Below are 41,052 nucleotides of genomic sequence, written 5' to 3' on the forward strand. Positions count from 1 at the left end.
TTTTTTACCAGGCGCAAGGAATATTGCGTCTCCATATTCAATTCACATCAGGCGTCAATTATGTTTATTATTCGAGAAATTACCAGAGCTATTCGCATAACCATATTACTGTGGTTGTTAACAGCAATTATCTACCCAGTTACTGTTTTGGGGGTCGGTCAAACTTTTTTTAAAGAAAAAGCAGACGGCAGTATTATGCAAAATATCCAAGGCGAACCTATTGGCTCAGCTTTAATTGGTCAACAGTTCCGTTCTGAACGTTATTTTCAAGGTCGTCCTAGCGCTGTTAGGTATAGTCAGGGAAAATTAGGTAGACCAGCTGGTATATCAGGTGGAAGCAATCTTGCTCCCAGTAGTCCAGACTTGCTTAACCGTGTGGTTGAGAAATCCAGTGAACTTAGTGATGAAAGCATTCAACCCTTCGCCGACATCATCTACACCTCCGGCTCTGGTTTAGATCCACATATTTCTGTGAGAACAGCCCAAGAACAGCTAGAAAGAGTGGCTCGTGCGCGTAATATTACTCGAGAAGAAATAGTACCATTTATCAAACAGTATACAGAAGGTAGATTTTTAGGTATTTTTGGCGAACCGGGAGTTAACATTTTGAAATTAAATTATGCTCTCGATCTACAAGAAATCAACCGTAGGCAAAATCAATAAAATTGTTAGTGGTTGGTGGTTGATTGTTGGTTGTTAGTAGTTAGTAGTTGTTTTTTACTCCTCACACCCCACCCTACGGGAAGCCGCGCAAAGCGCGTCTAGACACTCCCCCACCACCCCATCGCCCCATTGCCTCCCAACCCCACAAAGTGGGGACCCCTAGCCCCCCATCACCCCATCACCCCACCTCCCATGTATCCAGTGCGTCGTGGTAAACACAAAATCTTTATCGGTATGGCTCCTGGTGTTGGCAAAACTTACCGGATGCTAGAAGAAGGTCATGCGCTTAAAGAAGAAGGGATTGATGTTGTGATTGGGTTGTTGGAAACCCACGGACGCAAAGAAACAGCAGAGATGGCTGAGGGATTAGAAATAATACCTCGTAAACAAATTCCGCGCGGTAATTTAACGTTGACCGAAATGGACACCGACGCCATTTTGGCGCGATCGCCTCAACTAGTACTAATCGATGAACTCGCTCATACCAACGTTCCCGGTTCACCCCGTGAAAAACGCTACCAAGACGTAGAAACCATTTTGCAAAATGGCATTGATGTTTACTCCACAATGAATATTCAACATCTGGAGAGCCTCAATGACTTAGTAGCAAGAATTACTGGCATAGTAGTACGCGAACGTGTGCCTGACCGAGTTCTGGATGATGCTGATGAGGTAGTAGTAGTAGATGTTACCCCAGAAACACTACAAGAGCGGTTGGTAGAGGGGAAAATCTACGCCCCACAAAAAATCCAACAAGCACTCGATAACTTTTTCCAACGTCGTAACTTAATTGCTTTACGAGAACTCGCACTGCGAGAGATTGCAGACAACGTTGAAGAAGAAGCCAGAGAAATGGGTGCAGGTTTAGCAAACAAACTTGATTCCCAAGGTCAACTCTGTAATATTCAAGAACGGGTATTAGTATGTGTTTCCACTTATGCTAAATCGTTGCAATTATTACGTCGAGGTGCAAGGATAGCCAATTACATGAATGCCCCTCTTTTCGCTGTATTTGTCGCTGATCCAGACCATTTCCTCACCAAAGAAGAAAGCTTGCACATAGATATGTGTGAAAAGCTATGTAAAGAATTTGCAGGTAATTTTATTCGTGTTTCTAGTAGTGATGTTGCAGCAGCGATCGCACAAGTAGCTGAACAATATCGTATTACCCAAATCGTCATTGGTGCAAGTCAGCGATCGCGTTGGCAAATTCTCCTCAAAGGTTCTCTCACCCACAAATTACTGCGACTACTGAAAAACACCGATTTACACATCATCGCCACAGATAAAAAAATGCATTCTTAGAAAAAAAATTCCTTGTAGAGACACAAAACTTCGCGTCTTCTTAAAACTAACCCTTTTCCTCCTTCCTCCTTCGCGCTCTTTGCGTCTTCGCGGTTCGTTTTTCACCCCTCATAATTAATGCGATAAACCACTAGTTTGGCAAGTCAACGTTATTTTAGTGTTATGCAAATTCATGCAAAATTTCTAATAACTGTGCTTCACTCAACTGTGTAATCCCTAACGCTTCGGCTTTTGCCAATTTTGAGCCTGCGTCTTCTCCCACAACTAAATAGTCAGTTTTTTTACTAACTGACTCAGTAACTTTTCCACCTGCTTTTTGAATTAATGCTTTGGCTTCATCCCGTTTCAATGTGGGCAGAGTACCAGTAATAACAAAAGTTTTACCTGCAAGTTTTTGATTGCTACCATCACTGATTGCTGCGGTGTCTGCTGTGGTAGCAAATTGTAACCCCGCTGCTTGCAAGCGTTGAATTAATGTTTGATTGGCACTAATGCGAAACCATTGATAAATGCTATCGGCGATTTCTGCACCTATACCGTAAACTCCCTCGATTTTGGCGCGTGATGCTTCTGCTAATTGTTCAACACTTGGGAATTTTTCTGTTAACAATTGGGCGGTAACATTACCAACATGACGGATGCCTAAACCATATAATACTCTTGACCAGGGTTGTTTTTTTGATTGAGCGATCGCATCTACTATTTTCTCTGCCGACTTTTTCCCCATTCTTTCTAACCCATATAATTTGTCGCTTGTCAAGTCATATAAATCGGCAACGGAATCTACTAATCCTTTATCAACGAGTTGATGTACCAACTTTTCCCCGATGCCGTGGATATCTAGGGCATCACGGCTTACCCAATGTTCAATGGCCCCTTTGAGAATAGCAGGACAAGAAGTATTGACGCAGCGAGTCACGGCTTCTCCCATTTCCCGCACTACGGGTTGACTGCACACCGGGCAATGGCTAGGCATGACAAAGGGTTCTGTGTCTGGGGGACGGAGTTCTTTGAGGACGCGCACGACTTCGGGAATGATTTCTCCAGCTTTGCGGACAATTACAGTGTCACCGATACGGATGTCTAATTGGGCAATGCGATCAGCGTTGTGTAGAGTAGCGCGTGATACTGTTGTGCCTGCTAATTGTACGGGGCGCATCTCTGCCAAAGGAGTGAGTGCGCCTGTTCTCCCGACATTCACAGCAATATTTTCTACACGGGTGGGTGCTTCTTCGGCGGCGTACTTGAGTGCGATCGCCCAACGGGGAAACTTTTGTGTAAACCCTAGCTGTTCTTGCAGCTTAAAGGAATTGATTTTTACCACCACCCCATCAGTCATATAGGGTAAATTCAGCCGTTCTGTATCCCAGTATTGATAATATTGTGCAACTTCTGCTAACGAAGTACACAGCCGTTTGTTGGGATTAACGCGAAAACCCATTTTTTGCAACAATGCTAAAGCTTCCCACTGACTACCAGCAATACTCGCATCATCCATACCAGGAATGTGTAGCGTGTAAGCAAAAAAATCTAATCTTCTTTGCGCCACAATGCGAGAGTCTAGTTGTCTGAGTGTACCGGCGGCGGCGTTACGAGGATTGGCAAATAATGATTCGCCTGCTTTTTGCCTTTCTTCGTTGATTTGTTTAAATACATCTAAGGGTAAGAACGCCTCACCCCGCACTTCTACTCTTTCTAGTAAAGACGTTACATGTAAAGACGTTACATGTAACGTCTCTACATTTAACCGCAAGGGAATTGAACGAATTGTTCGCACATTTTGAGTGATGTCTTCACCCACCACTCCATCACCCCTAGTTGCACCCCTAGTAAGAACACCATTTTCATAAGTCAAAGCCAAAGCATTACCATCTATCTTTAGTTCACAGACGTACTCTGCTGCTGTTTGTGGGGGTACTTGTCGCCGCCAGCGCTGATCCCAAGCCTGTAACTCATCGATATTAAAGGCATTTTCTAAACTGTACAGTGGAATGTTGTGGCGAACCGAAGTAAACTGGGTTGTGGGTTTTTCACCCACACGCTGAGTCGGGCTATCTGGTGTCACCAATTCTGGATACTGGGTTTCCAGGCTTTGCAATTCTCGATACAACTGATCATAAACTGCGTCCTCCATGATCGGAGAATCAAGAACATAGTAGGCGTAACTAGCCTGTTGTAGTAGCTGTCGCAATTCCTGAACTCTTTGTTTTACTTCTGGTTTTATCGGTTCCACCAAAGATATCTCCTTTTTTTGCCCAAACAACAGACTTGTTGCAAAAGTCGGGAAATGGTAAAAGGGAAAGGTAGAAAGAAAACAGAAGATATTTATCCCTCCTACCTTGTGTCTTCTTCAATTTTCCCTTTACCCTTTCACCTTTAACCTTTCCCCCTTCTCTTAACTAGCTATATAGCTTAATCAAATTTAACGAACCCAGTCCTCTACTTCATAGAGGAAACGGGTTTCCCCAATCAACTTTCGATTTGCAGAAGTGCTTTGAACTATACAGTAGCTATACTGTGAGTGGCAGATAAGATGCTTTGGAGGCTGCGCTCATAGCTTGTTTTTGAGCTTGTGCGATCGCGTCATCAGATTGTAACTTATGAAACAGGAATTTGAATTATAAATTCAGTTCCTTGTTCTGGTGATGAAACACATTGTAATTTACCACAATGATTTTCAGTAATAATTTGGTAACTAATTGCTAGTCCTAATTTATTTTCGTGAATTTTAGGTTCTGTTGAAAAAAAAGGTTGAAATATTTGGCTTTGCAATACATCTGACATGCCCTCACCATTATTAGCAATAGTAATTTTGACCGCCTTTTTGTCAATGTTAGTGGAAATCCGAATTTGAGGATTTGCCCTTTGTTTTTTATCATTTAATGCCCAATGATTTATAACAAATGAATTATCTAGAGAATCAATAGAATTGACCAATATATTCATAAATACTTGATTAATTTGTCCTGAATAGCATTCTATTTTGGGTAAATTACCATATTCTTTGACTACTTGAATGGCAGGACGTTTTGCCTTGGCTTTCAAGCGGTGCTGTAGAATGAGTAGAGTTGTCTCAAGCCCTTGGTGAATATCAACTGGCTTTTTCCGCTCTCCATCAGCGCGTGAAAAATTTCTTAGGGACTGCATAATGCCACGTATGTTATCAGTTCCTAATTTCATTGAAGATATCAGTTTTGGTAAGTCTTCGAGAACATGATCTAGATCCATTCGCTCTATTTTTTCTTCAATATCATCACCTGGATAGGGAAAATTATTTTGGTAAAGTTTCACTAAACTAATCAATTCTTCTACATAAGATTTAGCGTAATATAAATTCGTGGAAATCAAACCTATAGGGTTATTGACTTCATGAGAAATACCAGCAACTACCTGCCCTAAAGAGGAAATTTTTTCTGCTTGAATTAATTGCAACTGAGTTTTTTTAAGTTGTTCTAAAGCCTCAGAAAGTTCGTATGTTCGTTCTTCTACACGTTTTTCTAATTGTTGCTTTTGCTGGTCTAATTCTATATTTAATCGGCGCATTTTTAAATGTAATTTAACTCTTGCCAATACTTCATTTTGCTGAAATGGCTTAGTTATGTAATCAACAGCTCCCAAACTTAAACCTTTAACTTTTTCTTCTATATCTGAAAGAGCAGTAATAAAAATAATAGGAATGTCTTTTGTAGATGGATCTGCTTGCAATCTACGACAAGTTTCAAATCCATCTAGTTTTGGCATCATAATATCTAATAATATTAAATCAGGTGGATTGTTTTTTGTCTGTTCAATTCCACTGATACCATCCATTTCCACTAATACTTCGTAGCCTGCACAACTTAAAGTAGCATACAGAACTTCTAGATTTGTAGGGCTATCATCTATTACTAAAATAGTTTCTGTATTTAGAAATGACTGTTGTTGAATGTTACTATATTCTACCATTTTTATAAAAATAATATACTCAAACTAGGGAATATTTTTTTGAAGAAAAAGACGAATTTTTTTGATATTAAAACACTGAACTAATGAATCTAGATGTTTGACAAATTCCTGATATTGCTCATCCATTGTTGCTAGCTTCTCTAATTCTTGTTTAATTCCTTTAATTTGTCCTTTTTTTACATATTCCAATAACATAAATAACTCTGCTTTTGGTGGTACCACCATTGTTTGTGAACTCGATAATTTTTCAGAATAGTCTTGCTGCTTATTTTCTACCTGTTCATAAATCCAATTTAATTGGAGATATTTTGAAAGCATATGGTAAAGTTCTTTTACTTTTACTGGTTTGACTAAAAAGTCATTTGCACCTGCTGCTAAAGTTTTATGTCGCTCATTATCAAATATACTGGCGGAAGAAAGAATGACTATAGTATTTTGTATTGTTTCTGACTGTCGTAGTTGTGATAGCATTTCTCTGCCATCCATAATCGGCATTGTGGTATCGGAAATAATTAAGTCTGGCTGATATTGATGAGCTTTTTCTAACCCTTCTTGCCCATTACTAGCTTCTATAACGGTGAAGCCAATAGTTTGTAAAAGATTAACAATTAATGAGCGGTTTTCCCAACGATCATCGACAATTAAAATTGTTTTTCTGTTGCCAGAATAACCAACTATCTTTCCAGTGCTAGTAATAATACTACTTTCTGTCCAATCATCAGCGATTGGACATTCTATTTCAAATTCAAAGATACTACCTTTGCCTAACTCGCTCTTGACGGATATAGTACTACCCATGATTTCTACAATTTTTTGACTAATAGTTAATCCTAGTCCTCTACCTTCATTTTGGCTTTTGTAATCTCCTAGTTGCTCAAAGGGTAAAAATATTCTTTTTAGCTGTTGTTGACTGATACCTATGCCAGTATCTTCTATTGCAAAATATATGTATACATGGGAAGTTTTTTTCTGACTCTCTTTAACTTCTACCTTCAATTTTACACTGCCTGAATCTGTAAATTTAATTGCATTGCTAACTAAGTTGATTAGGACTTGCCGTAATCGTTTTTTATCAGTAGTAATGCCCGATGGTAAATTTTCTGGAGCTTGGTAAATAAATTCAAGATCTTTTTGTTCTGCTTGTATCCGGCAGATTTCTACTATTCCTTGCAGAAAAGAAGGCAGATGAAAATCTGATGGATGAAGCTGCATTTTATTTGTTTCTATTTGGGAAATATCAAGAATATCATTGATTAATGTTAATAAATGAGAGCCACATTTATGAATAATTTCAATACCACGTTGTTCTCTTTTGGTTATATTCTGAGAACGTTGGAGTATTTCAGCATAACCTAAAATACCATTTAATGGTGTGCGGAGTTCGTGACTCATATGAGCCAAAAATTTACTCTTGGCATGATTAGCAGCATCAGCAGCAAGTTTGGTTTCTTTTTGTTCTTCTAGAAGGGTTTTGATATAATCAATCAGTTGATTCAAACTAATTGCTAATTTTCCCAACTCATCAGTTGTAGTTATAGGTGCTTGCAAGTCAAAGTTAGATTCTGCGATCGCTTTTTCGGCAACATCTGTAATTGTCTGAACGGAATGAACGATCGCCTGACGGGTGTAAACTATCAACAGCAGAGTTATGCTCAGACTCAATCCTATGCTGGCAATAATAATTGCTATTCGTAGTCTTTGAACTTGCATTAAAGCAATCTCTGCTTGTTCTTCTTGTGTTTCAGCTACTGCAATCACAATAGCTAGTTCATCTTGGAATTGCAGCATTTTATTACTATTCTCACTCGCTGCAAATTCTGCTAGCAATTGATTGGCTTTTTGAAGCTGATTAGCATTGAAAGCCAGTGATTCAATCTGACGTAAGGTTGATTCCAAACTAGAGGGAAAATTTTTCCAGGTGTTGTGATGCTTAATTAGTAGCGGCTTTAGTTCTTTGATGGCTGAATTTGCCGCAGATGAATTTATTTGTTTGAGTAATTGTTTTGCTGCGGTAATTTGTTTAGTTGCTGCTAATTCCGCTTTCTGAAAAGTTTGTGGAGTTTGGTAATTAGCAGAAGTTTTTGGGAATAACTGTAAGTTAAAAAGAATATTTTGGAGTTTACTTAACTGCTGACGCTCTTGACGAATGGTTCTTCTTTGCTGATCTGCACGATGCAAGTAAGAATCACCAGAAACAACCCCTACAGTAGTTCCCAAAACCATAATACCAAGTGCGATCGCATAACCAAAATATATCTTGGTGCTGATGCTAAAATGGTTGATTACCTGATTAACTTTATTTTGAGGGTTAAATAGCCAGCTAGATAGATGCAGAGAAGTTTGTTCATCTCTGTTGGCATCAGACTGAGAGATTTTCTGCCTAGAAGCTGGATAAGTCATGCGTTTATGGTAGTTGCATGTAGCTACTGCGAGAGATATATAATTTTTACTTATAAGCAGGCGCGATCGCTTGCGTATCTAGCTACATTTGTTATGGTTCCCGTAAGCAAAGAAAAACTAACACAGTAAGGCGATGATAGTCAGGGGTAATTACATATTGATGGGAATAGCGATCGCGAGTTCAGTTCCTTCTCCCACTACTGACTTACACCTCAAACTTCCTCCATGTTTTTCTTCAATAATCTGCCGACTTATAGATAAACCTAATCCAGTGCCTTTTTCTGATGATTTAGTGGTAAATAAATGGTCAAATATCCGTGATTGAGTTTCTTCAGGAATGCCTATGCCATTATCTTTAAATTTAATGACCACACTTTTTCTATCATTAGATAACTGAGTTGAAATAGTAATAATATTAGGAAATTTTTCTATTTCGCTAAAATCACGCCCTTGATTAGATTCTTCTAAAGCATCAATAGCATTAGCTAAGATATTCATAAACACTTGATTGAGTTGCCCTAAATAGCATTTTATCCGTGGAATATCTCCATAATTTTTAATTATTTGAATAGCAGGGCGATTTGGATTAGCTTTCAGACGATATTGTAAAATTATTAAAGTATTATCAATAGCTTCATGAATATTAGCTAGCACTTGATTTTCTTGATCAGACCGAGAAAAAACTCTTAGAGAATTACTAATCTTAATAACTCGTTCAGCCCCTAATTTAATTGAATGAAATAATTTTGGTAAATCTGTAGTTAAAAAATCGATATCAATCTCATTCCCATGTTGTTCAATTTCTAGTTTTGGCTGAGGATAATGATGCTGATATAAATGCAGGTGCTGTAGTAAATCTTTCGTATATTCTTCAGCATGATTAATATTACCTAAAATAGAATTAATTGGATTATTAATTTCATGGGCAATCCCCGCTACTAAATTTCCTAAAGCAGACATTTTTTCACTCTGGATTAACTGAATTTGAGCTTGTTGCAAATTGATTAGGGATTGAGTTAATTGTTTTGTTCGCTCTTTAACCCGTTCTTCTAAAGCATTGTTGAGTTGATGCAGTTGTAGATTTTTTTCTTCTAACTTCTTTGTTAAAGAAGATAATTTTAAATGTAGGCGAATACGAGCAATGACTTCTGCTTCTTGAAAAGGTTTAGTAACGTAATCTACTGCTCCCAAGTTCAAGCCTTTTACTTTATCCCTAGTATCATTGAGAGCAGTCATAAAAATTATAGGTATTTGATGAGTTAGGGGATTATCTTTTAGTTTTTTACATGTTTCAAAACCATCTATACCTGGCATATCCACATCTAATAAAATTAGATCTGGCTGATCATAATTAATCTGCTTGATTGCATTCTCACCATTTGTTGCCACGGCAATTTCAAAGCCAGCATTAGTTAATGCTTCGGCAATAACTGCTAAATTGGTCGAATTGTCATCTACAATGAGGATTACGTATTCTTCTGTGGGAGACATGTTTTATATTTATACAATTTATCACAATTAGATAGATAAATACTTTTTCAGGAATTCTTGGATTGCATTAATTTGAAATTTCTGAGTAAGATGTAAAATTTCCTGAGTGAAACTAGAATATCTTTTATCTAATTGAGCAAGCTTTTCTACTTCTTTCTGGATCGCTATAATTCGACCTTTCAAAGCTAGATCGTAAAGTTGATTTATATCTTCTATTGGCGGTGCTATGATTGTCTCAGTTAGTAACAAATTATTTTGTTCTTTTTGATCAATTAGGTTTTGATTATTTTCATAAACCCATTCCAAATGTAAATTTATTTTTAAAATCTCTAATAACTTTTCAATTTGTACAGGTTTCGGTAAAAAATCATCTGCTCCAGCATTCAAACTTTTATATTGATCAGTTTCAAAAACACTGGCAGAAGAAGCAATAATCTTAACTTCTTTATATTGCGGTAACTCTCGCAAGTTTCGAATCATCTCAAAGCCATCCATTAAGGGCATTACTAAATCAGTAATAATTAAATCAGGTTGAAACTCTTCTACTTTTTCTAAACCTTCTTGACCATCGCTTGCTTCAACGAGGTGAAAACCAAGTGGTTCTAGCAAATTAATAATCACCGAGCGATTTTCCCATTTATCATCGACGATTAATATTTTTCGTTGCTTTCCAGTAAATCCAACAATGGTTCCTTGAGGAAATGTTTTAATTTTTTGTGACCAATTTATAACTTCTGGTAATTCTATATCAAACCAAAAAATACTGCCGATTCCTGGTTGGCTTTGGACGTTGATATTACTGCCCATGAGAGAAATTATTTTCTGAGTAATTGCTAATCCTAAGCCTGTACCTTCTATCTTGCGCTTATTTTCTCCTACTTGCTCAAAGGGCAAAAATATTTTTTCTATTTGTTCTGGAGTCATGCCTATGCCAGTGTCTTCTATTTGGAAGCGAATTTTATAATGGGTAATTTGTTGTTTTGCTTGACCAGTGACTTCAACTTTCAAAATTACGCTACCAGTATCTGTAAATTTAATCGCATTATTTAGTAGATTAATTAAAACTTGTCGTAGACGTTTTTCATCAGCATAAACACCTTGAGGAACTTGGGATTCTACTTGAGTAATAAAAGCAATATTTTTTTGTTCTGCGCGGATACGGCAAATCTCTGCGACCCCTTCTAAAAAGGCGGGAAAATGAAAATTAGTAGGATACAATTCCATTTTCTGTGCCTCAATTTTGGAGAGGTCCAATATATCATTAATTAGATTCAGTAGATGAGAGCCGCATTGATAAATAATATTAATGCCGTGGTACTCCCTTTCTGTCAAATTTTTAGAGCGTTGGAGTATTTGAGCATAGCCTAAAATGCCATTGAGTGGTGTTCTTAATTCGTGGCTCATGTTTGCTAAAAATTCGCTTTTAGCATGATTAGCAGCATCGGCAGCGATTTTCGCTTCTTTGAGTTGAGCAGTACGTTTTTCAACTCGAATTTCTAATTCTTGATTGGTCTTTTCTAGAGTAGTGAAAGCATTACGCAATTGCTGCGCCATTCGGTTAAAGGATCTCGCAAGTACTGCTAGTTCCTCCACTTCACTTTCTACGACTTTTTGATCTAATTCGCCTAAAGCGATCGCTTCCGAGGCTTGACTTAACTTTAAGATGGGTTGAGTAATCCAACGCGATGTATAAACTCCCAAAACAGTAGCCAACGCCAAAGCCAACAGACACAGCATAATTGTGGTGCGAGTATTGGCATGGATTTGTGCCATAAAATCAGATTCTGGAACCGCAACCACCACCAACCAATCAAGTCCCCAATCATCTCGCCAAGGTGTAACTTGGACAAACTGACGTTCACCACTGAGTAAAAAATCTAACTGTTGACTCCTGTTGATTTTTTTGTAACTACCAAAGCGGTTTGTGAGATGGTTGGCGATCGCTTTGATTAACGAATCATTAATATCCGAGCTTTTGAGCCGTTGCAGTTTACCATTAATTATTGTGTAAGGCTGCTCTTTTGTGGAAGTAGCAATCAGTAAACCACTACGCTCTACAATAAAAGTTTTACCGCGGGGACTAACTTTTAGCTGGCGCAAAAAATCACTAATCTGGGAAAGGCGTTGTTCCACACCAATTGCACCGATGAAGTTTTTGTTGCGATCAAAAACAGGACGACTCGCAGCAATAGATAAGGGATAAGGTGCTGTTTCCCATTGATAAATCTGGCTCCATGTTGGTTTACCTACCAAGACTGCTTGTGCATACCAACCCTCTTTTTGAAAGGCATAGTCTTGATCAATATCTGCAAGCTTAATCCGATTTCCTTGGCTATCTGTATCGTAGGTATATAAATGACCGTTGTGATATCGAGATGGTGAAACCTCATTGATGGAGATGCGATTATCATCGAAAAAATACCCTGCTGCTGCGAATTCACCTTCTTTACTGCCAAAAATGACATAGCCAACAGGATACAGTTGCATTTGCTTCCAAAAGTAATGTCCCATCCCTGGCAAATCTTGAGGATTAAGCAAACCCAACTCCATCGCTTCTCCATTGATTTGGGCAAGACGACGTGCTGTATTGAAGTAACTATCAAGACGCTGTTCAATGCGACTGCTAACTTCCTTACTTAATTGCCTAGCAAGGTGATTGACTGCTTGCTGACCATTACGTAAAGATAAATATCCTGTAAGTCCCACCGCAGCAAAAATTTGCACAACAAAAGGCACTACAAGAATTAGGCGTAGAGGAATTTTTCTGCTACCCCTGGTACAAGAACTTTTTTGGCTCAAAAGCAGCATATTTTTAACAACAGTATTAATACTTATAGGCGTAAGGTTTATTTAGTATATAGTTCCCATAAACAAGTTGAGAATTCACATAGAAGTTGCTGGAAATAACAAACCCGATTCCCATGAAGAAATCGGGTATGGGTGATGCTGAATTTTCAATACTAAGTAGTATTTGACCGCGTAAGTTTTGACTTTTTGTGAGGCGTCAGATCGCCGACTTTTTAAAAAGTCGGGAATCTAGCTCACCTATCAAAATCAATTTGGTGAACTAGTAGTTTAGTACCTAATTGAGTCGTAAAGCACTCACTACACACCGTAAATCTTGAGACAGCCTGTTTAGACAGGAATTTGAGTCTCAGCTTCTAGCTTAGCCAGTCTTTCTGCGAGAAGTTGTTCTAAGGATTCTAATGCTTTGGTGAAACCTTTGATACCTTCATCTAATTTTTCTGATGCCATGCGATCGGCAGTGTGCATCTTATCAAAGGTGGCTTTGTCCATAGAAACTTTTTCAATTGCCATCGCTGATGCTTTGCTAGCATCAAGTTTACGAGGCAGTTCTCCAATTGTTGCCTGTAACTCACCCAGTAGCGCGGGAGAAATAGTCAGCAAATCGCAACCTGCCAATTCAGTAATTTCGCCGATATTACGGAAGCTAGCTCCCATAACTTCAGTCTTATAACCAAATTTTTTGTAGTAGTTGTAGATTTTTGTGACAGATAATACCCCTGGATCTTCTGCTGAGGGGTAACTATCCCGTCCGGTTTCTTTTTTGTACCAGTCGAGAATGCGTCCGACGAAGGGAGAAATGAGAGTTACACCAGCTTCTGCACAGGCGATCGCTTGGTGAATACCAAACAATAAGGTGAGATTGCAGTGAATTCCTTCTTTTTCCAAAATTTCAGCAGCACGAATACCTTCCCAAGTGGAAGCAATTTTAATCAGAATGCGTTGGCGAGAAACTCCTGCTGCTTCGTATTGAGCAATCAATTCTCGTGCTTTGGTGACAGTAGCTTCTGTGTCATAAGATAGGCGTGCATCCACTTCTGTGGATACTCGTCCAGGGATGATTTGCAAAATCTTCAATCCAAAGGACACCGCTAAACGGTCAAATGCCAAAGAAACTACTTGAGCTTGAGATGCACCAGAACCAAGGTCTTTTTTTGCTTGCAGTAAAGTTTGATCAACTATTTCTTGATATTCCGGCATTTGTGCTGCCGCTGTAATCAAGGAAGGGTTGGTAGTCGCATCTTGTGGCTTGAATTTTTCAATTGCTTGAATGTCTCCGGTATCTGCGACCACAACGGTCATTTCTCGCAATTGTTCCAGTAAATTCTTTGACATGGTTTACCTCTTGAATTTTGTTTTTCAGGACTTATATCATCGGGTTGTAGTGGTCTCGCTAGCTGAGTTGATGGCAACGAGTAATCGGTAATTGGAAATTCATATATCTTTCATTACTTATTACCAATTACACCGAAATATTTTCGCAAAAGTCCTGATTTAATTCCCTCCAGCCCTATTCTAGGCAAGTTCTGCCAAGATTGATTGTGTCATTGTATGCAGTTTTTTTAAATCATTTTGCATTTTTCGTTATCAGGGGATATTTTCAACCCTAGTAACCATAATTATTTGGACAATTTTTGACCCTTGTTGTGCTTAAATAACTGAATATTTAAATCACAAATTCTTCAGCTTTTTTTCAGTATTGGCACTGCCTATTGAAGTAGTGGTCTATCGCATTAATTTTGCTGGGCTACAAGCTCCCAACTTCTTGAAGAAGCCGGGGATTTGACCACCCGTAAATCCTCAAAATTAACTGGACTGACTAGTAGACTCATCTTTAGATGACTTGAGCTATTAGCCAAGGAGGCGTTGCAGAGAAAGCGGGATGATTTTATTTTCTCTTTTAGTTAAAAAACTTAATTCTTAGCGCTCTTGGCGTCTACCCTTCGGGAACCCGCTTCGCGTGTATTGCGGTTCATCATTCATCTCCATTTTATGCAACGCCGCCAAGGATTTTAATCCTTGGCGATTTTTGACAGTGGTGAGAAATAGTAAACAGTTAACAGTGAATAGTTAATAAGTTGCTTTGATAACTGAATAACTGTTAAACAGCTACTGCCAGATCCTGCAAAATGCCTTCTTTTTGTGCCATAGCTAACATTAGGTCAACGACTCGATTTGAGTAGCCCCATTCGTTGTCGTACCATGCCACAACCTTGAAAAAGTTGGGATTCAGTTCAATTCCAGCGCCAGCATCAAAGATACTAGAGCGACTATCTCCCTGGAAATCTGTGGAAACTACTTCCTCATCAGTGTAGCCTAATATACCCTTTAGTTCGCCTGTTGCTGCTGCTTTCATCGCCGCACAGATTTCCTGATAACTAGTTGCTTTAGCTGTTTTGAAGGTTAAATCAACCACAGAAACATCAGGAGTGGGAACCCGGAACGCCATACCAGTTAGCTTGCCTTTTAACTCAGGCAGAACTAACGCCACAGCTTTTGCTGCGCCGGTAGAAGAGGGAATAATATTTTGTGCCGCACCACGACCACCACGCCAGTCTTTTTTGGAAGGGCCATCTACTGTGGGTTGAGTCGCAGTCATGGCGTGGACTGTAGTCATTAATCCTTCTGTCAAACCAAAATTATCATTGATCACCTTAGCGATGGGAGCCAGACAGTTAGTAGTACAACTGGCGTTGGATACAACAGTATCTTTAGCTGGATCAAACAAGTGATGATTGACACCCACTAATAGGGTTTTGACTCGCTCTGGATCTTTAGTAGGGGCAGAAATGATCACCCGCTTGGCTCCGGCTTGCAGGTGGTTTGCTGCCCCTTCATAGTTGGTAAACAGTCCTGTAGATTCAACTACATAATCTGCACCTAATTTACCCCAAGGCAATTCTGCTGGATTCCGAATCGATACGCAAGGAACAAAATGCCCATCAACAACGATGCCATTATCCTTTGCCTCAACGTTACCCTTATACATCCCGTGGGTAGAGTCATATTTCAACAGGTAAGCAAGATTATCTGGTGGTACAAGGTCGTTAATGCCTACAAACTCTATGTTGGGGTTAGTAATGCCAGCACGAAATACCAGACGCCCAATCCTACCAAATCCGTTGATACCAACTTTTAATTTAGCCAAGATTTACCTCCTATTCTGGGAAGTTGAACAAAGGAGAAACTAAAGCAAATTACATATTACTGTTTGCTTTTTCGATCCTGACAGTCTGATTTGGCGATCGCCTATTTGCTTGGCATCTTTTAAGGTTTAGTCTGGGGGAGCCATCTGCCCACTTTTCTAATCTTCCAGTTCCAACTTTCCTCGGTAACCAGTTACAAGTCTGCTACCATCTTTAAAAATATGAATTTCGATCTGATTGCTTGCCCAAGAAATGTTATCTTGCAAAGCTGGGTTAAAGACATGAACCCGTTGATTGCTAGATGAAACAGGAGAGTCGGGTGAGTTTATCGCTAGTGATTGAACGTAAGGGCCATCAATGAGAATATCTAACTGCTCTAATAGTTCTTGAGAGCCAGCTGGAGCATATTCAGATTGTAATTGCTCCAAAGTAAAACCACTAAATGACATCACGTTCAATCCAGCCGCTTTAACTTTGCGCGCCAGATTTGCTAGTGCGGCTGCTTGCCAAAAGGGTTCACCACCAGAAAAAGTTACACCTTGATTGTGAGGATTACTGAGAATTTTTTCCGCCAGACTATCTACACAAACAAGTTGATTAATTTCAAAAGACCAAGATTCTGGATTAAAGCAACCTGGACATTCCCGCAAGCATCCTTGTACCCAAATTACAGCACGACATCCAGGACCATTCACTTCAGATTCATCCACATAACCCATAATATTGAGATATCCGGCGGGAATCTGCATCAGTGTCATGTATGAGTTAGCTTGATTTTGAGTCATAGTTTTGTCTTTGTATTTAATTTATCTAGTGTCTTAAAATAGCGATCGGGGATTAATTTAACAGCAAATCCATAATCCATCTGTGTGCATCGCCTTGCACTGTGTACTGAATATTTAGGAAACTACGCTGAGAACTGTGGTTGACAGAGTACTACTACTTGCAGGTTAGAGGTAAAAGATGAGGAACTTGTGAGGAAGGTGGAGAGGTCGGGATGTAGGGTGATAGGGATTATGAGGGGTGTGTAGACGCGGTAGCGGTGAGGGGGTCGCAGTCTTGGACGCCAGGTGCTTTATGCCGGGAGACCCGTCCACCGCACTGGCTCCGCTTTCCGTCACGATTGCGAACCCCCGTAGACGGGCGAAGCCCGGCTTCTCGAAGAGTACCCGGAGGGCTTCCCGTGAGGGTGGGGTGTGGGGAGTGACGAATAACTAACCACTAACTACTGTAGGCCGCGTGCATTTGTACCAAGATATTTAGTTTTCAGCAAAGATACTCATACAAATGCTTCGCCCCTACTAACCACTAACTACTAACCATTCTTAATTTATCGATGTGTATCTGTATTTAACTGTGGTTTGATACACAGAAACTGAGCAACAATAGATTATTCCTGAGTATGTGAACCCCAATGCCCAATTCCTAGCCCCTAAAATCTTCGTTAATCTCTGCCTTATGTATTCCCCAACAGCCTATGCTAGATAGTCGGGCCAGCCACTGTGAATGTTTTTGTTCAGTGGTGAGAACTAATTCAAAAAAAAAGGACAAAGATATAAATGATTGATACTGCCATTGAAGCAATTGTGGCTCGCGAAATTCTTGACTCGCGGGGTAGACCAACAGTAGAAGCAGAAGTACATTTGGCTAATGGTGCTGTGGGACTGGCGCAGGTTCCGAGTGGTGCGTCAACAGGTACTTTTGAAGCCCACGAACTACGGGATGGAGACAAAAGCCGTTATGGGGGTAAGGGTGTACTTCAGGCAGTGCAAAATGTCAAGGATATAATTGCCCCAAAATTACTAGACATGGACGCCCTGAATCAGGAACTCCTTGACCGCACGATGATCACTCTCGATGGTTCTCCTAACAAATCTCATCTGGGTGCTAATGCGATTTTGGCAGTTTCCCTGGCAGCAGCCAAAGCAGGGGCTGAATCTTTAGATATTCCCTTATATCGTTATTTGGGTGGTCCTTTGGCGAATTTATTGCCTGTGCCATTAATGAATGTAATTAATGGTGGCGCTCATGCGGCAAATAATGTCGATTTTCAAGAGTTTATGATTGTTCCCATCGGGGCGTTTTCTTTCCGAGAAGCATTGCGATGGGGTGCGGAGGTGTTTTCCACCCTCAGCCAGGTTTTAGATGAGAAGGGTTTACTTACTGGTGTGGGGGATGAAGGTGGTTTTGCGCCTAATTTGGAGTCCAATCAAGTGGCTTTAGAATTGCTGGTTGCTGCGATTGAAAAAGCTGGCTACAAACCAGGGGAACAAGTAGCTTTGGCGTTGGATGTGGCTGCTAGTGAGTTTTACAAGGATGGACAGTATGTTTATGATGGCAAACCCCACTCACCATCTGAGTTTATTGACTATCTCGCCCAACTAATTGGTCAATATCCGATTGTCTCGATTGAAGACGGTTTACACGAGGAAGACTGGCAAAATTGGCAGTTACTTACCCAGAAGTTGGGCGATCGCGTTCAGTTGGTAGGAGATGATTTGTTTGTCACAAATGCTACTCGCCTGCAAAGGGGCATTGATTTTAAAGCTGGTAACGCAATTCTGATTAAGCTCAATCAAATTGGTTCGCTAACTGAAACTTTGGAAACTATCGATTTGGCTACTCGTAACGGTTTCCGCTCGGTAATTAGCCATCGTTCTGGTGAAACAGAAGACACAACTATTGCTGATCTCGCTGTTGCCACTCGTGCGGGTCAAATCAAAACAGGTTCTCTGTGTCGCAGCGAACGGGTGGCAAAATACAACCGTTTGCTACGAATTGAAGATGAATTAGGCGATCGCGCGGTATATGCAGGTACGGTGGGTATGGGACCAAAGTAGTTAATTACTAGTTGTTAGTTGTTAGTTGTTAGTTGTTGGTTTTTACCACTAACCACTAACCACTAACCATTAACCATTAACTGTGATTATGGATAAAAACCTAACTTCGGTAATCCCAAGGTTTCATCCCAACCCATCATAATATTCATACACTGAATTGCTTGACCCGCCTGCCCTTTGATCAGGTTGTCAATTGCTGACATTACGATCGCTCTACCTGTACGCGGGTCAACTTCTATACCTATGTAACAAAGATTACTACCACAAGCCCATTTGGTTTGGGGATAAATGCCAGGATCGCAAATTTTTACCCAAGCAGAGTTACGGTAAAAGGCTCTATAAATGGTGATTAAATCATCTCTGACCAAGCCGGGATCGCGTAAGGATGCATACACTGTAGATAGGATGCCGCGTACCATTGGGATGAGATGGGGAGTGAATTGTATAGTGAGTTCGTGACCTGCGAGTTCACTGCAAATCTGCTCAATTTCCGGTGTATGGCGGTGACGGGCGACACCATAGGCTGCCAGAGAGTTGTCTGCTTCAGCTAATAACATATTGATTTTGGCTTCTCGTCCACCACCCGACGTACCAGATTTAGCATCAATAATGGCTGTTTCGGGAATGATTAACCCCTGTTTGAGGAGTGGAGATAGTGCGAGGAGACTGGCGGTAGGATAGCAACCAGGACACCCTACTAACTGGGCTTCGGCAATGCGATCGCGATATAGTTCTGGTAATCCATACACTGCCATTGCCGCAGTAGCAGTATCTTGCCGTTGTTTACCGTACCAAGCAGTATAAGTCGCCAAGTTACTAAAGCGATAGTCAGCACTCAAATCGAGTACCTTACATCCTTTCTCTAGCAATTTTGGAGCAATTTGGCAAGCCAGACCATTCGGCACAGACAGAAAAACTACTTCACAACGGTGAGCAATAATTTCCGTATCCACCGCTTCTATCGATAAATTGACTGTATGAGCCAAATGTGGATATATATCCGCAAATGGCTTACCAGCGGTGCTATCGCCACCTAAATAAACAAGCTCTACTTCTGGATGATCCATCAGTAGACGCACCAACTGAACTCCGCCATAACCTGACGCGCCTACAATCCCAACGGGTACGCGTCTAAAATTGCCCATGATTATAAGATCCTTATCCGCTTTTGGTTAACCTGTAGTCAGCTCTCAACAATCTACGCTTTAGCTTAAAGCTATTAGCTCTTAGCATATGACGATTGAAGGTTAAATGCTAACCCTGATGATTTTTGAACTTTTACTGAAATTTAAGTACTAAAACCTAATTTTAGCGGTAGACTTTTTGGCAATGTTATGTGAAAAAATAAGAAGCCAGATGAATTTTATTCATCTGCAACTGTCTTTTGTGCAGTCAGCTAGCAATAGCATTGCTATGATACCTGTCTTAGGCAGTTAAAGTTTTGCTCTAGTAGTCCACAAGCGAATAAAGCTAAAATCATTATTACGGATACCACTTGTGTATTCACAAATTATTCTATTTGCAAAAAATCTATATCTTGCCAGAGTAATACTTAAAGCCTCCTCTTGCACTCTCTCATTTTTGAACCTAGTAACAATATCAACATCAACAAATCCCTGCTTATCTAAGCTTCTACCCTTCTAAAGGCGGTACAATCTGAAAAACAGGATTTGTTAAAAAAATTTACTTTTGGTAGCTAAAATCTGTGTCTCAGATCAAGACAACTTCAACCCAAGCCTTTGAATTTGATTCGATTGACGCCGCTTTGGCAGATTTGAAAGCTGGCCGTGTGATCGTGGTAGTAGATGACGAAAACCGAGAAAATGAAGGCGATTTGATTTGTGCTGCTCAATTTGCAACTCCAGACACAATCAATTTCATGGCGGTAGAAGCGCGGGGGTTGATTTGTTTGGCAATGACGGGCGATCGCCTCGATGAATTAGACTTGCCTTTGATGGTAAGTAATATTACAGATCCCAACCAGACTGCTTTCACCGTCAGTATTGATGCTGGGTCTCATTTGGGGGTAACAACTGGTATATCAGCAGAAGATCGCGCCCGGACAATTCAAGTCGCCATTAATCCAAGTACTAAAGCTTCAGATTTGCGTCGTCCCGGTCATATTTTTCCGATTCGTGCTAGGGAAGGTGGTGTACTGAAACGAGCAGGACATACAGAAGCGGCAGTCGATTTATCCAGACTTGCTGGTTTGTATCCGGCTGGGGTGATTTGTGAGATTCAAAACCCTGATGGTTCAATGGCGCGGTTGCCTCAGTTAATCCAATATGCTAAACATCATAAGTTGAAAATTATTAGTATTGCGGATTTAATCAGCTATCGCCTCAAACACGATCGCATTGTGATTCGGGAAACAGTTGCCGATTTACCCACCCAGTTCGGTCTTTTCCAAATCTACGCTTATCGCCACACCCTAGACAATACTGAACACGTTGCTATTGTCAAGGGAGATCCCTCCCAATTCGATGATCACCCTGTGATGGTACGGATGCATTCCGAATGTTTAACTGGGGATGCATTGGGTTCTCTACGTTGCGACTGTCGGATGCAACTACAAGCAGCTTTGAAAATGATTGAAAATGCGGGGCAAGGTGTTGTAGTATACCTGCGACAAGAAGGACGGGGAATTGGACTGATTAATAAACTAAAAGCCTACTCGTTGCAGGATATGGGACTAGATACCGTTGAAGCTAACGAACGTTTAGGATTTCCCGCCGATTTGCGTGACTACGGTATGGGCGCACAAATTCTGATGGATTTGGGTGTACATAAAATCCGTTTGATTACCAATAATCCTCGCAAAATTGCCGGGTTAAAAGGTTATAACTTAGAAGTAGTTGATCGCGTACCCTTATTAATCGAAGCCAATGATTATAACTCCTATTACCTGACCACAAAAGCGAAAAAGCTGGGTCACATGCTGTTGCAGACATATTTGGTGACAATGGCTATCCACTGGGAAGATGACCCGCAAGCAGTTACAGAACGCTATGAACGCTTGGAAAAACTGCGCCATTTAGCGAAAAGTCATGATTTATTGTTACAAGAAGAAGCTCGTCCTTTAGCGATCGCCCTCTTTGACAAACCATCTTTAACAGTACATCTCGGATTTGATCAACCGCGACTAGCAACCCATGACTGGTACAAACAAAAAAATCATCCCTACGTACAAGCGATCGGACAAATTCTTGATTATCTCGTCAGTCTACCCTATGTACAGAAGTTAGAATTTTTGATTTCTTCTGGTGTTGATCCCCTAAGTAATCTGCAAGTGCAATTAGATCGCCAGACTTTCTCAGCAGAGACTTCACCTTCATCAATTTGTTGTGAACAGTTAGAAACACAGAAAATATATAGTTTTAATCTTTAAAGACAGTACTACTGTCAGAAATCGCCAGCATACAATGCGAAATCTGTCACTAAGCTGGTATTGTGGTGTTTTTAGCAAAGCCACGAATCAAAAAAACACTTTAAATAATGTATTTTTCTTGGTGTCTTAGTGTCTTGGTGTTTCAAATATTCTTTTTTCAACACAAAGGTACAGAGATACTAATTGTCAATCTCACGAAATCGGCTGTCGAAAGGAGTGAAGTAAATTAAAAAACTTATCAAAATCAAAACTGCGGGGATCAATTCTTGTACCCGAACGATCAACATCTCGATGGGTAGTAATACGCTCATCTGGAACACTGCTCTGAGCTATTAACCAAGCAAGAGAATAGTATTGGGCATCAGTGTAACCGATGTGATATGGTTCTTTGTTGCGACCTTCTGGTGGCGTTTCTAAAGAGACGTGGTAAGCAAAATTATTCACGGATGGTTCTAAACCAGGATTAGTTTGTACAGTTTCTGACCCATTTGGCCCATCAAAAACTGAGTTACCTGCACCAAAAGCCCGTTTATCCGGTGGGACTATATAAATAATTGTTCCGTCTAAAGTAATTAAGCTATGGTAGCTTACTTGCTTATCTTGATCACCATGGGCTGTTTGGAAGGTATTAATCGCACTTGATGCAGAATCAGCAGTTTCATGAAGTACTATGATTGCCTGATTGTTAACTGGTACACCATTAATATCTGTAGCAAAACGTTCTCCATAATTGCTTGGGTGGGCTAAGGCAATTTTGTAACTAGGGGTATATTGTTTAAAAGCTTCAGTAATTTTGAACGAATATTGAGGAATATTTTGCAGTTTGTCTGCTTGGTTATTTGTTGATGAAACTTTGTCAGCACCAGCCGTATTCACTGATGGTTTAGCAGAACTTTGCAGTTTGTCTGCTTGTTTGTTCTTTGATTCAACTTTGGGAGTTGGACTAGTATTGGTTAATGATTTGGAAAAATCTTGAACTTCCTCTTTTTGCTCTTGGACTGCTTGTAATTGGACTTTGGCTGGACTCCAAGCAGCAGGATCTACATCTGAATTTGATGAGATGCTGCTATTTTGCTGTAACTTCGCTCTCCCAAGCACAAGAACAATAGTTAAGGAGATAAGCATCAAAGAAATTATTAGCAATCTTTTAATCCAGACGCTAAAACTCATGGGTTGAAAAATAAAAATATTGCTTAAATTTATACTAATATATTCGTTTAAGTAGAAAATAAGCCACTCTCATATCGAGAACAGTACCATAATCTCCACTCCTGAAAAATCTTTCTACAGAGATATTTAAATTCCACAAGTTTTCAATAAATACCCCATAAAAATTAAGAGAATATAACCTCTTTCCCTAGATGGTAATTCAACGAATATAAAGAATATAAAATGACTGGTGTTGACTTTTGAAGATACTGGTGGTTAGACAAAATTAAATTGACGACCAAACCAAAGCGTTACCGCAGTTAGCAGTAAACATACTATCCCTGCGACTCCGGCTAGGGGTTTTTTGTTTTTACCTGTCACCCAATCTGAGATTTGATCGGTGTAATCGATTAGTTGGGCTGTATCTATACAAGCGATCGCCCATACCCAGCTGCTATGCAATCCCCAAGCTAAACCCAAATTACCCCGATCAACAAACCGCGCTAGCACCAATACAGCACCCATTAACCATAACCCAGGAAGCTGCGGTATAGTTTGTTGTTGTTCCCAAATTAAGTGTAACACAGCAAATATCAAGCTAGATATAGTTGCTGCTATCCAAACTGAATAATCTTGCTCTAATTCTGTAAACAAAAATCCACGAAAAACTAATTCTTCAATCCCACCGACAAATAAAGCTATTAACAAAGTAGGCAGCAAAATAGATGGTAGTTGCTTGATGTTGATGTATTCTAACTTGCACCATCCCAGCCAAAGTTGACATGTAAAAACCACAGCTAGGCTGAATAAACCTAAAATAAAACCCAGGATGACGGAACTAAGGATAGAAATGTTGGTAACAAAGCCGTAATCTGACAAAGGTGTTTTAGTCAGCCAAGTGATTATCCAAAAAATTAAAGGTACTAATAAATAAAGTGACAATAATAAAGGTATTTTTTGCTCTGATTTTAAGGGTTGGTTAGGTTTCCAATTTAGAAAAACAGCCTCTAAAGCTGCGATTGGAAACCAACATCCAGCCCAAGCAACAAAAAAAGCCATCACTACAATCAAACTTGGTGCATTTTCCCAAAATGATTGCCAATTATAGAGTGATGACTTCCATACGGCTAGCAAAATTGAATAAAAAAACACGACAGACTTCTCGCAATCCTAAATTTATAGCTTGTAGAGAGAAAAGCTTTTACGTTTTCGAGCAATTATGAACCAGGAGTAGCGATCGCGATCGCCTTTTATTTACCCCTTAGTATGACTTGCTTTTTGTGCTTTTCTCTCTACTCCACCAAGCTTCTACCAAATTAGGTGACTTCTGCAAGAGGTCTAATCGTTATTTTTTACCTCAAAATCTTTAAACGGTAGCAACCATTTTTTCCTTGCCAAGGAGATAAGTTAGTAGGTATTCACTCTTAACTTTATCCCTACGATGAGAAAAATTTACTCTTCTTCTTCAATCTCATCTTCCTCTTCATCAATGTCTACATCTGACTGGAGTTCTTTTTTGTCACTATCAACTTGAATGAGGTGAATGTGCTTGTATCCCAGCTTAATTTCAAATTCATCACCAGGCTTTAAGCCCATTGCTTTAGTGTATGTCGCACCAATGACTATTTGACCGTTTTGATGAACGCTAACCCGATAAGTCGGTTCACGACCACGACCATCTTTTGGTGCTTCTGGGCTTAAGGGAATTCCCCTAGCGGATAGTAAAGCATCATAAAAATCGGTGAGATTCACACGCACCTGATTATTTTTTGTAACAGTATAGTAGCCACACTGTTTTGCTCTTTCTCGACGTGGTAAATTGGAAAGTTCTTTGACTTTCGCAAGCAGTGCTTTTCCGGTTAATGGTGCAGTTGCAGTTTCAGTCATTACGCTCAAAATTTCCTTACTCTCTCCAAACTATTCAAAGGTGTAGTTCTCTGCCAACTGTTAGCTTTTTGTGATTTACACTAAAGTTGCTGACAAACCCAGAAAAAGGGTAAAATCCTGATCCTAACAAAACAAAATCATCTTTTATGGCTACCCATAATTTGTTAGAGTCGCAGTTGTCTCAGGTATTTATTACGGTAATTTTACGGCACATTTAACCATCATTTGCCATCGAAAATGAAATATTTTTCTTTTCTGATGCTATTGCGACGGTGTAATTTTAAGCCATCTTTACAAAGGAAACGAGTTCCACTACTTAATAAGCCGTAGACTCAAGAATTTGCAAGAATTTCCTTATGCTTAACTCAAGCTTAGAACAGCATAGTATTTTCATAAGGTTGTTGAGCATACACTCTTTGATCTTGCCCATAGAGATGAATAAATTTCATCTCTAGTCATCACGAATAAACAAAGCAGTATCAGCCGCACTTGATCGGCTATTTCGACCAGTTTTGTTTATTCGTAATTTTATATTAAATAATAACATGCAATCATAATAACAAAATAATTGTTTAAGTTTGAATTAAACTTATTGCTAGACTTTAAATCTTATATCCTTTACCTTAGGAAGGCAAAAAGCGGTGAGGATTTTCCTCCCGCTTTCTTACCGTTGTGAGTATTGAGGTATGGATTTTATAAAAATTCATCTAATATAGACAAGGAGATTTGAGTACAGAGTTACATGATTAAGTTTGTTGATTGAGACCAGACAAAATATTTCCGAGTATGATGCTGCCTATTAATTACCGCAACATGTTCATCAGCAGCTATAACAATTCTATATAACCAAAAAAATAGCACTTTGCGACTAAAGGAGGAATTTGTACAATTGTTTATTAAACTTGGTGGCATTAGTCGGGGAAAAGGTTATTGGGGTTGGAGCAAACGAAAATAAAAACTCTTTAACCTTTAACCCTTCTGTTTACCGAACTCTTGCAAAAGTGACTTTTGCAAGCGTTTTATCGACTTCTGTTAACATCAAGATAAAGTTATATTCTATAGTTGAGGGGACACCCCCGAATAAATTTTGGGGGATTCGCCCATATTTTGGTAGCGGGGTTGTCCTGGTAATGGCTAACAGGTAATGGGTAATGGGTAATAAGAAATCACCAATTACCGGGTGATGTGCTGTTTCATCCATTCACCTTTAAAAGTAGGGTTTTCACATCACCCAACCTTGGTAATAAGGTAATAAGGTGTAGCAGTTGACAAAACTGTCGCTAAACCCATGCAGAGCTTCTATAACTAGAATTCTTATGCTTATCTTCGGAATTTTTAATGATCAGCATATTAACAGCTAGCTTTGAAATAAGAATAGCTAGAGCATAGCTCTTTGGGTAGGCAATGTCGTTTAGCGAAGCGTAAAAGTTAAGAGGTAAAAGGGAATTATAAAAGACAAGGGTCAAGATTAAACAGTCAAGGGATTTCATCCATTAATCCTTTCCTCCTTTAACTTTCAGCTTTTGCGTACTGAAGCTTTACCCTTCTCTAACTTCTGCAAAAGTCTGTTTCCTATGTAAATGTGAGAATTGTAATATTTAGGTTAGTAATAATGGAAGTACTATTTAAGGTTATTCGACAGCAACATAATTCTTCTGCTAAGGTACAAACTTACCTTTTGCAGGTAGAACCAGGTAATACAATTCTTGATTGCCTCAATCGAATTAAGTGGGAACAAGATGGAACTTTAGCGTTTCGCAAAAATTGTCGCAATACAATTTGTGGTAGTTGTGCTATGCGAATTAATGGGCGTTCTGCTCTTGCTTGTAAAGAAAATGTTGGCAGTGAAATTTCTAGATTACAACAGTTAGCAGCACAAACAAGCAATGCAAATGCTATTCCAGAAATTACGATCGCTCCACTCGGCAATATGCCTGTAATTAAAGATTTAGTGGTAGATATGAACGATTTTTGGAATAACCTAGAGGCGATCGCACCTTATGTAAGTACGGCTAGCCGCAACGTACCAGAAAGAGAATTTTTACAAACACCACAAGAGCGATCGCGTCTTGATCAAACTGGTAATTGTATTATGTGTGGAGCTTGCTTCTCTGAATGCAATGGCTTTGAAGTCAATTCCAAATTTGTTGGTCCCCATGCACTGGCAAAAGCTTATCGAATGGTAGCAGATAACCGCGATAGTGAAACAGAAAACCGCTTAGAAAAATACAACGAAGGTACTCAAGGAGTGTGGGGTTGTACCCGTTGCTTTTACTGCAACAGTGTATGTCCAATGGATGTGGCTCCATTAGATCAAATCACTAAAATTAAACAAGAAATTCTCGCCCACAAACAAAAAAGCGATAGTCGTTCCATCCGCCATCGCAAAGTGTTAGTAGAGTTAGTCAAAGCAGGCGGTTGGATTGATGAGAGACAATTCGCTTTACAAGTAGTCGGTAATTATTTTCGGGATTTAAGAGGATTGCTAGGTATTGCACCCTTAGGTTTACGGATGCTTGCTAAGGGCAAATTTCCCCTTTCATTTGAACCTTCCGAAGGAACTCAACAGGTGCGATCGCTCATTGAGGCGATAGAACAAGAAGGGAATAGGGAATAGGGAACGGGACAAGGGAGACAAGGAAAGGGAGACAAGGAGGGCAAGGGAGAACATCTTGACTCCCCATACTCGTCACACCCCTCACACCCCACCCTTACGGGAAGCCCTCCGGGTACTCTTCGAGAAGCCGGGCTTCGCCCGTCTACGGGGGTTCGCAATCGTGACGGGAAGCGGAGCCAGTGCGGTGGACGGGTCTCCCGGCATAAAGCACCTGGCGTCCAAGACTGCGACCCCCTCACCGCTACCGCGTCTACACACCCCTCACACCCCACCCTTACGGGAAGCCGCTACGCGTCTACACACCCCCCACTGCCCCTAATCCCCAGAGGGGACCGGTGAGTTCCCCAATCCCTCCCTAACGTGGATCTTGCGGTATATTCAAAGGCTGCCCAGAACGGTTATAGACTAAAATATCCCACTGTCCATTGTTACTGTACTCAAAGGCAATTCTCGTACCATCAGCACTAATTGTGGGGTTGCGGACTTCTGCTTGCAAATTAGCGGTCAAGTTACGTGATTGTCTTGTTTCTCTGTTATACAAAAATATGCCTGTGCGACCTTGGCGAGAAGCAGCAAAAACAATACTACGACCATCATCAGAAACACTCGGATGAGAGGCGATTGCATCAAAGGCATTTAAACCAGGTATATCAATCAAATTGCGAGTCACCACATCAAACATATATACATCTTGGCTACCGCGTCGGTCAGAAGTAAAAACAATATATCTGCCAGAAATTTGCGGAGTTAATTCCGAAGCAGGACTATTAAGACTCCTACCGCCAGGGTCGAAAGGGTAACTCAAAAGGCGGGGATAGCCAACACAGCCAGTTAATAAAGTTGTTAAGGTAAGTATAGGAAGAAAAATATATTTGGTCATTCGTCATTTGTTAGTAGTTAGTAGCTAGTTGGTTAGTGGTTTACTACTCCACCCTTAGGAGAAGCCCTACTCTAGGAGAAGCCGATGAGCGCGTCTACGGGTTCGCAGTCGCTCATGGGGGACTCGGGGCCCCCACGACCGACAGGGAGTGGGGATTGGGGGCTAGGGGTCCCCTTTGGGGTTGGGGGAGGAACCCCCAAGACCCCGCTGTCTCACCGCTTGCGCGTCTACACACTCCTCACACCCCTCACACTTCTCACACCCTCTTCCTAAATTTTGAATTTTGAATTGTTTTCTCCCCATTGCCCCTAATCCCCAAAGGGGGCCCCGAGTTCCCCACCTCCCCACCATCCCCTCCAGACTAAGGCACAGGAGCAACAGCCGCACCATTAGGAATATCCAACTCAATCTCTGGTCCTCGATCTAGGACTTCTACATCCCATTGACCACGGCTGGCGGTTTCAAAAACTACATAGCGTCCATCAGGGCTAATACTAGGATTTCTTACCCAACCGCGATATGTGGGGGTAACGATCTGTGACTGTTGTGTAGCGCGATCGTAAAGTGCCACCACAGGTCTGCCTTGGTCGCTGGTAATATAGGCTAGGTAGCGTCCGGTATAGCTGAGGCTGGGACTTTCAACTATCGTCCCAGGGCGATTTAAGCGTGGTGTACGTAAAAAAGTTTGCTGTTGTAAGTCGTATAGCAGTATTTGGTGAGTACCATTACGGGTTGATACAAAGGCTAAAATACGACCATTTCCACTTAAGGTCGGTTGCTCTTCAGTGTAGCGACTGTTAAGAGAAGTCGGCCCAATAGGAATATTTTCAGGACTACAAGCTACAAGTAAACTTGCAAAACTAAAAATCAGACTCCAAAGACAATTTCGTTGGAGCCAAAATCCAGGTGTAAATTTTTTCACCTTAACTGTTTTTTGTTCTCTCTTTTACAACCTCCACATTAGTTTATTTAAACATCATCAAAATCTACTGAATTATCAGGTTCGCCTTCAGAGTGATTGATCGGTTTGTATTCTACATAATCAGTAGGGATAACATCATCATCTTGGCGTTCAGTTCGGGATTCGGAATTATTGGGCGGACGGCGTCTTCTCGGTGATTTGGGTGTGGTATCTGTAAGATCGTCAGCAGGGTTTTCTGGACGCAAAGAACCGTTAGTTCTACGCCGAGAAGGTCTTCTTTCTTTAGTAGTTGGGCTATCCCAATCATCAACCGCTTTAGAGGTTGTAGTACCCCAATCATCTTCTAAGCGATCGCTACCACGACTAGTTGGACGCGAACTACTACGCCGACGAGTTATTCTGTCGCTGGGTTCTGATCTCTCACCATTACTGCGACGTTCTATACGCCGGGGTTCATCTTCATAGTAATCATTGCGGGATGAACGGCTTTCTCGGCTACCTGGAATGCGAGGACGGGGAAGTTCATCTTCATACTCATCATCGTAAGGCAGGGAATCTAGTTCTGCATCCACCTCAGCTTTGTAGGGAGATTTTCTCCGATACTGATAGCGACTACTAACTTCTCGCTCATCATCCACTATAGGAGTGTTGCGTTTAGCTTGTTGAGTAGCAATACCCCGCAGACGAATGCTTTCAACCGCGAAAAATACAGTTGAGCCAACCAAAAGTAGCTGACCAAATTGTAAAATCGGGTCTAGTCGCCATCCTTGGAAAATAAGAATAAAGCCGCAAAGTAAGCCCACAGCAGCAAAAAATATATCTTGATCTCGCGAGAGTTCTGGACGCACTGTGCGGAGAAAATACAGAGCAGCTCCAGCGATCGCCAGGAAAATTCCTAGAAGACTGGCTGAGTTGGCCCCAAAATTGACTTGAGCCAGAACGCTGGCTGAGTTCAGCCAAAAAGTTACCATTGTTTTTGTCCTAATATCAAAATCTATGTTAGCGAGTTGGTATTTAAATCTCTACTTTAACAAGGCACTAAAATATATTGTAGAGACGCAAAATTATAGGCAGCGCCGTGTTGTTTACAACCGTACGACTGCCATCGCGTCTCTACATGATTACCAAAAGCTAAAAAAGCACTGGTTTTGAGAGTCAAATTAACTCCCACAAGTATTATTAAGAACGTTGGATTTTATCTTTTTGGCTAATAAAAAGCAATCCCACTGTAACAGGGATAACAACAATCACAGTACCCCAAACCAGGCTCCAAAGAAAATTTGCTAAAGAAGGCGTCATACTTTTCAACCTTTTTTTACAGACTTTACCCTAATTTTAATAGTCTATTACACCCTTGGAGCAACAAGACATAGACTTCTGTTTTGAAAATAGGAATCAGCGATTCTCCTGAGGCAGACACTACGGGTAGACGCGCTTGACTCGGCTTCTCGCAGATTACGAGGATTGGGGATCTGGAAAAAACAAGGGGACAAGAAAGACAAGGGGGACGACTTGGGAGAAATTAAATATTCCCTATTCCCTGTTGCCTATTTAGCTAAAATATATAGTGATCAAGCTTTACAAAGCTTCAAAATTTGTAAATTACGCTCGGTTTTTTGTTTATTGCAGAGAGTGAGAAACTCATACCATGACTGGTGTTAACCTTACTGCTTGGATTCTTGGTCTCGGACTGGGATTGATGACCCTTTTGTTTATTTTTCGTATAGTTTTAACTTGGTATCCCCAAATAGATCTAAATCGTTTGCCTTTTAATTTAGTAGCTTGGCCAACAGAGCCATTTTTGACACCAATGCGGAAGTTAGTTCCACCCATTGGTGGGGTGGATATTACGCCGATTATTTGGGTTGGTATCTTTAGTTTGCTTAGAGAATTGCTTCTTGGTCAGCAAGGACTGCTGATTATGATGTCTAAATAACTGTTGGTAGTTGGTGGTTAGTGGGTAGAGATGCGAGGAACATCGCGTCTGTACATTAATGGTTAGTAGTTAGTAGTTATTGGTTTACTACTCCACCCTCGCGCAAAGCCTAGGAGCGCACGACTCTTTCTTTATGCCGGGAAACCCACCCACCGCACTACCTGGTCTACACACCCCTCATACTCCTCATACTCCCCACCTTTCCACCTCTGCACCTACTTCATCTCTCAGCCTTGCATTTCTTGTATAAAACTGGTGTAAACATTACCCTGTAAAAACTGTGGGTTTTCCATAATTTTCTGATGAAAACTGATAGTAGTAGGCAGTCCAGTAATTGCACACTCTTGCAGCGCTCGTTTCATCCGGTTAATGGCTGTAGGACGGTCTTGTCCCCAAACAATAAGCTTACCAATTAGAGAGTCGTAATAAGGGGGAATTTGATAATCGGTGTAGACATGAGAGTCTATGCGGACACCAGGACCTCCGGGTGGGAGATAACCACTAATTCTACCAGGTGCGGGACGAAAATCGTGATCGGGGTCTTCGGCGTTGATGCGACATTCGATTGCATGACCCTGTAAAACTACTTGGTCTTGGGTTAGTTTTAGTTTTTCTCCTTGAGCAATACGAATTTGTTCAACAACCAAGTCTACCCCTGTAATCATTTCTGTCACAGGATGTTCAACTTGAATGCGGGTATTCATTTCCATAAAGTAAAAATTACCTGATCTATCTAAGAGGAATTCGATTGTTCCTGCGCCGGTATAGTTGATAAATTGGGCTGCTTTAACAGCTGCTTGACCCATTTTTTCACGTAGTTCTGGATCAAGAGCTGGGCTGGGGGCTTCTTCTAGTAATTTTTGATTACGACGCTGAATTGAGCAATCCCGTTCACCCAAATGAATGACGTTTCCGTAATTATCAGCCAAAATTTGAAATTCAATGTGGCGCGGACGCTCGATAAATTTTTCTAGGTAAACTCCAGAATTACCAAATGCTGCTCCTGCTTCGCCTTGCGCTGCTTGAAAACATTTGATGAATTCGCTTTCTGAACGGACTAGACGCATACCCCTCCCACCACCACCAGCAGTAGCTTTGATCATCACGGGGTAGCCAATTTTTCTGGCGATCGCTAACCCTTCTTTGTCCGAGTCTATCAAACCGTCGCTACCTGGTACTGTTGGGACTCCTGCTTTTTGCATGGTTTCTTTGGCTGTGGATTTATCGCCCATCAACCGAATGGCCTCTGGAGAAGGGCCGATAAAAGCAATATGATGATCTGCACAGATTTCCGCAAACCGGGCATTCTCTGCTAAAAAACCATAGCCTGGATGAATAGCACTAGCATTGCGTGTCAAGGCTGCGGCAATAATATTAGGAATATTGAGATAACTTTTACTGCTGGCAGCTTCACCAATGCAAACGGCTTCATCAGCTAGTTGTACATGCAGTGCATTTCGATCAACGGTGGAGTGTACGGCCACAGTTGCGATTCCCATTTCTTCACAAGCCCGGAGAATGCGAAGCGCGATTTCTCCCCGATTAGCAATTAATATTTTGTCAAACTTCATCTTTATAGCGTCGATATCAGTTAAGTAAATTGACTCAGCAAGTCTGAAGTGTAAAGGATAGAGGATGAAAAAAAGAATGAGGTTTAAAACTTCATATTTTCTACTGAATACCTTCATGGGCTTGTTTCATCCTACCCTGCACTCCCAGGGCGTAGCCCTTCTTCGCAGAGTAGCCGCCTTAACGAGTGTCTAAATACTTCATACTTCAGCCTTTGGTTGACATTTTCTCCCGGCTAGTTTAAAACAATGCCTTCGCTTGATTTCAAATTATGACAGGAGATGACATAGCATAGAACTTTTAACAGCTACCAATTATCAGCGAGCAAAGCAAGTTGTTCACTGATTTAATTGACCAGACTATCAACATCTGCTGCTAGAGCCTGAAGTTTTCTACTTTGCCCCAAACGCACCGTAATTCCACAGTTTAAAACCGTAAGAGTGTCAAGTCCACAGGGAGTTCTGGCTATGGTCTTTGTTTATGCCCTTCCTGCGGAGGCTGTAGTTCCGCCAGTTTAATACGTCAAGGGTCGAAATTCTGTGCATACAGACTCTTGAATTTGTGAAAAATTTAATTATCACTCTACTATAGTGATTTTGTTGTGCTATATTTAATGACTAGTGCAACCTTGCGGATGTGGCGGAATTGGTATACGCGCACGTTTGAGGGGCGTGTGGCTTTGCCTTGCGAGTTCGAGTCTCGCCATCCGCATATTTTTGATAGTCCATCACCATTAATACTTACTGCCTTACGGCTGGCACTAAAGAAGTACCTGGTTTACCGTCTGGTTGGTTGATTCAAAAAAGCCGATAGTTTGTTTACTAGGACTGAGGTAAGTTTTTGCAACTCCTGTATTTCTTGTGGTGTTACTTTAGCGATCGCTGCTAAATACCTTTCTACATAGCGATAATCTCCAGGGACAGTAAAAAGTTGCGATCGCCTGTTTGAGAAGGAACTTAACAAATTAAATTAAGATTACAGAATATAAATATAGAGATGCGAAATTTCACATCTCTATAGATTTAAACCTACTCAAGTGAGTTCAAAAGTCTATAAAATTTAACTTTATTTGTTCTTGTGGCTTTGCCGTCCAGCTTTTGCATGTTGCTCACGGCTACCACCTTGAGTACCTTTTCCTTCTTCGTCGTTGTCATCTTGATCATTGTTCTCATTGCGATCGCTTCTGTGGGAGTGCTTACCACCTTGTCGACCAATCTCTGCCATAAACTCTCGGTCTTTACTTGTGGTTTCTCCACCTTTACGACCAGCTTTTCTAGCTTCTTCTGACGTAAATTCGTGGGCTTTTCCTTTTTCGTGAGCAGCTTTTCCACCTTTACTAGCAATTTCACGCTGCTTATCTTCATCCATTGAAGCAAATCCACGTTTGCTTGTATCTGACATAATAATTCTCCTCTTCTTTTCGTTTTATTTTTGTCAAAAAAGGTAGATTGAAAGAATCTATAGAGTTGAGTGAATACCCTTGATTCTGTGTCTAATTTACAAATTAAAAACTCTCTAATCCTCTTTCTTATAGAGGAGTTTGTTGCAACCAAAACATGATTTTGTTTCTAAAAATAATTCTGTAGTTAGAGTAAGGGACTAAAAAAATGATTCAAGTTTATCAACTTTGTTATTTGTCAGTAAAAATATTTTTATAGCTATAAATTTTAGATTTAACTTTAATAAACATCTACCATTAGAGAGAAATCAGAACTTAGGCAAAGAATAACGATGAGTAGCGGTAATTCATGAATTACCGCTAAGCAAGAATAATGTTTTATGTCATATCTTACATAAGTTCTGAAAATATATCTTTAATAGTTGCCTAATAAAGCAATCTCATCCATACATTTAGAATTTGAAGACTGCTAAGTTAATAAGTAGACTTTCATCAACTGCCTACATCAGAACGCATAAAAAATTTTTACCTTCAGTATAACAGCCATCTGCTTTTTGCTCGGATCCCCGACTTCTTGTGGATACGCGGAGGGTGGCTTTCCGTTTCCTCAAAGGATAGGATAAAAGTCGGTGATCTAGTTGTTATCGAATGATTAAGGAATGCTGTAGCAATCGCTTCGCAAAAACTAATTATTGTTGCGTAGCTGAACGTCCTTGTTTACCCAACTTAATTAAGACAAAATAAATTAGGTAAAGTACATAAATTACTAGACCAAGAATGCCGAGAACGCCAAGAAAGCCGGCGCTAGTGTTGGGATGAAACCATTCTTTAAATCCTAAAGGTGCTTCAAACCAGACATAACAATTGGGATTGTTGCTAACATTTTCCGAAAAAGCACAACCCAAAAAAGGTATAAAGGCAAGGGAACCTAAAATACAATAGACAGTTGTTGCCCAGCGCCAAGAAGTAAAAGTCAACTTTAAGGGGCCGCTCGATTGATACTCAATTTCATCGTTAAGATCCACCCAAAACCACAGCGAAATCGGTATTAGAATACGACCCATAAATCCTGAGATAAAACTGACTGGATATTGGGCAATCATTAAATAAATTGTGATAGCTAGAAGACTTGATACTCGCCAGTAAATAGCCAGCAAGCGTTGCATCCCTTCAGCTTTTTGCACAAATGCCCAAATCAGCAGAATCAGAGGAATAACCACTGTAAATAGTACTGCTAATCTGTAGTCCATCCAGACGAAAGGGCGAAACCAAACTTCTTTTTCCATAATATTTCCACGAGTGACAAATAATTTTACTCAGAGAATATACAAGTAATCATTAACTCAGAATCTTATAAATGATAGCTGATATAACAGTTATCAGTGATCAGTTACCAGTTATCAGTAAAGAGGGTATCTTTAAATTGAGTTTAAATTCCTTATCAATTGGTCGAAAGCGTTGGTAGTGATTATTTTACCCCCTATACGCCTATTCACTGTTCACCAATTTCAATGCTATGCTTAATTATCTGAAGGTGAAAAATACTACATTATGTTTCCGTATTTTCCTGTTTTGGATCTAAATGGTTAACAATTATCAAATATTGATAACTAGATTTAAATATTGCTATTAACATAAGAAACAAGTAACTAAAAGATCTAAAACTAAATAATTGCGACAAACATCGATGCCTTCAAGGGAGAGTTGGAAACTGCCCCTACTTGGATAAATGTTTGAGACTTGCAAACTTTTTTGCATAAACTTTTAGTAATTTTGCATTTACTTCTTAAGTAGAAGTAAATGGAAGTTACACCTTGTGTTTAAGTATTTTTTTGAAACTAGGACACAAGGAAGGCTGAGCTTGTCTAGGCAAAAAAGTGAAAGTGCAAATATTAGCTAATAGATCTTTGTTACTTGTTGTTCAATGTTCAGTAAAACTCACGAACTTAAATTTTAGTCGTCATAAACGCGACACTCAGCTGCTTCGGGGTTATCATCACAATATTGCTCAAAAGCAGTTTTCTGCTTGGCTTGCTTTTGGTGAGAAGCTTCTGCCTGTAACTCTTCTACTGCATCCCAAGCAGCAGCACATTCAGCAGAATTACTACCTGATGTATCACAGACAGCGCGGGCTTCTTCAACTTCTTGTTGGATTCTGTTTTGAATGTCTGTCATAGTTCTAATGTTGCTGTGTATTATTAATACCAGTATAGAAAAAGTACGGAAAGGGCTTTTTTTGCACTATTCCACACTATTCTAGCCATTTAGCTGCCACTTTAGTACTCTTGATTGTTACTTCATTACAAAGTACAGCAAATAACAGGATGTATTCTGTTACAAGCTTTTTCTTTTAAGATTTTACTAAGCATACAGTCTGAAGATTATACAATGATCTTTAGATAGATGTAATGGTAATAGCAAGCCTAAGTTTCTAGAATTTTATCAAGGGCTAAATTCACCTAATTTTGGGATGCAATTTTATGTTTTCCAAGATAAAAAATAAAAAACTACTAGCCGGATTATAGAAAAGCGTAAAATTCATGGCAGACCAAATGCAGTGGGCAAATGCCCTGTCAACCCGTCCCTCTTTAGAAGCAGCTGTTGCAGATGTGGTACAACGCACAACTTCTTCCTTATCAGCACCTGCGGATTTAGGGCTGGTATTCATTTCGTCTGCTTTTACAAGTGAGTATTCTCGAGTGTTACCTCTGTTGGCGGAGCAACTTGCAGTACCTGTGCTGGTCGGCTGTAGTGGTGGCGGCGTTATTGGCACTAGTTTGGCTGGACAAACTCAAGAATTGGAAGCAGAACCTGCCTTAAGCTTGAGTTTGGCTCATCTGCCAGGAGTGGATGTCAAAGCTTTTCATGTTGTTGCCGAACAATTACCTGACTTGGACGGGCCACCAAGCGCTTGGATCGATTTGATTGGTGTAACATCTTCACCTACACCTCATTTCATTTTGCTGTCTGCTTCCTTCTCGTCTGGTATTAATGATTTATTACAGGGATTGGATTATGCTTATCCAGGTTCTATCAAAGTTGGCGGTCAAGCAAGTAGTGGTGTAATGGGTGGTCGAATTGCGCTTTTTTGTAATGGTCGCTTGTATGAAGAAGGAACGGTTGGGGTGGCCTTAAGTGGCAATATTGTTTTAGAAGCAATAGTAGCTCAAGGATGCCGACCGATTGGTCAGCCATACCAAGTTACCAGAGGCGATCGCAATATCATTTTGGAACTAGACGAGCAAGCACCACTGTTTGTACTACGAGATTTAATAGCTAGTCTGAGCGAAGAAGACCGAACATTAGCCCAAAATTCTCTATTTGTCGGTCTGGCTATGGATGAATTTAAGTCTTGTTTGCAACAAGGAGATTTTTTAATTCGCGATATTTTGGGAGTAGACCCCGCCGGAGGAGCGATCGCGATTGGTGATTACGTTCGTCCCGGACAACGCCTGCAATTCCATCTACGAGATGCTGAAGCCTCGGCGGAAGACTTAGAATTTCTACTGGAACGATATCAAAAAGAACAACAATTCCAACCAGCTGCTGTTGGTGCATTAATGTTTGCTTGTCTGGGGCGAGGTGCGGGACTATATGGCAAGCCAAATTTTGATTCCCAGCTATTTCAGCGCTATCTCAATAATATTCCGTTGGGGGGTTTTTTTTGTGGTGGCGAAATCGGTCCTGTTGGTGGTAGTACATTTTTGCATGGTTACACTTCTGTATTTGGGATTTGTCGGGCGGTAGGGTAATAGGGATCGGGGATTGGGGGGACAAGGGGGACAAGGGGGATAAGAGAGAGTATGAGGAGTGTGGGAAGTGTGGGGAGTGTGGGGAGAGAATGACTAATGACAATTGACAATTGACCATTGATCACTAACCACTAATCAATAGCGTACTGTGATTATCGATGAGCGTGGGTGTACCACAAGTGGCGATCGCGCCGTATTTTTCAAAGTAATGACCTACTTCTGGTGGAAAATGGGAACAGTCAAATAATGCATCTCCATTGGCAACGTTAGCCCAAAAGTCTCGCAGAGTCGGGGCTAGTTCTTGAGCCTGCTCTAACGGTAAGCTCAAAGGAGGCAGGGTCAAAAATCTAACTATAAAGGGAAAACTGCGATCGCCCATCCATTTGCGTGAACTGTGTTGCAAATTGGGGAAATTGGGAACTGACTCTACTCGATAGGACAACATCTGTAACCATTGCCTACCGTAATGATCGTGACGAAACTCTAGTACCCTATAGGGATGGGGATAGCTAACTAAAGAACCAGTAGTAATATCGTATATTCCCTGAGAGTATGCTACATCCTGAACATGCAAATGTCCGGTGAATACTAACCTCACTCCGTAGCGACGCAATAAGGGTAATAATTCCCCAGCATTTTCTAACATATAGCGGTTGGCCATTGGGTGGCGTGATTGATTAGGCAAGTGTTCCACAACATTGTGGTGTATCATCACTAGCACTAATTCATCACCTGTTGAGGCTAGCACTTCCTCCAACCATCGCAGTTGTTTAATATCCAAACGTCCTATTTGCTCTCCCTGGTCGTTAAACAAGTTAGAATTTAGACCAATTAATCTGACTCCTGGTAAAATCTGACAGGTATAGTAGGATTTTTCTGGATCTTTGTAACCGAATTTACGATAGTAATAAGGGAAATCTGCAAATGCAATTGATTGCTCATTAGCCCTTAATACAGGAACATCATGATTACCAGGAACGACGTAGGTAGGAAAAGGTAACTTTGGTAAACGTTGTGCTAACCAAGCATGGTTTTCTGGTTCTCCGTGCTGAGTTAAATCTCCAGGTAGTAAAAGAAAATCTAAATCTAGTTGTGTTAAATGCTCTAATACACTTTCAAATGCTGAAACGCTAACTTCCACCAAATGGAAACGGCTGGGGTGATTCCAGATCGTATGGGGAAGGGCAATATGTAAGTCGCTGACTACGGCAAAGCGAAAATTGGGAATCATTGAAGTAAGTAAAGACTATTTTAAAAACAACGTCTAAAAATCCTTTTAAAAAAAGTATAACCTCTGATTTATAGACATGTGTAGCAAGGATCCCGCTTAATATTTGTATACATTTAAAACTTGTTGGTTGTTGATAGTTGATGGTTGGTTGTTGTTTAGAAAAGATAGTGAGGATTAAATCAAAAAGCAAAAAAAATCATAAAAGACTGTATTATTATTAATATCTTAAGTTCATGCATCATACAAAAGAGTGAGTTTATGCCAAGATAAAAATTTATAATGCTTAAAATAAAACAAGATTGATAAAAATTACGAAAAAAGAAAAAACTATAATTATTAATAACTATCAACCACCAACAAGCAACCACCAACCAATAAGGAGAATCATTTTTTGGTACGCGTTCGAGTTCGTCAGCACGTCAACCCACTAGCCCAAAAGTATCAAACACCAGCTAATCCTCTAGACTGGGAAAAAATTTATACAAAGCCAAAGCAACCATTACACTTAGATATTGGTTGTGCGAGAGGACGGTTTTTATTACAAATGGCGCAGATAGAAGCAAATTGGAATTTTCTGGGTTTAGAAATTCGCCAACCCTTGGTAGATGAAGCAAATAGACTGCGCGATGAGTTAGAACTGCAAAATTTGCACTACTTATTTTGTAACGTCAATAATTCCTTGCGATCGCTTTTATCAACTTTCCCCCCAGGAACATTACAGCGTGTCAGTATTCAATTTCCCGATCCTTGGTTTAAAAATCGTCATGCGAAACGGCGAATTGTACAGCCAGAACTAGTTGCAGAACTATCAGAGTATCTAATTCCAGGGGGGATTGTATTTTTGCAATCAGATGTAGAATTTGTCGCGATAGAAATGTGCGATCGCTTTGCTGCTCATCCTAGTTTTCAAAGACAAGGTTCGGGAGAATGGTTAGCAGAAAATCCCCTCCCAGTTTCTACAGAAAGGGAAATAGCTACCCAGAAAAAAGGAGAACCTGTTTATCGTGCTGTGTTTGAAAGAGTTAGGATTTCAAAATTTTAGTTCTAATCTCATCTTAAAAGATAAAAATTAATTCATGTTTGGGAGGCATAGCAAATGCAGATTCAGCAACGTTATTATACCCCAGAAGAGTATCTAGCATTAGAAGAAGTAGCAGAATTTAAGAGTGAATATTGGGATGGAGAAATAGTACCAATGGCAGGAGGTTCAATCAACCATAACCGTATTGTTGGAAATGTATATACTTACTTAAAATTTCATTTACGTGGCAAAAACCAAGAACCTTTTCTGAGTGATTTAAGGCTGTGGATTCCTCGCTATCGGCAATATACATATCCAGATATATTAGTAATTCAAGGAAATCCAGCTTTATATAACAATAGGATAGATACTATAACAAATCCTCTGTTAATTGTTGAAGTCTTGTCCAAATCAACGCAAAAATATGATTATACAGATAAGTTTCGCTTTGATCGTTCAATTCCTGAGTTCCGAGAATATGTGTTGATTAATCAGTATGAATTTCAGATTGAACAATATATCAAAACCGGCAAGGGAGAATGGCTATTTCGAGAATATGAGACAGAGGATGCTATCATAAATTTTGTTTCTATTGGTTTGGAAATGGCGATCGCTAACATTTATGAAAGCGTTGATTTTAGCCAGAAGGAATCGGGAGCATCTCACCTTTGCAAAAATATCAGGTAGTAAGCTGACCATTGAGATA

31 protein-coding genes and 1 tRNA gene are annotated in these 41,052 nt (G+C 40.3%); 10 read left to right on the forward strand and 22 right to left on the reverse strand.

Annotated features, from left to right (window positions below; all coding sequences use genetic code 11):
• Window positions 1-60 precede the first annotated feature (60 nt).
• Window positions 61-663 carry a K(+)-transporting ATPase subunit C gene (kdpC, locus tag NIES592_RS23000; protein WP_073557015.1) on the forward strand — a complete coding sequence of 201 codons (603 nt, stop codon included), beginning with the start codon at window positions 61-63 and terminating at the stop codon, window positions 661-663.
• Window positions 664-855: 192 nt separating this feature from the next.
• A complete protein-coding gene (locus NIES592_RS23005) occupies window positions 856-1,968 on the forward strand; it encodes a universal stress protein (protein ID WP_102205947.1) in 1,113 nt (370 codons plus the stop codon).
• 160 nt (window positions 1,969-2,128) lie between these two features.
• Here the strand turns inward: NIES592_RS23005 and ligA are convergent, their stop codons facing one another.
• The 8 genes from ligA to NIES592_RS23045 form a co-directional block, all read right to left on the reverse strand.
• On the reverse strand, window positions 2,129-4,201 hold the full coding sequence (gene ligA, locus NIES592_RS23010) for an NAD-dependent DNA ligase LigA (RefSeq protein ID WP_073557017.1): 2,073 nt from the start codon (window positions 4,199-4,201) through the stop codon (window positions 2,129-2,131).
• Window positions 4,202-4,566: 365 nt separating this feature from the next.
• The gene (locus tag NIES592_RS23015) at window positions 4,567-5,913 is read right to left on the reverse strand and encodes a hybrid sensor histidine kinase/response regulator (RefSeq protein ID WP_073557018.1); all 1,347 of its coding nucleotides are present in this window, start codon (window positions 5,911-5,913) and stop codon (window positions 4,567-4,569) included.
• Window positions 5,914-5,937: 24 nt separating this feature from the next.
• On the reverse strand, window positions 5,938-8,313 hold the full coding sequence (locus tag NIES592_RS23020; RefSeq protein WP_073557019.1) for an ATP-binding protein: 2,376 nt from the start codon (window positions 8,311-8,313) through the stop codon (window positions 5,938-5,940).
• A gap of 150 nt (window positions 8,314-8,463) precedes the next feature.
• The gene (locus NIES592_RS23025) at window positions 8,464-9,804 is read right to left on the reverse strand and encodes a hybrid sensor histidine kinase/response regulator (protein ID WP_062246263.1); all 1,341 of its coding nucleotides are present in this window, start codon (window positions 9,802-9,804) and stop codon (window positions 8,464-8,466) included.
• A gap of 27 nt (window positions 9,805-9,831) precedes the next feature.
• On the reverse strand, window positions 9,832-12,612 hold the full coding sequence (locus NIES592_RS23030; RefSeq protein ID WP_073557020.1) for a hybrid sensor histidine kinase/response regulator: 2,781 nt from the start codon (window positions 12,610-12,612) through the stop codon (window positions 9,832-9,834).
• A 327-nt stretch (window positions 12,613-12,939) separates the two neighbouring features.
• Window positions 12,940-13,944 carry a transaldolase gene (locus tag NIES592_RS23035; protein WP_062246267.1) on the reverse strand — a complete coding sequence of 335 codons (1,005 nt, stop codon included), beginning with the start codon at window positions 13,942-13,944 and terminating at the stop codon, window positions 12,940-12,942.
• 766 nt (window positions 13,945-14,710) lie between these two features.
• Window positions 14,711-15,757: a type I glyceraldehyde-3-phosphate dehydrogenase gene (gene gap / locus NIES592_RS23040; RefSeq protein ID WP_062246269.1), complete on the reverse strand. Its 1,047-nt coding sequence runs from the start codon at window positions 15,755-15,757 to the stop codon at window positions 14,711-14,713.
• Between the two features lie 156 nt (window positions 15,758-15,913).
• A complete protein-coding gene (locus NIES592_RS23045) occupies window positions 15,914-16,540 on the reverse strand; it encodes a 4Fe-4S single cluster domain-containing protein (RefSeq protein ID WP_073557021.1) in 627 nt (208 codons plus the stop codon).
• A 774-nt stretch (window positions 16,541-17,314) separates the two neighbouring features.
• On the opposite strand from NIES592_RS23045, the gene eno reads away from it, so the two are divergent.
• Window positions 17,315-18,595, forward strand: a complete 1,281-nt coding sequence (gene eno / locus NIES592_RS23050; RefSeq protein WP_073557022.1) for a phosphopyruvate hydratase — start codon at window positions 17,315-17,317, stop codon at window positions 18,593-18,595.
• 86 nt (window positions 18,596-18,681) lie between these two features.
• Here the strand turns inward: eno and argC are convergent, their stop codons facing one another.
• The gene (gene argC / locus NIES592_RS23055) at window positions 18,682-19,740 is read right to left on the reverse strand and encodes an N-acetyl-gamma-glutamyl-phosphate reductase (RefSeq protein ID WP_009454279.1); all 1,059 of its coding nucleotides are present in this window, start codon (window positions 19,738-19,740) and stop codon (window positions 18,682-18,684) included.
• 560 nt (window positions 19,741-20,300) lie between these two features.
• Here argC and ribBA point away from each other — a divergent pair.
• Complete coding sequence (gene ribBA, locus NIES592_RS23060; protein ID WP_062246275.1) at window positions 20,301-21,983, forward strand: bifunctional 3,4-dihydroxy-2-butanone-4-phosphate synthase/GTP cyclohydrolase II; 1,683 nt, start codon at window positions 20,301-20,303, stop codon at window positions 21,981-21,983.
• Window positions 21,984-22,175: 192 nt separating this feature from the next.
• Here ribBA and NIES592_RS23065 read toward each other — a convergent pair whose 3' ends face one another.
• From NIES592_RS23065 to NIES592_RS23075, 3 genes are all read right to left on the reverse strand, one after another.
• Window positions 22,176-23,153, reverse strand: coding sequence for an N-acetylmuramoyl-L-alanine amidase (locus tag NIES592_RS23065; protein ID WP_073557023.1), 978 nt, complete (start codon window positions 23,151-23,153; stop codon window positions 22,176-22,178).
• Window positions 23,154-23,408: 255 nt separating this feature from the next.
• A complete protein-coding gene (locus NIES592_RS23070; RefSeq protein ID WP_073557024.1) occupies window positions 23,409-24,284 on the reverse strand; it encodes a CPBP family intramembrane glutamic endopeptidase in 876 nt (291 codons plus the stop codon).
• A gap of 300 nt (window positions 24,285-24,584) precedes the next feature.
• Entirely contained in the window at window positions 24,585-25,019 is a 435-nt protein-coding gene (locus tag NIES592_RS23075) for an AbrB family transcriptional regulator (RefSeq protein ID WP_009454272.1), read from the reverse strand.
• A gap of 1,612 nt (window positions 25,020-26,631) precedes the next feature.
• Here NIES592_RS23075 and NIES592_RS23085 point away from each other — a divergent pair.
• Window positions 26,632-27,636, forward strand: a complete 1,005-nt coding sequence (locus NIES592_RS23085; protein WP_009454270.1) for a succinate dehydrogenase/fumarate reductase iron-sulfur subunit — start codon at window positions 26,632-26,634, stop codon at window positions 27,634-27,636.
• A 355-nt stretch (window positions 27,637-27,991) separates the two neighbouring features.
• Here the strand turns inward: NIES592_RS23085 and NIES592_RS23090 are convergent, their stop codons facing one another.
• The 4 genes from NIES592_RS23090 to psbX form a co-directional block, all read right to left on the reverse strand.
• Entirely contained in the window at window positions 27,992-28,516 is a 525-nt protein-coding gene (locus NIES592_RS23090; RefSeq protein ID WP_009454268.1) for a TolB family protein, read from the reverse strand.
• 361 nt (window positions 28,517-28,877) lie between these two features.
• Entirely contained in the window at window positions 28,878-29,438 is a 561-nt protein-coding gene (locus NIES592_RS23100) for a TolB family protein (protein ID WP_016871996.1), read from the reverse strand.
• A 47-nt stretch (window positions 29,439-29,485) separates the two neighbouring features.
• The gene (locus NIES592_RS23105; protein ID WP_073557027.1) at window positions 29,486-30,409 is read right to left on the reverse strand and encodes a Ycf66 family protein; all 924 of its coding nucleotides are present in this window, start codon (window positions 30,407-30,409) and stop codon (window positions 29,486-29,488) included.
• Window positions 30,410-30,617: 208 nt separating this feature from the next.
• A complete protein-coding gene (gene psbX, locus NIES592_RS23110; RefSeq protein WP_009454262.1) occupies window positions 30,618-30,737 on the reverse strand; it encodes a photosystem II reaction center X protein in 120 nt (39 codons plus the stop codon).
• Between the two features lie 349 nt (window positions 30,738-31,086).
• On the opposite strand from psbX, the gene NIES592_RS23115 reads away from it, so the two are divergent.
• The gene (locus NIES592_RS23115) at window positions 31,087-31,374 is read left to right on the forward strand and encodes a YggT family protein (RefSeq protein ID WP_009454260.1); all 288 of its coding nucleotides are present in this window, start codon (window positions 31,087-31,089) and stop codon (window positions 31,372-31,374) included.
• Between the two features lie 227 nt (window positions 31,375-31,601).
• On the opposite strand, the gene accC is transcribed toward NIES592_RS23115, so the two are convergent.
• Window positions 31,602-32,945: an acetyl-CoA carboxylase biotin carboxylase subunit gene (gene accC, locus NIES592_RS23120; protein WP_073557028.1), complete on the reverse strand. Its 1,344-nt coding sequence runs from the start codon at window positions 32,943-32,945 to the stop codon at window positions 31,602-31,604.
• 628 nt (window positions 32,946-33,573) lie between these two features.
• On the opposite strand from accC, the gene NIES592_RS23125 reads away from it, so the two are divergent.
• Window positions 33,574-33,654 (forward strand) — tRNA-Leu (locus NIES592_RS23125).
• A 66-nt stretch (window positions 33,655-33,720) separates the two neighbouring features.
• On the opposite strand, the gene NIES592_RS25495 is transcribed toward NIES592_RS23125, so the two are convergent.
• From NIES592_RS25495 to NIES592_RS23140, 4 genes are all read right to left on the reverse strand, one after another.
• Window positions 33,721-33,906: a hypothetical protein gene (locus tag NIES592_RS25495; RefSeq protein WP_178379618.1), complete on the reverse strand. Its 186-nt coding sequence runs from the start codon at window positions 33,904-33,906 to the stop codon at window positions 33,721-33,723.
• Between the two features lie 102 nt (window positions 33,907-34,008).
• Window positions 34,009-34,344 (reverse strand): KGG domain-containing protein, encoded by a 336-nt coding sequence (locus NIES592_RS23130; RefSeq protein WP_073557029.1) that lies wholly within the window; start codon window positions 34,342-34,344, stop codon window positions 34,009-34,011.
• Window positions 34,345-35,031: 687 nt separating this feature from the next.
• Entirely contained in the window at window positions 35,032-35,628 is a 597-nt protein-coding gene (locus NIES592_RS23135) for a DUF3177 family protein (protein ID WP_062246300.1), read from the reverse strand.
• Window positions 35,629-36,295: 667 nt separating this feature from the next.
• Window positions 36,296-36,517 (reverse strand): Calvin cycle protein CP12, encoded by a 222-nt coding sequence (locus NIES592_RS23140; RefSeq protein WP_009454249.1) that lies wholly within the window; start codon window positions 36,515-36,517, stop codon window positions 36,296-36,298.
• A 365-nt stretch (window positions 36,518-36,882) separates the two neighbouring features.
• On the opposite strand from NIES592_RS23140, the gene NIES592_RS23145 reads away from it, so the two are divergent.
• Window positions 36,883-38,094, forward strand: coding sequence for an FIST signal transduction protein (locus tag NIES592_RS23145; RefSeq protein ID WP_073557030.1), 1,212 nt, complete (start codon window positions 36,883-36,885; stop codon window positions 38,092-38,094).
• 124 nt (window positions 38,095-38,218) lie between these two features.
• Here NIES592_RS23145 and NIES592_RS23150 read toward each other — a convergent pair whose 3' ends face one another.
• A complete protein-coding gene (locus NIES592_RS23150; RefSeq protein ID WP_073557031.1) occupies window positions 38,219-39,325 on the reverse strand; it encodes a metallophosphoesterase family protein in 1,107 nt (368 codons plus the stop codon).
• 391 nt (window positions 39,326-39,716) lie between these two features.
• Between NIES592_RS23150 and trmB the strand changes: the two genes are divergently transcribed.
• Window positions 39,717-40,367, forward strand: coding sequence for a tRNA (guanosine(46)-N7)-methyltransferase TrmB (trmB, locus tag NIES592_RS23155; protein WP_062246305.1), 651 nt, complete (start codon window positions 39,717-39,719; stop codon window positions 40,365-40,367).
• Between the two features lie 54 nt (window positions 40,368-40,421).
• Window positions 40,422-41,033 (forward strand): Uma2 family endonuclease, encoded by a 612-nt coding sequence (locus tag NIES592_RS23160; protein WP_073557032.1) that lies wholly within the window; start codon window positions 40,422-40,424, stop codon window positions 41,031-41,033.
• Window positions 41,034-41,052: the final 19 nt, after the last annotated feature.

Source organism: Fischerella major NIES-592 (assembly GCF_001904645.1).
Lineage (GTDB): Bacteria > Cyanobacteriota > Cyanobacteriia > Cyanobacteriales > Nostocaceae > Fischerella > Fischerella thermalis.

Bases quoted from the DNA above. Each gene is read 5' to 3' on its own strand.
- kdpC (WP_073557015.1), top strand. From the start codon at position 61: ATGTTTATTATTCGAGAAATTACCAGAGCTATTCGCATAACCATATTA.
- NIES592_RS23005 (WP_102205947.1), top strand. From the start codon at position 856: ATGTATCCAGTGCGTCGTGGTAAACACAAAATCTTTATCGGTATGGCT.
- NIES592_RS23015 (WP_073557018.1), bottom strand. From the start codon at position 5,913: ATGGTAGAATATAGTAACATTCAACAACAGTCATTTCTAAATACAGAA.
- NIES592_RS23020 (WP_073557019.1), bottom strand. From the start codon at position 8,313: ATGACTTATCCAGCTTCTAGGCAGAAAATCTCTCAGTCTGATGCCAAC.
- NIES592_RS23025 (WP_062246263.1), bottom strand. From the start codon at position 9,804: ATGTCTCCCACAGAAGAATACGTAATCCTCATTGTAGATGACAATTCG.
- NIES592_RS23030 (WP_073557020.1), bottom strand. From the start codon at position 12,612: ATGCTGCTTTTGAGCCAAAAAAGTTCTTGTACCAGGGGTAGCAGAAAA.
- NIES592_RS23035 (WP_062246267.1), bottom strand. From the start codon at position 13,944: ATGTCAAAGAATTTACTGGAACAATTGCGAGAAATGACCGTTGTGGTC.
- NIES592_RS23045 (WP_073557021.1), bottom strand. From the start codon at position 16,540: ATGACTCAAAATCAAGCTAACTCATACATGACACTGATGCAGATTCCC.
- eno (WP_073557022.1), top strand. From the start codon at position 17,315: ATGATTGATACTGCCATTGAAGCAATTGTGGCTCGCGAAATTCTTGAC.
- argC (WP_009454279.1), bottom strand. From the start codon at position 19,740: ATGGGCAATTTTAGACGCGTACCCGTTGGGATTGTAGGCGCGTCAGGT.
- NIES592_RS23065 (WP_073557023.1), bottom strand. From the start codon at position 23,153: ATGAGTTTTAGCGTCTGGATTAAAAGATTGCTAATAATTTCTTTGATG.
- NIES592_RS23075 (WP_009454272.1), bottom strand. From the start codon at position 25,019: ATGACTGAAACTGCAACTGCACCATTAACCGGAAAAGCACTGCTTGCG.
- NIES592_RS23085 (WP_009454270.1), top strand. From the start codon at position 26,632: ATGGAAGTACTATTTAAGGTTATTCGACAGCAACATAATTCTTCTGCT.
- NIES592_RS23090 (WP_009454268.1), bottom strand. From the start codon at position 28,516: ATGACCAAATATATTTTTCTTCCTATACTTACCTTAACAACTTTATTA.
- NIES592_RS23105 (WP_073557027.1), bottom strand. From the start codon at position 30,409: ATGGTAACTTTTTGGCTGAACTCAGCCAGCGTTCTGGCTCAAGTCAAT.
- psbX (WP_009454262.1), bottom strand. From the start codon at position 30,737: ATGACGCCTTCTTTAGCAAATTTTCTTTGGAGCCTGGTTTGGGGTACT.
- NIES592_RS23115 (WP_009454260.1), top strand. From the start codon at position 31,087: ATGACTGGTGTTAACCTTACTGCTTGGATTCTTGGTCTCGGACTGGGA.
- accC (WP_073557028.1), bottom strand. From the start codon at position 32,945: ATGAAGTTTGACAAAATATTAATTGCTAATCGGGGAGAAATCGCGCTT.
- NIES592_RS23130 (WP_073557029.1), bottom strand. From the start codon at position 34,344: ATGTCAGATACAAGCAAACGTGGATTTGCTTCAATGGATGAAGATAAG.
- NIES592_RS23135 (WP_062246300.1), bottom strand. From the start codon at position 35,628: ATGGAAAAAGAAGTTTGGTTTCGCCCTTTCGTCTGGATGGACTACAGA.
- NIES592_RS23140 (WP_009454249.1), bottom strand. From the start codon at position 36,517: ATGACAGACATTCAAAACAGAATCCAACAAGAAGTTGAAGAAGCCCGC.
- NIES592_RS23145 (WP_073557030.1), top strand. From the start codon at position 36,883: ATGGCAGACCAAATGCAGTGGGCAAATGCCCTGTCAACCCGTCCCTCT.
- NIES592_RS23150 (WP_073557031.1), bottom strand. From the start codon at position 39,325: ATGATTCCCAATTTTCGCTTTGCCGTAGTCAGCGACTTACATATTGCC.
- NIES592_RS23160 (WP_073557032.1), top strand. From the start codon at position 40,422: ATGCAGATTCAGCAACGTTATTATACCCCAGAAGAGTATCTAGCATTA.